Origin of the sequence: Streptomyces sp. NPDC058257 (assembly GCF_042881845.1) — a bacterium.
Lineage (GTDB): Bacteria > Actinomycetota > Actinomycetes > Streptomycetales > Streptomycetaceae > Streptomyces.
The window spans coordinates 133,909-191,579 of the sequence record NZ_JBHVXJ010000004.1; the positions used below are offsets into that span (position 1 = coordinate 133,909).

General features: G+C 70.3%; 47 protein-coding genes, 1 tRNA gene and 1 pseudogene (1 of these 49 running past the window's edge). 25 read left to right on the forward strand and 24 right to left on the reverse strand.

Features of this window, described 5'->3' with window-relative positions; translation table 11 throughout:
* Positions 1–125 precede the first annotated feature (125 nt).
* Together ACFVXC_RS13090 and ACFVXC_RS13095 are read right to left on the reverse strand one after the other, a co-directional pair.
* Complete coding sequence (locus tag ACFVXC_RS13090; protein ID WP_389904691.1) at positions 126–2,711, reverse strand: ABC transporter permease; 2,586 nt, start codon at positions 2,709–2,711, stop codon at positions 126–128.
* Complete coding sequence (locus ACFVXC_RS13095; RefSeq protein ID WP_389904692.1) at positions 2,708–3,496, reverse strand: ABC transporter ATP-binding protein; 789 nt, start codon at positions 3,494–3,496, stop codon at positions 2,708–2,710. The genes ACFVXC_RS13090 and ACFVXC_RS13095 overlap by 4 nt, the downstream gene beginning before the upstream one ends.
* A 403-nt stretch (positions 3,497–3,899) precedes the next feature.
* On the opposite strand from ACFVXC_RS13095, the gene ACFVXC_RS13100 reads away from it, so the two are divergent.
* The 3 genes from ACFVXC_RS13100 to ACFVXC_RS13110 all read left to right on the forward strand — a co-directional run bounded on the left by ACFVXC_RS13100 (position 3,900) and on the right by ACFVXC_RS13110 (position 7,902).
* Positions 3,900–5,564: an MFS transporter gene (locus ACFVXC_RS13100; protein ID WP_389904693.1), complete on the forward strand. Its 1,665-nt coding sequence runs from the start codon at positions 3,900–3,902 to the stop codon at positions 5,562–5,564.
* A gap of 122 nt (positions 5,565–5,686) precedes the next feature.
* Positions 5,687–6,268 carry a DUF485 domain-containing protein gene (locus ACFVXC_RS13105; RefSeq protein WP_389904694.1) on the forward strand — a complete coding sequence of 194 codons (582 nt, stop codon included), beginning with the start codon at positions 5,687–5,689 and terminating at the stop codon, positions 6,266–6,268.
* A 59-nt stretch (positions 6,269–6,327) separates the two neighbouring features.
* Complete coding sequence (locus ACFVXC_RS13110) at positions 6,328–7,902, forward strand: cation acetate symporter (protein WP_389905284.1); 1,575 nt, start codon at positions 6,328–6,330, stop codon at positions 7,900–7,902.
* 9 nt (positions 7,903–7,911) lie between these two features.
* On the opposite strand, the gene ACFVXC_RS13115 is transcribed toward ACFVXC_RS13110, so the two are convergent.
* The 3 genes from ACFVXC_RS13115 to ACFVXC_RS13125 form a co-directional block, all read right to left on the reverse strand.
* Positions 7,912–8,811: a cellulose-binding protein gene (locus ACFVXC_RS13115; RefSeq protein WP_389904696.1), complete on the reverse strand. Its 900-nt coding sequence runs from the start codon at positions 8,809–8,811 to the stop codon at positions 7,912–7,914.
* 268 nt (positions 8,812–9,079) lie between these two features.
* Positions 9,080–11,851, reverse strand: coding sequence for an SUKH-4 family immunity protein (locus ACFVXC_RS13120; protein ID WP_389904698.1), 2,772 nt, complete (start codon positions 11,849–11,851; stop codon positions 9,080–9,082).
* A 7-nt stretch (positions 11,852–11,858) separates the two neighbouring features.
* On the reverse strand, positions 11,859–12,845 hold the full coding sequence (locus ACFVXC_RS13125; protein ID WP_389904700.1) for an HNH endonuclease: 987 nt from the start codon (positions 12,843–12,845) through the stop codon (positions 11,859–11,861).
* 300 nt (positions 12,846–13,145) lie between these two features.
* Here ACFVXC_RS13125 and ACFVXC_RS13130 point away from each other — a divergent pair, with 300 nt between their 5' ends.
* On the forward strand, positions 13,146–13,703 hold the full coding sequence (locus tag ACFVXC_RS13130) for a YwqJ-related putative deaminase (protein WP_389904702.1): 558 nt from the start codon (positions 13,146–13,148) through the stop codon (positions 13,701–13,703).
* 48 nt (positions 13,704–13,751) lie between these two features.
* Positions 13,752–14,297 carry an SUKH-3 domain-containing protein gene (locus ACFVXC_RS13135; RefSeq protein ID WP_389904704.1) on the forward strand — a complete coding sequence of 182 codons (546 nt, stop codon included), beginning with the start codon at positions 13,752–13,754 and terminating at the stop codon, positions 14,295–14,297.
* Positions 14,298–14,388: 91 nt separating this feature from the next.
* Here the strand turns inward: ACFVXC_RS13135 and ACFVXC_RS13140 are convergent, their stop codons facing one another.
* Positions 14,389–15,726: a sensor histidine kinase gene (locus ACFVXC_RS13140; protein ID WP_389904706.1), complete on the reverse strand. Its 1,338-nt coding sequence runs from the start codon at positions 15,724–15,726 to the stop codon at positions 14,389–14,391.
* Between the two features lie 167 nt (positions 15,727–15,893).
* Between ACFVXC_RS13140 and ACFVXC_RS13145 the strand changes: the two genes are divergently transcribed.
* The 7 genes from ACFVXC_RS13145 to ACFVXC_RS13175 all read left to right on the forward strand — a co-directional run bounded on the left by ACFVXC_RS13145 (position 15,894) and on the right by ACFVXC_RS13175 (position 21,568).
* Positions 15,894–16,754 (forward strand): hypothetical protein, encoded by an 861-nt coding sequence (locus ACFVXC_RS13145; protein WP_389904709.1) that lies wholly within the window; start codon positions 15,894–15,896, stop codon positions 16,752–16,754.
* Positions 16,755–16,768: 14 nt separating this feature from the next.
* Positions 16,769–16,844 (forward strand) — tRNA-Gln (locus ACFVXC_RS13150).
* Between the two features lie 126 nt (positions 16,845–16,970).
* A complete protein-coding gene (gene glmU / locus ACFVXC_RS13155) occupies positions 16,971–18,428 on the forward strand; it encodes a bifunctional UDP-N-acetylglucosamine diphosphorylase/glucosamine-1-phosphate N-acetyltransferase GlmU (RefSeq protein ID WP_389904712.1) in 1,458 nt (485 codons plus the stop codon).
* A 135-nt stretch (positions 18,429–18,563) separates the two neighbouring features.
* Entirely contained in the window at positions 18,564–19,541 is a 978-nt protein-coding gene (locus tag ACFVXC_RS13160; protein WP_389904715.1) for a ribose-phosphate diphosphokinase, read from the forward strand.
* A gap of 193 nt (positions 19,542–19,734) precedes the next feature.
* The gene (locus tag ACFVXC_RS13165; protein WP_389904716.1) at positions 19,735–20,325 is read left to right on the forward strand and encodes a 50S ribosomal protein L25/general stress protein Ctc; all 591 of its coding nucleotides are present in this window, start codon (positions 19,735–19,737) and stop codon (positions 20,323–20,325) included.
* 107 nt (positions 20,326–20,432) lie between these two features.
* Complete coding sequence (pth, locus tag ACFVXC_RS13170) at positions 20,433–21,035, forward strand: aminoacyl-tRNA hydrolase (RefSeq protein ID WP_389904718.1); 603 nt, start codon at positions 20,433–20,435, stop codon at positions 21,033–21,035.
* A gap of 41 nt (positions 21,036–21,076) precedes the next feature.
* Positions 21,077–21,568: a hypothetical protein gene (locus ACFVXC_RS13175; protein WP_389904721.1), complete on the forward strand. Its 492-nt coding sequence runs from the start codon at positions 21,077–21,079 to the stop codon at positions 21,566–21,568.
* 245 nt (positions 21,569–21,813) lie between these two features.
* Here the strand turns inward: ACFVXC_RS13175 and ppc are convergent, their stop codons facing one another.
* A complete protein-coding gene (gene ppc / locus ACFVXC_RS13180; protein WP_389904724.1) occupies positions 21,814–24,546 on the reverse strand; it encodes a phosphoenolpyruvate carboxylase in 2,733 nt (910 codons plus the stop codon).
* A 290-nt stretch (positions 24,547–24,836) separates the two neighbouring features.
* Between ppc and ACFVXC_RS13185 the strand changes: the two genes are divergently transcribed.
* Together ACFVXC_RS13185 and ACFVXC_RS13190 are read left to right on the forward strand one after the other, a co-directional pair.
* Entirely contained in the window at positions 24,837–25,856 is a 1,020-nt protein-coding gene (locus ACFVXC_RS13185) for an acyl-CoA desaturase (RefSeq protein ID WP_389904726.1), read from the forward strand.
* Positions 25,853–26,539 (forward strand): TetR/AcrR family transcriptional regulator, encoded by a 687-nt coding sequence (locus ACFVXC_RS13190; RefSeq protein ID WP_383285354.1) that lies wholly within the window; start codon positions 25,853–25,855, stop codon positions 26,537–26,539. Before ACFVXC_RS13185 ends, ACFVXC_RS13190 begins: the two co-directional genes overlap by 4 nt.
* Positions 26,540–26,792: 253 nt before the next feature.
* Here ACFVXC_RS13190 and ACFVXC_RS13195 read toward each other — a convergent pair.
* Together ACFVXC_RS13195 and ACFVXC_RS13200 are read right to left on the reverse strand one after the other, a co-directional pair.
* Positions 26,793–26,912, reverse strand: a pseudogene (locus ACFVXC_RS13195) (glyoxalase); the annotation flags it as partial.
* A 54-nt stretch (positions 26,913–26,966) separates the two neighbouring features.
* Positions 26,967–27,827 (reverse strand): trans-aconitate 2-methyltransferase, encoded by an 861-nt coding sequence (locus ACFVXC_RS13200; RefSeq protein ID WP_389904729.1) that lies wholly within the window; start codon positions 27,825–27,827, stop codon positions 26,967–26,969.
* Between the two features lie 190 nt (positions 27,828–28,017).
* Here ACFVXC_RS13200 and ACFVXC_RS13205 point away from each other — a divergent pair, with 190 nt between their 5' ends.
* Entirely contained in the window at positions 28,018–28,515 is a 498-nt protein-coding gene (locus ACFVXC_RS13205; RefSeq protein ID WP_351162962.1) for a MarR family transcriptional regulator, read from the forward strand.
* Here ACFVXC_RS13205 and ACFVXC_RS13210 read toward each other — a convergent pair.
* Positions 28,474–29,250, reverse strand: coding sequence for a response regulator transcription factor (locus tag ACFVXC_RS13210; protein WP_360770453.1), 777 nt, complete (start codon positions 29,248–29,250; stop codon positions 28,474–28,476). The two genes, ACFVXC_RS13205 and ACFVXC_RS13210, sit on opposite strands and share 42 nt — an antisense overlap.
* A gap of 267 nt (positions 29,251–29,517) precedes the next feature.
* On the opposite strand from ACFVXC_RS13210, the gene ACFVXC_RS13215 reads away from it, so the two are divergent.
* A complete protein-coding gene (locus ACFVXC_RS13215) occupies positions 29,518–29,973 on the forward strand; it encodes a GNAT family N-acetyltransferase (protein ID WP_389904733.1) in 456 nt (151 codons plus the stop codon).
* Between the two features lie 129 nt (positions 29,974–30,102).
* Here the strand turns inward: ACFVXC_RS13215 and galK are convergent, their stop codons facing one another.
* From galK to galT, 3 genes are read right to left on the reverse strand one after another with little or no spacing between them, the layout of a single operon-like run.
* Positions 30,103–31,263: a galactokinase gene (galK, locus tag ACFVXC_RS13220; protein WP_389904736.1), complete on the reverse strand. Its 1,161-nt coding sequence runs from the start codon at positions 31,261–31,263 to the stop codon at positions 30,103–30,105.
* Between the two features lie 22 nt (positions 31,264–31,285).
* Positions 31,286–32,239 carry a UDP-glucose 4-epimerase GalE gene (galE, locus tag ACFVXC_RS13225; RefSeq protein ID WP_389904739.1) on the reverse strand — a complete coding sequence of 318 codons (954 nt, stop codon included), beginning with the start codon at positions 32,237–32,239 and terminating at the stop codon, positions 31,286–31,288.
* A complete protein-coding gene (gene galT, locus ACFVXC_RS13230; RefSeq protein WP_389904742.1) occupies positions 32,236–33,306 on the reverse strand; it encodes a galactose-1-phosphate uridylyltransferase in 1,071 nt (356 codons plus the stop codon). The genes galE and galT overlap by 4 nt, the downstream gene beginning before the upstream one ends.
* 219 nt (positions 33,307–33,525) lie before the next feature.
* Here galT and ACFVXC_RS13235 point away from each other — a divergent pair, with 219 nt between their 5' ends.
* On the forward strand, positions 33,526–35,208 hold the full coding sequence (locus ACFVXC_RS13235) for a sodium:solute symporter family protein (protein ID WP_389904745.1): 1,683 nt from the start codon (positions 33,526–33,528) through the stop codon (positions 35,206–35,208).
* Positions 35,209–35,232: 24 nt separating this feature from the next.
* Positions 35,233–35,517 carry a hypothetical protein gene (locus ACFVXC_RS13240; RefSeq protein ID WP_389904747.1) on the forward strand — a complete coding sequence of 95 codons (285 nt, stop codon included), beginning with the start codon at positions 35,233–35,235 and terminating at the stop codon, positions 35,515–35,517.
* Positions 35,518–35,563: 46 nt separating this feature from the next.
* Here the strand turns inward: ACFVXC_RS13240 and ACFVXC_RS13245 are convergent, their stop codons facing one another.
* The 10 genes from ACFVXC_RS13245 to rsmI all read right to left on the reverse strand — a co-directional run bounded on the left by ACFVXC_RS13245 (position 35,564) and on the right by rsmI (position 48,307).
* Positions 35,564–36,289: a LuxR C-terminal-related transcriptional regulator gene (locus ACFVXC_RS13245; RefSeq protein ID WP_389904750.1), complete on the reverse strand. Its 726-nt coding sequence runs from the start codon at positions 36,287–36,289 to the stop codon at positions 35,564–35,566.
* Positions 36,290–36,550: 261 nt separating this feature from the next.
* Positions 36,551–38,455, reverse strand: a complete 1,905-nt coding sequence (locus ACFVXC_RS13250) for a PQQ-binding-like beta-propeller repeat protein (protein ID WP_389904753.1) — start codon at positions 38,453–38,455, stop codon at positions 36,551–36,553.
* Positions 38,456–38,525: 70 nt separating this feature from the next.
* Positions 38,526–40,412 (reverse strand): PQQ-binding-like beta-propeller repeat protein, encoded by a 1,887-nt coding sequence (locus tag ACFVXC_RS13255; protein ID WP_389904755.1) that lies wholly within the window; start codon positions 40,410–40,412, stop codon positions 38,526–38,528.
* A gap of 146 nt (positions 40,413–40,558) precedes the next feature.
* Positions 40,559–42,397 (reverse strand): ABC-F family ATP-binding cassette domain-containing protein, encoded by a 1,839-nt coding sequence (locus tag ACFVXC_RS13260; RefSeq protein ID WP_389904758.1) that lies wholly within the window; start codon positions 42,395–42,397, stop codon positions 40,559–40,561.
* 78 nt (positions 42,398–42,475) lie between these two features.
* Positions 42,476–43,378 carry a 4-(cytidine 5'-diphospho)-2-C-methyl-D-erythritol kinase gene (locus ACFVXC_RS13265; protein ID WP_389904759.1) on the reverse strand — a complete coding sequence of 301 codons (903 nt, stop codon included), beginning with the start codon at positions 43,376–43,378 and terminating at the stop codon, positions 42,476–42,478.
* Positions 43,375–44,244, reverse strand: a complete 870-nt coding sequence (rsmA, locus tag ACFVXC_RS13270; RefSeq protein WP_389904760.1) for a 16S rRNA (adenine(1518)-N(6)/adenine(1519)-N(6))-dimethyltransferase RsmA — start codon at positions 44,242–44,244, stop codon at positions 43,375–43,377. Before rsmA ends, ACFVXC_RS13265 begins: the two co-directional genes overlap by 4 nt.
* A 77-nt stretch (positions 44,245–44,321) precedes the next feature.
* Complete coding sequence (locus ACFVXC_RS13275) at positions 44,322–45,662, reverse strand: ubiquitin-like domain-containing protein (protein ID WP_389904761.1); 1,341 nt, start codon at positions 45,660–45,662, stop codon at positions 44,322–44,324.
* Positions 45,663–45,814: 152 nt separating this feature from the next.
* Complete coding sequence (locus tag ACFVXC_RS13280) at positions 45,815–46,705, reverse strand: TatD family hydrolase (protein ID WP_389904763.1); 891 nt, start codon at positions 46,703–46,705, stop codon at positions 45,815–45,817.
* Between the two features lie 43 nt (positions 46,706–46,748).
* Entirely contained in the window at positions 46,749–47,186 is a 438-nt protein-coding gene (locus tag ACFVXC_RS13285; RefSeq protein ID WP_389904765.1) for a hypothetical protein, read from the reverse strand.
* 194 nt (positions 47,187–47,380) lie between these two features.
* A complete protein-coding gene (gene rsmI / locus ACFVXC_RS13290; RefSeq protein WP_389904767.1) occupies positions 47,381–48,307 on the reverse strand; it encodes a 16S rRNA (cytidine(1402)-2'-O)-methyltransferase in 927 nt (308 codons plus the stop codon).
* Between the two features lie 63 nt (positions 48,308–48,370).
* On the opposite strand from rsmI, the gene ACFVXC_RS13295 reads away from it, so the two are divergent.
* The 5 genes from ACFVXC_RS13295 to ACFVXC_RS13315 all read left to right on the forward strand — a co-directional run bounded on the left by ACFVXC_RS13295 (position 48,371) and on the right by ACFVXC_RS13315 (position 55,203).
* On the forward strand, positions 48,371–50,110 hold the full coding sequence (locus ACFVXC_RS13295; protein ID WP_389904770.1) for a dolichyl-phosphate-mannose--protein mannosyltransferase: 1,740 nt from the start codon (positions 48,371–48,373) through the stop codon (positions 50,108–50,110).
* 157 nt (positions 50,111–50,267) lie between these two features.
* Positions 50,268–51,893: a penicillin-binding transpeptidase domain-containing protein gene (locus tag ACFVXC_RS13300; protein WP_389904772.1), complete on the forward strand. Its 1,626-nt coding sequence runs from the start codon at positions 50,268–50,270 to the stop codon at positions 51,891–51,893.
* 100 nt (positions 51,894–51,993) lie between these two features.
* Positions 51,994–53,751, forward strand: coding sequence for a penicillin-binding transpeptidase domain-containing protein (locus tag ACFVXC_RS13305; protein ID WP_389904774.1), 1,758 nt, complete (start codon positions 51,994–51,996; stop codon positions 53,749–53,751).
* 106 nt (positions 53,752–53,857) lie between these two features.
* Positions 53,858–54,355, forward strand: a complete 498-nt coding sequence (locus ACFVXC_RS13310; protein WP_389904776.1) for a YbaK/EbsC family protein — start codon at positions 53,858–53,860, stop codon at positions 54,353–54,355.
* Positions 54,352–55,203 (forward strand): EamA family transporter, encoded by an 852-nt coding sequence (locus ACFVXC_RS13315; protein WP_389904778.1) that lies wholly within the window; start codon positions 54,352–54,354, stop codon positions 55,201–55,203. The genes ACFVXC_RS13310 and ACFVXC_RS13315 overlap by 4 nt, the downstream gene beginning before the upstream one ends.
* A 108-nt stretch (positions 55,204–55,311) precedes the next feature.
* Here the strand turns inward: ACFVXC_RS13315 and ACFVXC_RS13320 are convergent, their stop codons facing one another.
* Positions 55,312–55,914 carry a TetR/AcrR family transcriptional regulator gene (locus ACFVXC_RS13320; protein WP_389904781.1) on the reverse strand — a complete coding sequence of 201 codons (603 nt, stop codon included), beginning with the start codon at positions 55,912–55,914 and terminating at the stop codon, positions 55,312–55,314.
* A 113-nt stretch (positions 55,915–56,027) separates the two neighbouring features.
* Between ACFVXC_RS13320 and ACFVXC_RS13325 the strand changes: the two genes are divergently transcribed.
* On the forward strand, positions 56,028–56,870 hold the full coding sequence (locus ACFVXC_RS13325; protein WP_389904782.1) for a class I SAM-dependent methyltransferase: 843 nt from the start codon (positions 56,028–56,030) through the stop codon (positions 56,868–56,870).
* A 151-nt stretch (positions 56,871–57,021) separates the two neighbouring features.
* Positions 57,022–57,671 carry the 5' portion of a MerR family transcriptional regulator gene (locus ACFVXC_RS13330; protein ID WP_389904785.1) on the forward strand. It continues 178 nt past the right edge of the window, so only the first 650 of its 828 coding nucleotides appear in the window; it begins with the start codon at positions 57,022–57,024; its stop codon lies beyond the right edge, outside the window.

Sequence of the window (57,671 nt, forward strand, 5' to 3'; positions counted from 1 at the left end):
GGGCCCCCCCGGCCGCCCCCCCCCCCCCCCCGCCGCGCCCGCCGCTCGCGAGCTATCGCCCCGGCCGCCCGGGGGGGGCGCTACCGCCCCCCCGGGGCCGGCCTCCCGCACCCCCGTAGCGGGAGCTATTCGGTCGCGATGGCGTTGAGGACGTTCATCCGGCCCGCCCGGAAGGCGGGCACGAGCGCCGCGAACAGGCCCACGAAGGCCGAGCCGATGAAGACGGTGATGATCGTCGGCCAGGGGATCTCCAGGACCTTCAGGCCCTCCAGGGCGAGCAGCTTCTGGGCCGTCGCTCCCCAGCCCATGCCGAGCCCGAGGCCGAGGAGCGCGCCGAAGAGCGCGATGACCACCGACTCCATGCGGATCATGCGGCGCAGCTGGCGGCGCGAGAGGCCGATCGCCCGCATCAGGCCGATCTCGCGGGTGCGCTCGACCACCGAGAGGGCGAGGGTGTTCACGACGCCCAGGATGGCGACGATGATCGCGAGGCCGAGCAGGCCGTAGACCATGTTCAGCATCTGGCCGACCTGGTCCTTCAGGGTCTGCTTGAAGTCGGTCTGGTCCATGACCTTGTACTGCGGGTAGTCGGCCATGGCGGCCTTCAGCGACTTGTACGCCGCGTCCTGCTGGCCCTTCTCCGCCTCGGCGAACATGATCTCGTTCGGCGGCATGCGGTCGGCGGGCAGGTACTTCTGGGCGGTCGTGAGGTTCACGTACATCGCGCCACCGTCGATCGTGGCGTCACTCGACGTGATGGCCCGGACCGTCATCTCGCCCGTCCTGCCGTGGTCGAAGGCGAGCTTCACCTTGTCGCCGACGGTGATGCCGTGGTCCTTGGCGAAGTCCTCGCCGACCGACATGGAGTCCGGCTTGTAGGCGTCGGTGAGCTTCCCGGCGACGGTCTCGCTGCGTACGTCCTGTGCGTACGTCGCGTCGGCGGCGCTCAGGCCGACCCCCTTCGCGGTCTTGCCGTTCGGAGCCGTCAGGTCCGCCTTGATGTCCTTGTACTCGGTGACGTGGGCGATGTGGTCGGACTTCTCCAGGGCCCGCGCGGCCTTCGGAGTGATCTGCTGGTTGCTGTTCGGCTGGATGATGAAGTCCGCGCCGACCGACTTGTCCAGCTCGTCCGTGGCGGAGGCGACCATCGAGGAGCCGACCACCGAGAGGCAGGCGACCAGGGCCAGGCCGATCATCAGGGCCGCGCCGGTGGCGCCGGTGCGGCGCGGGTTGCGCAGGGCGTTGCGCTCGGCCATCCGCCCGACGGGGCCGAACATCCGGAGCAGTACGACGCTGATGACGCGGACGACACCGTTGGCGAGGACCGGGCCGATGACGACGAACCCGATGAGCGTGAGGACCACGCCGCCGCCGAGGAAGAGCGAGCCCTCGCTCGCCTTGTCCGCCTGCGAGGCGGTGTAGAGGCCGAAGCCGCCCACGCCGGTGAGGACCAGGCCGATGAGCGCGCGCAGGGCGCTCGCCTTGCCGTCGGCCGGTGTCCCGGCGTCGCGCAGGGCGGCCATCGGGGAGACCTTGGCGGCGCGCCGGGCGGGGAGGTAGGCGGCGAGGACGGTGACGACGATCCCGAGGACCATGCCCACCACGGGAGTCGTCCACTTGACGGTGAGGTCCTGGGTGGACAGCTCCATGCCCATGCCGGACATGAGCTGCATCAGGCCGACGGCGAGTCCGACGCCCGCGCCGACACCGAGGACGGAGCCGAAGACGCCGAGCAGCAGCGCCTCGACGAGCACGGAGCGGTTGACCTGCTTGCGGCTCGATCCGATGGCGCGCATCAGGCCGATCTCGCGGGTGCGCTGGGCTACCAGCATCGAGAAGGTGTTGATGATGAGGAAGATGCCGACGAGGAAGGCGATTCCGGCGAAGCCGAGCATCGCGTACTTCATGACGTCCAGGAAGCTGCCGACACTCTCGCGGTCGTCGGCCGAGGTCTCCTTCTGCGTCTTGACCTGGTACGTGGAGGCGTCCGCGCCCATGGCCCCGCCGACCTCGCGCTTGAGCTCCGTGTCGCTGACGCCCGGCTCCGCGGTCACGTTGACGTGGGTGAACCGGCCGGTGGCGCCCAGGAGTTCGCGCTGTGCGGTGGCGGTGTCGAAGTAGACGATCGCGGCACCGGGGTTGGTGACCTTGAAGGTGGCGATGCCGGAGATCCTGGCGGTGTGGTCGCCGGTGACGGCGATGGTGCGCAGCTCGTCACCGATCTTGAGGTGGTGCTTGTCGGCTGTGTCGGCGTCGATCATCACCTCGGTGGGGCCACGCGGGCGGTGCCCTGAGGTGATGTCCATCGAACGCAGGTCGTTGTGCGTCCAGTTGCCGGCCAAGGTCGGGCCGCCGCTGGTCGGGCCGACGTTCTTGTTGTCGGAGTTGACGACGGTGACGCTCTCGCTGCTGACCGCGCCCTCGGCGGACCTGGCGCCGTCGGCCTTCTTCACCCGGTCGACGACCGATGCGGGTATCGACTCGGGCTTGCCCGTGCCGGGGCTGTCGCCGGGGTCCGTGGCGGACTTGGAGGAGACGGTGACGTCGGCGGACGTCGCGGCGAAGAGCTTGTCGAACGTCGTGTTCATCGTGTCGGAGAAGACGAGCGTGCCGCAGACGAACGCCACCGACAGGACGACGGCAACGGCGGAGAGCGCCATACGGCCCTTGTGCGCGAAGAAGTTGCGCATGGAGGTCTTGAGGACGGTCATGACGTACGCCCCCGCGCGTCGAAGTCCTTCATGCGGTCGAGGACGGACTCGGCGGTCGGCGCGTACATCTCGTCGACGATGCGGCCGTCCGCGAGGTAGAGGACGCGGTCCGCGTAGGAGGCCGCCACCGGGTCGTGCGTGACCATCACGATGGTCTGGCCCAGCTCGGTCACCGACTTGCGCAGGAAGCCCAACACCTCGGCCCCCGCACGGGAGTCGAGGTTCCCGGTCGGCTCGTCGCCGAAGATGATCTCGGGGCGGGCGGCGAGCGCGCGGGCCACGGCGACGCGCTGCTGCTGGCCGCCGGAGAGCTCGGTCGGGCGGTGCTTGAGGCGGCCCGCGAGGCCGACGGTCTCCACGACCTGGTCGAGCCAGGCGCGGTCGGGCTTGCGGCCCGCGATGTCCATCGGGAGCGTGATGTTCTCGAGGGCGTTGAGCGTCGGCAGGAGGTTGAACGCCTGGAAGATGAAGCCGATCCGGTCCCGGCGCAGCTGCGTGAGCTTCTTGTCCTTCAGGCCGGTGATCTCGGTCTCGTCGAGGTAGATCTGCCCGGCGGAGACGGTGTCGAGGCCCGCGAGGCAGTGCATCAGGGTCGACTTGCCGGAGCCGGAGGGACCCATGATCGCGGTGAACTGCCCGCGGGCGATGTCCACATCGATCTCGTCGAGCGCCACTACCCGGGTCTCCCCGGACCCGTACGCCTTCACGACCTGGCGCGCCCGTGCCACCACGGCCGTACGCCCTCCAGTGCCCCCGTGCCTGGGAATGGTTACAGCCGATGTCACGGTAAGTCTCCTAAGTCGGTAACGCGTTCAGTCAGGCGTGTTCGCCACGCATAAAGAGTCTGGTCGTCCGACGGGTCCTGCGCGCTGGTGCTCAGCGCAGTCTTCTGCTGGGGAAAACCCCACCCCCGAAGGTGTGGCTTGTCCGAACCGAGGCCTCCTGCGGCCCGCCCCCGTCGGCATAAAGCCAATCTAAGAAGCGGGCGGGGCCTTCTCGTCCTCCGGCAGTACGAACGGCCCCCGGTCCGTAGTACGGAGGATCCCTTAGGGGAACTCCACCTGCCGGTGGAGCCGTTCTCGGGGTCGCTCCACCCTCCTGCGGACGGGACACCGGCCCACCTGCCGGGATGCTCTCCACCCCTGCCCCGGAGGTACACCGGGTGAGAAGGTGGCCCGGAGTAAATAGATGCAGGGGGAAGGAATCTCGGTGGACGCGGACGGCACACCCTCGGGTTCGGACGACCGGCGGCGCCGCGGCCCCGTCGTCGCCGCCCTCATGCTCGCCATGGCGCTCGCCGCCCTGGACTCCACGATCGTCTCGACCGCCATCCCGCAGATCGTCGGCGACCTCGGCGGCTTCTCCGTCTTCTCCTGGCTCTTCTCCGGCTATCTGCTCGCCGTCACGGTCACCCTGCCCATCTACGGCAAGCTCTCCGACACCTTCGGCCGCAAGCCCGTGCTCATCGCGGGCAGCATCCTCTTCCTGCTCGGCTCGGCCCTGTGCGCGGTGGCCTGGAACATGGGGGCGCTCATCGCCTTCCGCGTCGTCCAGGGCCTGGGCGGCGGCGCGCTCCAGGGGACGGTGCAGACGCTCGCCGCCGACCTCTACCCGCTCAAGGAACGCCCCAAGATCCAGGCCAAGTTGTCCACCGTGTGGGCCACTTCGTCGATCGCGGGCCCGGCGCTGGGCGGTCTGATCGCCGCGTACGCCGACTGGCGCTGGATCTTCCTGATCAACCTGCCCATCGGCGCCGTGGCCCTCTGGCTGATCGTGCGCCACCTGCACGAGCCGCAGCGCGCGGCGGTCACCCGGGGGCGCGTCGACTGGGCGGGCGCGCTCACCGTCTTCGCCTGCGGCGGCGTCCTGCTCACCGCGCTCGTACAGGGCGGCGTCGCGTGGGGCTGGCTGTCGCCGCGGTCGCTCGCGCTGTTCGCGGGCGGACTGCTGCTCGCCGGAGCGGTCGTGGTCATCGAGCGGCGCGCGGCGGAGCCGATCATCCCCGGCTGGGTCTGGCGCAGGCGCACCATCGCGGCGGTCAATCTCGCCCTCGGCGCGCTCGGCCTCCTGATGGTGGCGCCGACGGTCTTCCTGCCGACGTACGCCCAGTCCGTGCTCGGCCTCGCGCCGATCGCCGCCGGGTTCGTGCTCTCCGTCATGACGCTGAGCTGGCCGGTCTCCGCCGCCCTGAGCCAGCACGTCTACCGCAGGCTCGGTTTCCGCGACACGGCGCTCATCGGCATCGGCGGGGCCGCCCTCTTCCTCTTCGCGTTCCCCCTCCTGCCCTACCCGGGGCAGGCCTGGCAGCCTGCCCTGATCATGCTGCTTCTCGGCGCGGCACTCGGGCTCTTCCAACTGCCGCTGATCGTCGGGGTGCAGTCCACCGTGGGCTGGTCCGAGCGCGGCACGGCCACCGCGTCCATCCTCTTCTGCCGCCAGATAGGCCAGACCCTGGGCGCCGCCCTCTTCGGCGCGATCGCCAACGGGGTCCTCACCTCGCGGCTCGGCGGCGCGGGCTCCCTGGACTCGGTGGCCCACGCTCTGGAGAACCCGGCCTCGGTCGCCGATCCCGAACGGCTGCGCCGGGCGGTCGACTCGGCGGTCGACACGGTGTACGTGGGGGCGGGGTGCGCGGCGGTCCTCGCGCTCCTCGTACTGGCGTTCCTGGCGCCTCGGCGGTTTCCGGTGATCGGGGTGCGGGGCCCGGAGGGCGGGGAAGCGGGAGCACCGGAGAACGGGGAGGTCGGAGCTTTGGAGAACGGGGAGGCCGGAGCCCCGGAGAAGGCCCTGGAGAACGGGGAGAACAGCGGGCCGACCCCGCTCGAACGCCCGGTGAACAGGTCGGCCGAATAGACCGACCAAGCAGTATGCGCAAAACCCTTCGCGGCTCTACTACTTACGAGTAACGTGCTCGATCCTCACCTCTCGCTCCCTGCGGTCCCGCTCCGGACCGACGCCGCGCAAGGAGAACCGGGTTGTCCTACCCTCACCAGCCCCAACACCCTCGCGACCCCCAACAACCGCACCCCGCTCAGCAACCGCACCACCTCCAACAACCAGGCCGCCTCCAACAACCAGGCCGCCAAGAACAACCGGGCCGCCTTCAACAACCGAACGACCCCCCACAGCCCCGGCACCCCCACCACGCGTACCACCCCCACCTCCCCCCGTACGACTCGTCCCCCTCCTATCCCACCTACCCCTGGCAACCCGTCGCCCCCGCACCACCCCCGCCACGCCCCAGGCTCCCCCGCCACCCCGCACTCGGCCGCCACAGCGACCTGCGCCACCTGCGCAGCGCCTACCGCTGGCAGCGCCGCGTCGCCACCCTCGCCGCGCTCGGCTACTTCACGCTCTTCCTGATCCTCTCCGCCTTCGCCCCGTCCCTGATGACGGACACGGTCACCGGCGGACTCTCCACCGGCCTGCTGCTCGGCCTCTGCCAGGTCCCCGTCACCCTGATCGCGATAGCGCTGTACGAGTTCACGGCCCGCCTCCGGGTCGACCCGATGGCCGAACGGCTGCGCAAACTGGCGGAGTTGGAGGCCAACAGGTGATCTCGGGCAGCACGCCGACGAGCCCCGCCGTCACACTCGCCACCGACTCGGCACAGGCCATGTCCCTGGTGGCGTTCACCGCCGTCGTCACCCTCACCCTGCTCCTGTGCGTGATGACGGGCCCCGACCGCGACAACCTCGGCGAGTTCTACGCCGGCTACGGCTCCCTCTCCCCGATGCGCAACGGCCTGGCCATCGCGGGCGACTACATCTCGGCGGCGACCGTGCTCGGCACGGGCGGAGTCATCGCGCTCCTCGGGTACGACGGGGTCGTCCTGGCCCTGAGCACGGCCCTGTCCCTGATGCTGCTGATGTTCCTGCTGGCCGAACCCCTGCGCAACGCGGGCCAGTTCACCATGGGCGACGTACTGGCCCGCCGGATGCCCGGCCGCGCCGTACGGATCACGGCGTGCGCGGCGACGCTCGCCGCGCTGATCCCGCTCATGCTGGTGCAGCTCGCGGGCGCGGGAGATCTGCTCTCCTTCATCCTCGGTTTCTCCGGCGAAGGAGTGAAGACGGGCTGCGTCGTCGCACTCGGCGCGCTCATGATCAGCTACGCGGCGATCGGCGGCATGAAGGGCACCGCCCTCATCCAGATCCTGAAGATCGTGATGCTGCTCGGCTCCGGAGTGGTCATCGCCGCCCTGATCCTGCGCCGCTTCGACTGGGACCCGGGCGCGCTGCTCGCCGCCGCGGAGCAGGGCAGCGGGGCCGGCCCGGCCTTCCTCCAGTCCGGGCTTCAGTTCCAGGGCGGCCCCAACCCCCGTCTGGACATGATCAGTTCGGAACTGACGGTGGTACTGGGCGGCGCCTGTCTGCCGCACGTCACGATGCGGATGTACACGGCGCGCAGCGCGCGCGAGGTGCGCCGCTCGATGTCCTGGGCGGTGTCGTCGGTGGCGCTCTTCGTCCTCGTCATCGCGATCGTCGGCTTCGGCGCGACGGCGATGGTCGGACGGGCGGCGATCGCGCGGGCGGACCCGCAGGGCAACACGGCGTACTTGCTGGGCTCAAGGGCGGTGTTCGGGGCGAACGCGTCGACTGCGCAGACCCTCCTCTTCACGACGGTCACCACAGCGATCTTCCTGACCCTGCTCGCCTCGGTCGCCGGAATGATCCTGGCCTGCGCCAACTCCCTGGCGCACGACGTCTTCGCGCATCAGCGCAGGGAGATCACCCCGCGCCGCGAGATGGCACTGGCCCGCGTATCGGCGCTCGCCATAGGAGGCCTGGCGATCGTCCTCGCGGTCATGGTGCAGCACCGCAATCTGCAGCCGCTGGTCACACTCTCCTTCTGCCTGGGCGCGTCGGCACTCGCCCCGGCGCTCGTCTACAGCCTCTTCTGGCGCCGCTACACCCGCAGAGGCCTCCTGTGGACCCTGATCGGCGGCACCCTCGGCTCCATCATCCTCATGACAGGCACCAACCTGGTCTCGGGCGCCCCCACTTCGGCGTTCCCGAACCACGACTTCAACTGGTTCCCCTTCACCACCACAGGCCTCGCGTCCATCCCCCTCGGCTTCTTCCTGGGCTGGCTCGGCACGGTGTCCTCGGGCCCACGGGAGTCGGAGGAACAGCGCAGGCGGTACGAGGCGGTGGAGGGCTGGATCCTGGCGGGGGTGACGAGGAGGTAGGTCAGCCCCCTAGGGGGCACCCTCGGCGGTCGCCCGCCCGGTCAGCGCGGCGAGGCTGCTGCGCACATGCTCCATGTGCCCCCGCACCTCGTCCCACTCCTCCCCGTGCTCCCGCAGCATCCGCTCGGTCTCCCGGGCGATGCCCTCGTCCCGCGCACGCGCCGCGGCAAGCAGCTCGGCGCCCCGCGCCTCCGCGTCCTCCTGCCCGTGCCGGGCGGACTCCTCCGCCTCGACCGAAGCCCGCCTCGCCTCGGAGAGGCGGGCCTGAGCGGCGGCCACGCGCGCGGCCTCCCAGGCCTCCACCTCCGCTTCCCGCGCGGCGATCTCCGCCTCGGCGGCCGCCCAGCGCTCGGCGTGCTCCTTCTCCTGCTCCTCCAGGAGCGCGGCACCGCGCTCCCGCGTCTCCCGCAGCGCGGCAAGGGCCTCGCCCCGCCACTCCTTCACGTCACGGCGGGCCGCGATCCGCGACTCGTCCGCGGTGGCCCGGCAGGCGAGCAGCCGCTGCCTGGCCCGCTCGTCCGCCTCGCCCAGCACCTCGTCGGCGTACGCGCGAGCGGCCTCACGGACCTCCCGCGCCTCCGCGTCGGCCGCCTCCGTCACGCGCCGCACATCGGCCTCGGCCGTCGTCCGTACGGCGGCGGCCTCCTCCTCACCCAGGGCGAGGATGTTCCGCGCGCGCTCACTCAACGTCTCGTACGTCTGAGGCGCGAGCCGCGACACCACGTCCCGCAGCCGCTCCGCCTCCGCCTCCATCTCCTTGGCGAGGACAGTGAGGCGGGCGGCACGCTCCCACGCGCCGTCGCGGTCCTGGGACAGATCGAGGGCGTACGCGTCCACCTGCTCGGGACGGTAGCCACGCCCGCGCACGGCGACGAAACCGTGCTCCGAGGCCGTTGCACCGCTGCTCATCCTTGAATCCCTCCTCCGACGCACCACGCGCGTACTACGCGATTGGCGCACATCTTGATGGATCAAGCCGAAGTGCTCATACCGCGACACTCCGCGCATCTCATCTGCTCAAGGATGCGCCATTTGCAGCCAGAAGCCGGAATCGGGTCGATCGGGTCGCCCCATCGTCGCGCCCCGGCTCCTGAACCACGTCGAAAAACGGACGAGGCGCCCGGCCCCCACAGGGCCGAGCGCCTCACGATGCGTACGTCGCCTCCGCCGGGGCCGATCAGAGCAGGCCGTCCCACATCTGCTCGAGCAGCACCGACCACCAGCTCTCCGGCGACGCGAGCGCCGCCGGGTCGAGCGCCGCAAGCTGGCCCTGGAAGTCGACGGTCCAGCGGCCCGCCTGCTCCTGGTTGAGCCCGAAGCGCAGCCGCCACATGCGGCCGAGCAGCGCCAGGCAGCGCGCGAACTCGGGCAGACCCGTGTTCACGAACTGCGGCGGCACCGGAGCACCGCCGGGACCTGCCTCCACGGGCACGGCGACGATGTTCGCCGTGCCGTACTGGACGCAGATCGCGCGGCCGAAGTCACTGCCCATGACGAGGTACGAGCCCGCGTCCGACGCGGCCTGCACCCCGCGCTCCTGCGCCGTCTCGGCGAGGGTCGGCACCGGGCGCCCCGGCTGGGCCTGCGCCCAGAAGAACGGCCCGAAGTCGATGGGCAGACCCGCCACGACGAGCGTGTGCGCCACGAGGTCGGGCACGCCCTGCCGGGAGACCGCCCGCTGGTCGAAGCGGAAGATGCCCGGCCTGAACGCGCCCGCCAGTTCCTGCGCCACACCCTCCGGCGGGATCGGCGGCGCGGGCTGCACCTGCGGCAGCGGCGCCCGCACCGGAGCGGGGCGCGCGGGACCGTCCGCGACCTGGTGCAGCTCGCCCTGGTGCGCGATGAGCTGCTGCATGCCGCCCTGCCGGGACGCGTGGTCCCTGCCGTACGGGGCGATGCTCGTGATCCGCGCCTGCGGCCACGTCTCACGGATCATGCGGGCGCAGTACGCGCCGGGCAGCTCGCAGGACTCCAGCTCCGTGTGGAGTTCGAGCACCTGCTGCGGCGGCACGTTCATGCCGCGCAGCTCGTGCAGGATCTGCCACTCCGGGTGCGGCGTTCCGGGCGCCGAGCGGCGGATGAGCTGCTGCTCGGAGCCGTCCTGCGCGCGGTAGCGCAGGACGGCCTGGTAGCCGGGGCCGACGGTCGGCTGCCCCGTGGGCGGCTGCGGGTAGCCGTAGGGCCGGCCCGCGGCGGGCGGCGGCATGCCCGGAGCGCCCTGGGGGGCGCCCGGCCCCTGCGGCGGCATGGGTGCGCCGGGACCGCCGACCGCGGGTCCGGCCAGCATGGTCGCGGCGTGGTGGACGCCACCGCCGCCGGTACCGGGGGCGCCGGGCGCGCCGGGGGGCTGGGGCGCGCCGGGAGCACCAGGGGCACCGGGCGGACCGGGAGGCTGCGGGGCGCCGGGAGCGCCAGGCGGCTTGATGCCACCGGGGCCACCCAGGCTCGGGTCGGCCAGCATCGTCGCGGCATGGTGGACACCGCCGCCGGGAGGCGTACCCGGAGCGCCGGGCGGGCCGGGAGGCTGGGGCGCGCCGGGAACACCGGGCGGGCCGGGAGGCTGCGGGGCACCGGGAGCGCCGGGCGGCTTGATGCCACCGGGGCCGCCCAGGCTCGGGTCGGCCAGCATCGTCGCGGCATGGTGGACACCGCCACCGGGAGGCGGAGTGCCGGGAGGCTGGGGCGCGCCCGGAGCCGCGGGCGGCTGAGGTCCGTCGGGGCCGAGCGACGAGACGAGCTGCGTCGGGACGTAACCGCCCGCCGGAGTGCCCGGAACACCGGGCCCGGACGGCGGCGGCGTACTCCCCGGGTGCACACCGGGAGTCCCCGGCGCGCTGGGAGGCGGCGGTGTGCCCGCGCCGCCACCACGGGCGCCACGCGGCGGCGACTGCGCCTTGCTTGTCGCGGCGTCGGCGATGTCGCCCGCGCCAGGGGGCACGGAGCGCTGAGGCTGAGCGGCGGCGGGGCCAGGACCCTGCGGGTAGCCGTACGCGGCCGGATCCGGGGCGCTCACGCCAGGAGGCGGCGGCAGGTTCACCGCGGAACCGGCGGGCGGCGGGGGCAGGTTCGGCCCCGGAGCCGCCGGGGGCTGCGCGCCGGGACCCTGCGGATAGCCGTACGCGGCCGGGTCGGGAACACCGGCGCCCGGGGGCGGCGGCGTGCTCGACCCGTCGTACGCGGGTGCCACCGTCGTCGACGGAAGGCCGCTGCCGCGCTGCATGAGCGCGGTCTTGGCCTCCGGCGCCACACCGGGCGGCGGGGTGTCGTCATCGTCGCCGCCGACCAGCGGCGGCGCGAACACCGTCGCGGGCGCCGGTACCGAACGGTCGTCGCCGTTGTCCGCGTTGGTGTCCGTACCGGCCCACGGGGTGGCCCCCGCGGGCGCACTCGACGCCCCGGCCGCGGGCCACGGCGTACCGCCGCCGGGCGCTTCGGGAGCGGCGGAGGCGGCGGGAGCCACGGGTGCCGCGGGCGCGGCGGGCGGCGCAGGAGCCGCGGGTGCCGCGGGAGCACCCGGCACCGACGCGTCCGAAGAAGCCGACCCCCGCGTCGAATCCGCCCGGCGATCGGGAATGCCCAGCTTGTCCGCCGCCTCCTGGAGCCACTCGGGAGGGCTCAACAGGAACGACGTCTGATTCAGGTCGACCCGCTCGGGCGGGGCCGGAGTCGAATCCTCCGGCGCCACGTCCGGGGCGCCGTACTCCTCTTCGTACCGGCGGATCACCTCACCGACCGGCAGGCCCGGCCAGAGCGTGGCCTCACCGCTGTCCCGCGCGATGACGAGCCGCTGACGGCCGCCGTCGGACACCGGACCGCTCTCACGGTCCTCCGCCCATACGACGAAGCCGAGCTCGAACTCCCGCACCCGCACCTCGCGATGCTGGTAGCCGGGCACATCGGCGTTGATCCACTCCTCGGCGCGCTCCTGCGCCTGCGCGAAGGTCACCATCGACAAGTCACTCCCCCACCGGGACGGCGCGCGCGAAGCCACCGTCCACCATCAGGTTCGCCACGGTCTCCAACTCCGGCGGGTTACCCGCGAGCCGGGACAAGAACGCGTCGAAGTCGTCACCGCACGGCAGCAGCAGCCGCTGCACCCGCTCGGCGGGCGCCCAGGAGGCCGCCTCCGAGACGTCCCGCGCGTCGTCGTACGCGCAGAACCACACCGACCCGATCCGATCACCCTTGACCTTCACGGCGAGAATGCCGCCCTGCACGAACCCAACTCCCAGGTAATCCTTGGTGAGATGGTCGCGCAGGCATTTGTTCACGTACACCAGATCGTTGACCGCGGCCTCGTCCCGCACCGTGAAGAACGGCTGGTCGATCAGGAGACCGAGCTCCGCGTCGAGCGCCGTACCCACCGGCGCGCAACCGCCCGCCGCCTTCAGGAAAGAACGGTAGGCGCCGGGCAGCCGGTAGCCAAGCTCCTCCTCGGCACCGAGGACCTCCTGCTCGGTCACCGCGACCGCCGACTTCGGCAGCGCGAGATGCGCCGGCCGGGTCTCCTGGAGCGGGCGCGTGCCCCTCTTGTTCTGGTCGACCGGCGTCGTGGCGAGCCCGCCGTGATGCCGAAGGAGCGCCTTCACCTCCACCGGGACCAGCTCCAGGCGCCTGCCGCCCCGCACGTGGTGCCAGGTCCAGCCGTGCGGGGTCGCCACCGGCGGAATCGTGTCCCACAGGTCATGATCCGCCGCGGCCATCGCCGCGTTCGCGGAGACGTAGTCCGTCAGGCGCAGCTCGTCGACGCCGAAACCCTCCGGGGGCTCGGCGATCTCGGCGGCCGCGCGCGCGTAGGCCGAGAAGTCCGGATAGCCGTGCTCGTCCACGCGCACGCCTCTGGGATGGCGCGTGGCCCGGACCGGATCCGGAAAGTGCACGAGCTGCCCGGCGTAGGCCGCGTTCGGCGGCGCGGCTTGCTGCCCCAGCCGACCTGTCGTCATGGCGGTTGCCCCCTGCGGCACTGTTAATGGTTCTGCGGATCGCTGTACATGAATGGTGCGTACCTCGTCCTGCGTTCCGCGGTCTGCGGATGTCGACAGCCTATGCGCAAGGACGACACCGGTCACCGGGCCTCCAGTTCCATGACCAGCAGCCACCGGGCCGTCACCGTGCGACGAAAACCGGGCGTGTCGCGGTGCCCCAGCTTCCGCACCACCCGCCCCATTTGACAGGCTGTCCCCGCAACGCGGGGGCGTGGCACACGCGGTCACACCGCGAGTTGCGGGGAGGGAAGCACCACCATGCACACGGCTCAGACCGGTACGGACGGCCGCACGGCGGCCACGACGGCGCCCTCGGCGATCACCGAGAACCCCGTCGACGCGGGGGATCCCCGCGTCGGCTGGAGCAGCGCGTCCGCGCACGCGCCCACGCTGCGCCAGCGTCGCGACGGCATACTTCCCACCGTCGCCGCCGCGCTCTCCGTACGCGGCGCGACGCTCACCTGTACCGCGGGGCGCGGCGAGGAACCTCCCGCTCTGCACCCACTCGTACAGGATTTCCTCGACACCCTCACAAGCGGCCAGCGCGAGCGCTTCACCGGGCGGTGCGCCGAAGCCATCCTCATCTCACGCCACCTCACGGCCGCCGACGGCAGCCGCTCCAAACGCGCGGCACGAAAACCCATGACCAACGGCGAAGCCCGCAAAGCGCTCAAACACGCCAAACTCACCACCCGTCGCATCCGCGAGGACGGCGACCCCCTGCACGGCGGATTCGCCCGCCCCTGCCGCTCCTGCACCGCCCTCACAGCGCACTTCGGCGTACGGATCGTGGACCCCACGACACCGGAATCCTGACTCCCGCCGAACCGCGCACCCAAGCCACGAACCGCTACGAGGGCCCCCATGCACCCGGAACACACGGAACACACGGAACAGCGCACCGAGCACCCCGCACACCCCACCACGGCCGCCGCGACGCCCCGCTTCCCCGTCCCGATCGACGCCGCCCTGCGGGCCGCGGGCTGGCGCCCCGGACGCTGGGACATAAAGCAGGCCGAGATCTGGGCCGACGTCCTGCGCGGCCACACCTCACCCGCCGGACACCAGCACGCCGTCTTCCCCGCCGCCGTCGAGGCGTGGGCCGAGTTCGGCGGACTGCACATCACCCCGCAGGGCCCCGGCCGCCACATAGCGCCCGCCACCGTCCACCTGGACCCCCTGTACGGCCTCCACCTGGCCCGCACCCTCGGCGACCTGGGCCGCGCCCTGGACACCGAGGTCTGCCCCATAGGAGAAGAGACCGAGACCCAGGCACTCCTGGCGATCGACGCCGAAGGCCGCGTCTACAGCCTCGACCACAGCGGCGACTGGTACCTCGGCTCCCACATCGACGAGGCCCTCGCCACGCTGGCATCGGGCACACGGCCGGAGCGCCTGAAAGCAGGCTGAAGGCTGAAGGCGGAGGCCGGTCTCAGAGCTGAGAGCTGAGATCTGAGAGCTGAGACCTGAGAGCTGAGATCTCAGGCCCAAGGCCCAAGGCCTAAGCCTCAGCGACGACGGCAGCCGCGGGAAGGACCGCCGACACCCGGAAACCACCCGCGTCCGTCGGCCCCGACACAAACACCCCGCCCAGCGCGACGACACGTTCCTTCATGCCCACCAGACCGTTGCCCCCACTGGGCAACCGCGCGTCCCCCGGGCCCGCCTCCGGCGGCGGCTCGTTCTCCACCTGCATCGCGATCTCCGCACCCCGGTGCGCGAGCCGGACATACGTCTTGGCGCCCGCGGCGTGCTTGTGCACGTTGGTCAACGCCTCCTGAACCACGCGATACGCGGTCTGCTCCACGTCCGCCGCGTACTCACGGGACTCGCCCTCCACGGACAGCGCGACCGCCATCCCCGCCGCACGCGACTGCCCCACCAGCTCGTCGAGCTCCGCCAGGCACGGCCCGTCCTCGTCCACCGCACGCGAGGCGGCAGCCGCCGCGGCGAACCCCACGGCCGCCAGCGGCAGCGCGTCGGAGACCGAACCGTGCCGACCGCCCGCCGCGGGCCTGGACTCCCCATTGCGCAGCACACCGAGCATCTCGCGCAGCTCCGTCAGCGCCTGCCGACCCATGTCACCCACCAGAGCGGCGTTCTTCACGGCCTTCTCCGGATCCTTCCTCGCCACGGCCTGCAAGGCGGCCGCATGCACGACCATCAGACTCACCCGATGCGCGACGACGTCATGCATCTCCCGCGCGATCCGGGTCCGCTCCTCATTACGCGCCCACTCCGCACGCTCCTCGGCCCGCTCGGCGAGCAACTGCAACTCGCGCTCCAGGCTGTCGGCACGCTCCCGAAGACTCTCCATGAGCCGCCGCCGCGCCCCGACATACAGCCCGAGCAGAATCGGCGGCGCGGTCAGACCGATGGAGGTGGTGATCGCGATGAACGGTATGAACCCCTCCGCGAACCCCAGATCCCCGCTCCTCATGTCCTGCCGTGTCCGTACCAGCGTGACGATGAGCGTCCCGAGCAGCGACATACCGGCGAGCGACCCGATGATCCGCCGGGGCAACTCGGACGCGGCCAGCGTGTACAGCCCCACGATGGTCAGGAAGACCCCCATCTGGGCAGGCGTGATCGCGATCGCGATCAACACCACGGCGATCGGCCACCGGCGCCGCAGCACCAGCGACAGCCCGGCGAGCACCCCGAACCCCACACCCACCGCCGCGGGAATCCCCGTATCCCCCGCGAACGCGATCCCCTCGGCCCCGCACTCCACCGCAGAGGCCAGCGCGAGCCCCACATCAAGCACGGCGCTACGCCGCCGCTCCCACCACCACGGGCCGGTCACGGCCGTGGTGTGCTTCTCCCCCGTCGTGGTCATGCCGTCCAGCCTACGGGCGACAAGCCCTCCTTTTCCGGCGAGTTTCCGGCCCGGTGATCGAACACACGCGCTGGCCGTGACCAAACGAAACGCCCCGAAATCCCTCGAACTGCTTAACCACTCACCGTTCGCGGCCGGAGGTCCGCATTCCGGACGAGGGTCGTCGCATGACGGAAATCACGGGCAAGTACGCCGACTTCGAGGGGCTGCGGGAGCGGGCGATCGCGCTGCGGCGGGAGGGGCTGAGCCTTCGGCAGATCAGGGATGAGCTGAAGGTCTTCAACAACGACATCCTGAACCGGCTGGTGCAGGGCGAGCCGCAGCCGGAGTGGACGAAGCGACCGAACGCGAAGGACGACCTGAGAGAGCGGGCGCGGGAGCTGCGGCTCCAAGGCCTGACCTACGACCAGATCCAGGTGGAGCTGGGGTGCTCGAAGAGTTCGATCTCGTTGTGGGTGCGGGATCTGCCGAAGCCTGAGCCTCGCTACACGCCGGAAGAGCAGCAGGCACTCATGCGGGAGGGGCTCACGAAGCTCCGCTCCGAGCAGGACGGCAAGCGCAAGGCCACGAAGCAAGCGGCCAGCAAGGAGATCGGCGAGCTGAGCGATCGCGAGCTGTTTGTCCTGGGGGTCGGCCTCTATTGGGCGGAGGGACAGAAGAGCAAGCCGTACGCACGCCGCGAGAGCGTCATCTTCGTCAACAGCGACCCGGATATGATCCGTGTCTACCTTGCCTGGCTCGACCTGCTCGGGATCGCAGCGGAACGCCTGGACTACCGGGTCATGATCCACGAGTCCGCCGACGTGGCCGCCGCAGAGCAGTACTGGGCCGACATAGTTGAGGTCGACGCCTCCACCTTCCAGCGGACGACCCTGAAGAAGCACAACCCGAACACCGTCCGGAAGAACACTGGCGATGACTACCGAGGTTGCCTCGTGATCAAAGTTCGGCAGGGAGCCGATTTGTACTGCCGCATTGAGGGTTGGTGGAAGGGGATCGTGACAGACGCCGCGACTCGGCTCGGGTAAGGTCTGAGGCGCTGTCCCCCGTGGTGTAACTGGCAGCACACTAGTTTTTGGTACTAGTAGGACAAGGTTCGAATCCTTGCGGGGGAGCCACGGCTCACGAGCCTTCTGTTCGGGTCCTGACTGCAAGGTCAGGACCCGCACTCATTTCCGCCCCACAACGCCCCGGTATCCTGCGGATGTCCACTCCCCGCACATCCGAAGCCGAAGGGCACCCCCGTGAGCGCCAACAGCCCGGCAGCCGTCGTCGTCCTCGCAGCGGGTGAGGGCACCCGCATGAAGTCGGCCACCCCCAAGGTCCTGCATGAGATCTGCGGGCGTTCCCTCATCGGGCATGTGCTCGAAGCCGCGTACGCACTGAGCCCCGAGCGGCTCGTCACCGTCGTCGGCTTCGCGCGCGAGAAGGTCGTCGCGCATCTCGGGACCATCGCCCCTGACGTGCGCACCGCGTACCAGAGCGAGCAGAAGGGCACCGGTCACGCCGTCCGTATCGGTCTCGACGAGCTCGGCGGCGCCCTGGACGGGACCGTCATCGTCGTCTGCGGCGACACCCCGCTGCTGACCGGTGCGACCCTGCGGAAGCTGGCCGCGACGCACACCGAGGACGGCAACGCCGTGACGGTGCTGACCGCCGAGGTCCCGGACGCGACCGGCTACGGCCGCATCGTGCGGGACGGCGAGAGCGGCGCCGTGACCGGCATCGTCGAGCACAAGGACGCCACCGAGGCGCAGCGCGCGATCCGTGAGATCAACTCCGGCGTTTTCGCGTTCGACGGGCAGCTGCTCGCGAAGGCCCTCGGCAAGGTGCGTACGGACAACAGTCAGGGCGAGGAGTACCTGACCGATGTTCTGGGGATCCTCCGTGAGGCGGGGCATCGGGTGGGGGCGGCTGTCACCCGTGACCACCAGGAGATCGCGGGGATCAACAACCGCGTACAACTGGCCGAGGCCCGCCGTACCTTGAACGACCGCCTGCTGACCGAGGCCATGCTGGCGGGTGTCACGGTCGTGGATCCGGCGTCGACGTGGATCGACGCGACGGTGACGTACGAGCAGGATGCCCTGGTGCACCCGGGGACGCAGCTCCAGGGCGACACGCATCTCGGTGAGGGTGCCGAGGTCGGGCCCAACACCCGCCTGCGGAACACCAAGGTGGGTGCGGGGGCGCGCGTGGACAACACGGTCGCGTACGACTCCGAGGTCGGGGAGCAGGCGAGCGTCGGTCCGTACGCGTATCTGCGGCCGGGCACGCGGCTCGGTGTGAAGGCCAAGGCGGGCACGTACGTGGAGATGAAGAACGCGACGATCGGTGAGGGCTCGAAGGTTCCGCATCTGTCGTACGTGGGTGACGCGACGATCGGTGATTTCACCAACATCGGCGCTGCGAGCGTCTTTGTGAACTACGACGGCGAGGCGAAGCACCACACGACGGTGGGGTCGCACTGCAAGACCGGTTCGGACAACATGTTTGTGGCTCCTGTCACTGTCGGGGACGGCGCTTATACGGCGGCGGGTTCGGTCATCACGAAGGATGTTCCGGCCGGTTCGCTGGCTGTGGCCCGTGGCCAGCAACGGAATATCGAGGGTTGGGTGGCGCGCAAGCGTCCGGGGAGTCCGGCGGCGAGGGCTGCGGAGTCGGCGTCCGGGGAGTCCAGGATTTCGGATGGCGGAAGCTGACCGGAAACAGGTGCGTCGGACACGGCGTACCGTGATAGATGCACACCATTTCGGCCGGCTCAGCGCAGCGGAACGCAATTTTCCGGAGCGTGCGGGGACGGCAGCGGGAAGAACTCGTCTGAGGAGACTAGTGCTGTGACCGGGATCAAGACGACCGGCGAGAAGAAGTTGATGCTCTTCTCCGGCCGCGCCCACCCCGAGTTGGCCGAGGAGGTCGCACACAAGCTGGGTGTCGGCATCGTGCCGACGAAGGCTTTCGATTTCGCCAACGGCGAGATCTACGTGCGGTACCAGGAGTCGGCTCGTGGCGCGGACTGCTTCTTGATCCAGAGCCACACGGCTCCGATCAACAAGTGGATCATGGAGCAGTTGATCATGATCGACGCGCTGAAGCGCGCGTCGGCCCGCTCCATCACCGTGATCGTGCCGTTCTACGGCTACGCGCGCCAGGACAAGAAGCACCGCGGCCGTGAGCCGATCTCGGCCCGCATGGTCGCCGACCTGATGAAGACCGCGGGCGCGCACCGCATTCTCACGGTCGACCTGCACACGGATCAGATCCAGGGCTTCTTCGACGGCCCGGTCGACCACCTCTTCGCGCTGCCGATCCTCGCGGACTACGTGGGCGCGAAGGTCGACCGCGACAAGCTGACCGTGGTCTCCCCCGACGCCGGTCGCGTCCGTGTCGCCGATCGCTGGTGCGACCGTCTGGGCGCCCCGCTGGCCATCGTGCACAAGCGCCGTGACAAGGACGTCGCCAACCAGGTCACCGTCCACGAGGTCGTGGGTGAGGTGAAGGGCCGCGTCTGCGTCCTGGTCGATGACATGATCGACACGGGTGGCACGATCTGCGCCGCCGCCGACGCGCTGTTCGCGCACGGTGCGGAGGACGTCATCGTGACGGCGACGCACGGTGTGCTGTCCGGCCCGGCCGCGGACCGTCTGAAGAACTCCAAGGTGAGCGAGTTCGTGTTCACGGACACGCTGCCCGACCCGGGCGACCTGGAGCTCGACAAGATCACGGTGCTCTCGATCGCGCCGACCATCGCGAACGCGGTGCGTGAGGTCTTCGAGGACGGTTCGGTGACGAGCCTCTTCGACGAGCAGGCCTAGTCCCCTGCGGGCTTACTGAAGATCGATTTCTGAGGCGGCCTCCCCGCCGGGTAGACTCACGGAGTTGCTCGGCGAGGGAGGCCGTACTCATAGCAGTACGGCGGTCCGTTATCGACGCGCTCTTCGTAGCAGGCCAGTAAGTCGTGGCCGGGTGACCGACTCTGTTTCGTCACCGCTCATACGAGGAGTGCACATGCCCGAGGTGAAGATCACCGCCGAGGTCCGCAGCGAGTTCGGCAAGGGTGCCGCCCGCCGTCTGCGTCGCGCCGACAAGCTGCCCGCCGTCGTCTACGGCCACGGCGCGGACCCCGTCCACATCGCCCTGCCGCACCACGGCACCCTGATGGCGCTCAAGACCGCGAACGTCCTGATCAACCTGGACATCGACGGCAAGAGCCAGCTGGTCATCCCCAAGGCCGTCCAGCGTGACGCCGTGCGTACCGGCATCCTCGAGCACGTCGACCTCCTCCTCGTCCGCAAGGGCGAGAAGGTCAACGTCGACATCTACGTCCACACCGAGGGCGAGCTCGCCCCGGGCGGCAACCTGCTCGAGCACGTGCTCAACGCGCTGCCCGTCGAGGCCGAGGCCACGCACATCCCGGAGTCGGTCACCGTCTCCATCGCCGGTCTCGAGGCCGGTGCGACCATCCTCGCCAAGGACATCCCGCTGCCCGCCGGCACCACGCTGAACGTCGAGGACGACGTGGTCGTTCTCCAGGTTCTGGCCGCGCAGGCCGAAGAGGCCGAGGCCACCGAGGGCGAGGCCGACGCCACCGAGGCCTGAGCCTCGATCGCGATCGACCGAGCTCGATCCAGTTTCGGCTGAGTTCGACTCTCCCAACCGCCGCTCCGCGCTCCTGCGCGGGGCGGCGGTTGGGCTATGAAGGAGACATGCAGATGACGACGGACCCCAGCGCGCCCTGGCTGATCGTGGGTCTGGGCAATCCAGGCCCTGGGTACGCCATGAACCGGCACAACGTGGGTTTCATGGTGGCCGATCTCCTCGCGGAGCGGATCGGCGGCTCGTTCAAGCGGAGCGGGCGTACGCAGGCGCAGGTGCTGGAGGGCCGGATCGGTCCCGCGGGTCCGGCGAGCCGCCGTGTCGTGCTGGCGAAGCCGATGTCGTACATGAACGTGTCGGGCGGTCCCGTGACGGCGCTGCGCGACTTCTACAAGGTGCCGACGGCGAACATCGTCGCGGTCCACGACGAGCTGGACATCGACCACGGCACGCTGCGGCTGAAGCTGGGCGGCGGCGACAACGGTCACAACGGTCTGAAGTCGATGACGAAGGCGATGGGCCCGGACTACCACCGGGTGCGGTTCGGGATCGGGCGTCCGCCGGGTCGGATGCAGGTGGCGGACTTCGTCCTGAAGGACTTCTCGTCGGCGGAGCGCAAGGAGCTCGGCTACTTCGTGGACCGGGCGGCGGATGCGGCCGAGGCGCTGGTGATCGAGGGGTTGGAGCGGGCGCAGAGCGCGTACAACTCCTGAGCTGTTGACTCGGCGCAGCGCCATGGCCAAGGATCGCCGCCATGAACGCGCTGCTTCTCGTACGCCGGACGGTGATGGGCGGGCTCGCGGCGCTGCTGCTTGTCGCGGGCGTCTGGGCGTCCTGGGGCACGGCGCGGCACGTGATGCTCTCGGATGAGCGTGAGCGGGGCACGATGCGGGTGACGCGCTGCTCGTCCGACAAGTGTTCCGGGCCGTACGTCCCTTCGTCCTCGCCCTCGTCCTCATCCTCGTCCTCGTCCGCCGGCTCCGAGGCGCGCGAGCAGGTCGTGATCGACCGCTCGATCGGGGAGAAGAAGGGGGTGCGGATTCCGGTGGTCGTGAAGCCGGGCACCTCCGAGGTGGTCCGCACGGGTGGGCCCGGGTTCCTCCACGCGTGGCTGCCGCTCGGCGGGGCGCTGCTGCTGTCCTCGGTGGTGGTGGCGGGCGGCCTGCGCCTGCCCCGCACGGCGTGGGCCCTGGCCCTGGCGGGCGGCGTACTCCTGACGGCGTCTTTCGCGGCGCTGGTGTTCTGACTCCGGCCACACACGAGCCCGCCGCTTCGCGGCGGATGCCTCTCGCCCACCCACCCGATTACCTGGGGTAATGGGTGGGTGGGCGGGGAAAAATCCGGCAGGACAGGTGGCACCCCGCGGGAATCGGCGGCACCGGGGCGCCTCCGTCGGACCCGCCGGGACCCGGGCCGAGGGCGCCCCGCCAGGGCCCGGCGGCGACGAACGCCCCGCCCGCCCCGCGCGGCAGGCGCCCCCGCCAGCAGAAATCAGCCGGTGTTCCGCAGCCCCGCAGCCACACCATTGACCGTGAGGAGAAGCGCGCGCCCCAGCAAGGGGTCCGCTTCCTCGCCCGCCGCGGCAGCGTCCCGCTGGCGCTTCAGGAGGGCGACCTGGAGGTAGGAGATCGGGTCCAGGTAGGCGTCCCGGATGCCGAACGTCTGCTGGAGCTCCGGGTGGGTGCCCAGGAGCTCCCCGCCGCCGGTGATCCGCAGGACTTCCCGCACCGTGAGCGCGTGCTCCGCCTCGATCACGTCGAAGACGTGCTTCAGCTCGTCGGGGACGAGCGTGTCCACGTAGTGGCGGGCGATCCGCAGGTCCGTCTTCGCCAGCGTCATCTCGACGTTCGAGATGAAGTTCTGGAAGAAGTGCCAGTGCTCCTGCATCTCGCCGAGCACGGTGTCCAGACCGGCCTCACGCAGCGCCTTGAGGCCCGAGCCGACGCCGAACCAGCCCGGCACGATCTGCCGCGACTGCGTCCAGCCGAAGACCCACGGGATGGCGCGCAGGCCGTCGAGCGAGACACCCGAACCGGGGCGGCGGGAGGGCCGCGAGCCCAGGTGCAGGTCGGCGAGCTGGTCCACCGGCGTCGAGGCGAGGAAGTACGTCGGCAGGTCCGGGTCCTCGACGAGCTCGCGGTAGGCGGAGTGCGCCGCGTTCGAGACGACGTCCATCGCCGCGTCCCAGCGGGCGAGCGCCTCGTCGGACTGGCGGGGAGCCGTGTGCAGGGCCGAGGCCTGCAGCGTGGCCGCGACCGTCAGCTCCAGGTTCTCCCGGGCCAGCGAAGGCACGAGGTACTTGTCGGAGATGACCTCGCCCTGCTCGGTCACCTTGATCTCGCCCTCCAGGGTGCCCCAGGGCTGAGCCAGGATCGCGTCGTGCGAGGGGCCGCCGCCACGGCCGACCGTGCCGCCACGGCCGTGGAAAAGGCGCAGCCGGACGCCGTAGCGGTGCGCGACGTCACGCAGCCTGCGCTGCGCGCGGTGGATCTCCCACTGCGAGGTGGTGATGCCGCCGAACTTGGAGGAGTCCGAGTAGCCGAGCATGACCTCCTGGACGTCGCCCCGAAGCGCCACCAGCTTGCGGTACGAGGGGTCGGCGAGCATCTCGTCGAGGATGACGTCGGCGGCGCGCAGCTCGTCCGTCGTCTCCAGGAGCGGCACGATGCCGATCTTCGCCCAGCCCGCGTGCAGGTCGATGAGTCCGGCCTCGCGTGCGAGGACGGACGCCGCGAAGACGTCGTCCGCGCCCTGGCACATGGAGATGATGTAGGACTCGATGACCTCGGGCCCGAAGACCTGAAGGGCCTTCTTGATGGTGAGGAAGACCCCGAGGGTCTTCTCCCCGGCGGCGTCGAGCGGAGCCGGGGAGGGGCCGAGCGGCCTGCGCGAGCGCAGTTCCTTGGCGAGCAGCTTCTGCCGGTACTCGCGCGGCATGTCCACGTAACGCCAGGACTCCTCGCCCAGGCGGTCGAAGAGCTGGCCGAGCGCGTGGTGGTGGGCGTCGGCGTGTTCCCGTACGTCCATGGTGGCGAGCTGCAGACCGAACGCGGCGAGCGTGCGGATCGTGCGGTTCATCCGGCCGTCGGCGAACAGACCGCCCTTGTGCTCGCGCAGCGAGGTCTGGACGAGGGTGAGGTCGTGCAGGAGTTCACCGGTGCCGAGGTAGTCGCGCCCGTCCTCGTGGGACGTGCCGCGGGCCAGGCGCTCCTTGGTGTTCTCCAGCTTCTGCCGGATGCAGGTGGCCTTGAGGCGGTAGGGCTCTTCGGAGTTCAGCCGCTTGTAGCGGGGGCTGATCTCGGGCAGCCGCTCCAGGTCGAGCTGGAGGGAGGCCTTGAGCTCCTCGGTGGCTCCGGTGTAGCGGATGGAGTTGGAGAGGAAGCCGCGCAGCTCGTCGACGAGGGCGACGGCGTCGTTGATGCCGTGCTCGTGCTGGAGGATCAGGACGTCCCAGGTGACGGCGGGCGTCACGTTCGGGTTGCCGTCGCGGTCGCCGCCGATCCAGGTGCCGAAGGTGAGCGGACGGGTGCCTTCGGGCAGCTCGACGCCGACCCGGTCGAGTTCGGCGGTGAGGTCTTCGAGTACGTCCCCGACGGCGCCGGCGTGCAGCTCGTCCAGGTAGTAGATGGCGTTGCGTGCCTCGTCCGCGGGTTCCGGACGGACCACGCGCAGCTCGTCGGTCTGCCACACCAGGTCGATGCTCTCGGCGAGGCGGGTGTCGTGGCGGCGCCGGTCGGACTCGATGACCGGGGTTTCCAGGAGCTCGGCGATGCGGCGCAGCTTGTTGAGGACGGAGCGGCGTGCGGCCTCGGTGGGGTGCGCGGTGAAGACGGGGCGCACGTTGAGGTGCTCCACGGTCTGGCGCAGGTGCTCGGGGTCGGCGTCCTTGAGCCGGTCCGCCGTACGGGCGAGGAGTCCGCCCTCGGCGGCGCGCCGGGCGCGCAGCTCGCGTCCGCGGTGGACCTGCTCGGTCACGTTGGCCAGGTGGAAGTACGTGGAGAAGGCGCGGACCAGCTTGGCCGCGGTCTCCAGTTCGGTGCCACCGAGCAGGCGGGCTGCGGCCTCGCCGTCCTCGCGGGTCAGGCGGCGGACCTTCTCGACCAGTTCGAGGAGCTCCGAGCCCTCCTGACGTACGAGGGTCTCGCCGAGCAGATCGCCGAGGCGGCGGATGTCGGCGCGCAGCTCGGTGCTGGCTGTGGTGGTCTGGTCGTCGGCACTGCTCACAGGTGCGGCTCCTTGCAGTGTTGAAGCACGTCAGGTCTGGGAGGGGGGTCCCCGGCCGGATGGGAATCCGCGTTCCGGGGGAAGTAGAGAGCGGACCGCGCTGTCCGACCGTTTCCAAGGATAGGTGTCACATCGCGGCACGGACTCGCAGCCTCTTGCCGCCAGGTTCCGCGCTGCCATACTTACGACGCCGTAAGTTACGGGACCGTAGATTACGCGGAACCCGTGATCGTGCGCCCGCCGCACTCGCGTCGTGACCCTCAACCCTCGACCCCACAGGGGACGTGCCCATGCCGACATCTTCCGATGCGTATTCCGACACCGATGTGATCGAAGACGCTTCGCGATCGACGACCGACGCCTCATCGGCGTCCTCTCCCGCGTCCACGTCCGCGACGCTCGGCGGTGAGCAGAAACGGTCCCTCGAGCAGATCACGCTGCTCCTGTTCATCATCGTCCCGTTCCTCGCCCTGGTGGCGGCGGTGCCGCTGGTCTGGGGCTGGGGGGTGAGCTGGCTGGACCTCGGTCTGCTCGTGTTCATGTACTACCTGGGCTGCCACGGCATCACGATCGGTTTCCACCGGTACTTCACGCACGGCTCCTTCAAGGCGAAGCGTCCGTTGCGGATCGCGCTCGCCGTGGCGGGGTCGATGGCGGTGGAGGGGCCGCTGGTCCGCTGGGTGGCGGATCACCGCAAGCACCACAAGTTCTCCGACGCGGAGGGCGACCCGCATTCGCCGTGGCGCTTCGGCGAGACGGTGCCTGCCCTGATGAAGGGCCTGTGGTGGGCACATATCGGCTGGATGTTCGACGAGGAGCAGACGTCGCAGGAGAAGTACGCGCCGGATCTGATCAAGGACCCGGCGATCCGTCTCGTCTCGCGTCAGTTCCTGCTGTGGACGATCGTGTCGCTGGCGATCCCGCCGCTGGTCGGCGGCCTGGTGACGATGTCGTGGTGGGGCGCTTTCACGGCGTTCTTCTGGGGCTCGCTCGTCCGGGTCGCTCTGCTCCACCACGTCACGTGGTCGATCAACTCGATCTGTCACGCGGTGGGCAAGCGCCCCTTCAAGTCGCGCGACCGCTCCGGCAACGTGTGGTGGCTGGCGGTCCTGTCCTGCGGCGAGTCGTGGCACAACCTCCACCACGCCGATCCGACGTCGGCGCGGCACGGTGTGCTCAAGGGTCAGGTCGACTCGTCGGCGCGGATCATCCGCTGGTGCGAGCAGCTGGGCTGGGCGACGGATGTGCGGTGGCCGTCACGGTCGCGGATCGACGCCCGCCGGAAACAGAAGACCGTCGGCGCGGCATGATTGACGACGTGGCGACCGACTCCAGCAATTCCAGCCCCTCCAGCAAAGAGAAGCAGCCCCGGCGTGCGCGCCGGACCCGGATGACGGGTGCCGAGCGCCGGGAGCAGTTGCTGGACATCGGCCGCACGCTCTTCGCCGCCAAGGGCTTCGAGGGCACGTCGGTGGAGGAGATCGCGGCGAAGGCCGGCGTCTCCAAGCCCGTCGTGTACGAGCACTTCGGCGGCAAGGAGGGGCTGTACGCGGTGGTGGTGGACCGCGAGATGCGGGCGCTCCTCGACGGTGTGACGGGGGCGCTGACGGCGGGGCATCCGCGCGAGCTGCTCGAACAGGCGGCGTTCGCCCTCCTCGACTACATCGAGACGTACACGGACGGCTTCCGCATCCTGGTCCGCGACTCGCCGGTGGCGCAGTCGACAGGCACGTTCGCTTCGTTGATCTCGGACATCGCGACGCAGGTGGAGGACATCCTGGGCCAGGAGTTCAAGACCCGCGGCTTCGACCAGAAACTGGCCCCGCTGTACGCGCAGGCGCTGGTCGGCATGGTGGCCCTGACGGGCCAGTGGTGGCTGGACGCGCGCAAGCCGAAGAAGGCGGAGGTGGCGGCGCATCTGGTGAACCTGGCATGGCACGGCCTCGACGGCCTGGAGCCGAAGCCGCGGCTGATAGGCCACCGCAAGAGCTGACCGCGGCGCGGGGCTGTGGGCGGTGCCTTGCGGTGACCCCCTGCGGCGCGGGGCTGTGGCGGGTGCCTTGCGATGCCCCCCCCTGCGGCGCGGGGCTCGGGGCGGGTGCCCTGAGCTGTCTGCGCCCTCCAAGGCCGCCGCTTCGCGGCGGATGTCTCCCGCCCACCCGCCCGAATACCCCGGGTGATCGGGCGGGTGGGCGGGGAAGAATCCGCCGCGAAGCGGCGGTTCAGTGCGGGGGCCACAGCGGCGGCAAGGACCCCGGCTCGGGTTCCTCCGTCATACCGAGCACCCCGCAACAGAACGCCCGCAGCAGCCCCTCGCTCCCCGGCGGAGCCGCCAGCTGGACATGGTCGATGGATGTCAGGGGCATGAGAGGTCAGCGGCATAAGAGGTCAGGGGCATAAGACGTCAGCGGCATGAGAGGTCAGCCCTTGCGCCGTGCCACCGCGAACACCCTGCGGAAGGGGAAGACCGTGCCGCCCCCGAGCCCGCCCCCGGCCCCGCCCACGGGATAGGCATGGCGCAGCAGCTTCGCGTACTCGGAGAGGAACTCCTCCCTCGCCTCCGCGTCGTCCGCGAGCGCCGAGAGGACCGGACGAAGGCCCGTCCCCTTCACCCAGTCAAGGACGGGGTCATCGCCCTCCAGGAGGTGCAGATACGTCGTCTCCCACGCATCCACCTCGCACCCCAGCGAGACGAGCCGCTCCAGATAGGCCGTCGGCGAGAGCACCGCGTCCGCGTGGCGCAGCCGCCCGCCCAGCCGGTCCCGCCACCGCGGCGACTCGCTCAGTTCGCGCATCAGGACGTGGCTCGGGGCGTCGAAGTTGCCGGGGACCTGGAGGGCGAACGTTCCGCCGGGGGCCAGCGCCGCCACCCAGGCGGGGAAGGAGTCCGCGTGGTCCGGCACCCACTGGAGCGTGGCGTTGGACAGGATCAGGTCGTACGTCCCCTCGGGCGGCGCCCAGTTCGACGCGTCCGCCGCGTCGAAGTCGAGGCGCCCGCCGCCGGACGTGGGGCCCGCGAGCCGCTCGGCCCGCTCCAGCATCTGCGGGGAATTGTCGAAGCCGGTGACGTGCGCCGTGGGCCAGCGTTCGGCGAGGAGGCGGGTGACGTTGCCGGGGCCGCAGCCCAGGTCGGCGATGCGGGGCGTGCGGCCGTCGGCGGCAGGGAGTTCGGGGATGCGGGCCAGCAGGTCGACGAAGGGGCGGGCCCGGTGGCCGGAGTGACGCAGGTACTGGCCCGGGTCCCAAGTAGGGGCAGGGCTGGGGCTGGGGGCGGCGGACATGGGAGCCTCCTCTGGGCGCGGAGCACGGAGCACGGAGCACGGAGCACGGCACACGAACCTCGCGCCCAAGGTTCGTACCGGCGTCATGTCGCCTTCGTACGGGCGCCACGGACGTCGTATCTCCATCCTCGGCCCGAAGTATCTTGACGTCAAGAGACTTCATGTCGACAGATCCCCTACACTGATCGCCATGGAGGACGAGGTCGATCGGCTGGTGGCAGCATGGCGCCGAGAGCGCCCTGACCTCGACGTGGAACCACTCGAGGTGCTCAGCCGTGTCAGCAGGCTCGCGCGGCATCTCGACAGGGCCCGGCGGCTCGCGTTCTCCGAGCACCATCTGGAGCCGTGGGAGTTCGACGTACTGACGTCGCTGCGGCGCGCGGGCGCGCCCTATCAGCTCTCCCCCGGACAGCTACTGACCCAGACCCTGGTGACGTCGGGCACGATGACCAACCGCATCGACAGGCTCGCGAAGAAGGGCCTCGTCGAGCGGCTGCCCGACCCCAGCGACCGGCGGGGCGTGCTCGTGCGGCTGACCGAAGAAGGGCAGGACCGCGCCGACCAGGCCCTGGCCGGACTCCTCAAGCAGGAGCGGGCGATCCTCGCCGAACTCTCGCGCGGACAGCGCGGCGAACTCGCCGCGCTGCTACGCCAGCTGACCGCCCCGTTCGACAACATCCCCGGCTAGGTCGACAGGGCCCACCCCGGCCCTGCGCGCGAGCGCGACGGCCGCGAGCGTGGAGTGGACGCCCAGCTTCCCCAGCACGTTCTGCATGTGCGTACGCACCGTGTGCGGGGAGAGGAACAGCCTTTCCGCCACCGCCTTGCGGCCAAGCCCGGCCACCATGCAGCGAAGCACCTCGCGCTCGCGCGGAGTAAGGGACTCCACGAGCCGCTCGGATTCCGTGCGGTGCTTGCGGGCGGCCGTCAACTCACGCAGGACGCCGGTGAGCAGCGCGGGCGGCAGATGGGTCTCCTCCCGCAGCACCCCCCGGATGACCGTGAGAAGCCGCGAGAGCGAGCAGTCCTTGGCGACCCATCCCGACGCGCCCGCCTGGAGCGCGAGCGCGGCCCGGCGCGGGTCGTCCTTCTCGGCGAGCACGACCGTACGGACCATCGGCTGGCCGGAGCGGACTCCGGCCACCAGCGAGATACCGTCGACCAGACCGTCCGCGTTGCCCTCCTGCACCGAAGGCGCGGGGCGGACACCCTGCATGGCGCTGGCGGAAGCGCCCAGGTCGGCGTCGACGAGCAGCACGTCATATCTGCGCCCCTCGGCTATGGCCCGCTCAAGGCAGCGCAGTGCGGCCGGGCCGCTGCCCGCCGCGGACACGTCGACGTCGGGCTCCGCCGCCAGTGCCGCTGCGAGCGACTCGGCGAAGATGCGGTGGTCGTCGACGACCAGGACTCGGATACGAACCACTGAAAAACCCCCTCCCCCAGGCTCTCCGCGGAGAGCAGGGGATACCCCGACGTCGGAGGACGTACGGTGCGGGTACGACACCTGGAACGGGGGTCGCCGCAGCCGCTCGGCCGCCGCCGAGCTGTGACCGCTACCCCCATCGCCGGGCGTCGTACCCGACTGTCTCGCCCCCTGATCAGTGCCGGCCCCCACCGGCACTGCCACTCAGAGTAGGGCCGGACGGCAGGAGCGGAAGGTAATTTACAGAACTGACTGGCCAGCGCGTTTATGGTGAGCCGTATGTTTCGTATTGAGACAGGAGTCGACAAGGACAGGTCCGCTCTGCTCCTCGCCCGGCTCCAGGACTCGAACAACGCCGCGTCACCCGTGATCCGCGCCCTGCGCGGCACCCCGCAGGACCGTGAAGTCCCGCTGGCCGTATGGCTGATGGAGCGCACGGAAGGCCTGGTCGGCGGCCTGGCGGGGCACACCTGGGGCCGCTGGCTCCACGTGAACCATCTCTGGGTCAGCGAGAACCACCAGGGCGCGGGCCTCGGCGCCCGGCTGCTCGCGGAGGCGGAGCGCATCGCGCGGGAGGAGCGGGACTGTCTCAACTCCCGTGTGGAGACATGGGACTTCCAGGCCCCGGGGTTCTACCGCGGTCAGGGGTACGACGTGGTGTCGGTGATCCCGGATTACCCGCAAGGCGCGAAAGAGTTCACCCTGACGAAGAGATTGGCCTGATGCGCCGGGCCCCTCGCGGCCACACCGCCATGGGGCCGCGAGGGGCCCGGCGGCAGTCCCCGTCCACGTACACGGTCCGCCGCCGACCCCAACCCGCCTCACCGACAGGTGAGTTGACTCAACACCGCGTCATGCCAGGCGGCGCGCGCCCGCCGACGGCACCGCCGGGAACACCCGCGGAGTCGTGTGGCCCGCCGAGGTGAACGCCTCAAGGATCGACTTCGTCACCGGCTCCGCGTCCACCTCCTCCACGAGGACGATCGCCGAGCCGCCGAAGCCGCCCCCGGTCATCCGGGATCCGAGCGCCCCGGCCGCGTTCGCGGAGGACACGACCAGGTCCAACTCGTCGCAGGAGATGCGCAGATCGTCCCGCAGCGAGATGTGACCCTCGGTCAGGACGGGGCCGATCGCCCGTACATCGCCCGTGTCGAGCAGGCCGATGACCTGCTCGACGCGGTGGTCGTCCGAGACGACGTGGCGTACGTAGCGGCTGATCTTCTCGTCCGCGTCCGTCAGCTTCTCCAGGGCGGCGGGGAGCTGCGCGTACGGCACGTCCCGCAGGTGGGAGACGCCCAGGATCCGCGCGCCCTCCTCGCATCCCGCGCGCCGCTCGGCGTACGCCCCGTCGCCCAGCTCGTGCTTGACCCGGGTGTCGACGACGAGGAGCTGCAAACCGTGCGCGGCGAGGTCGAAGGGGATCTGCCGTGTCGTCAGGTCGCGGCAGTCCAGGTGCAGGGCATGGCCCTCGGTGGCGCACGCTGATGCCATCTGGTCCATCACGCCGCACGGCACGCCGACGAAGGCGTTCTCGGCCCGCTGGGCGATGACCGCCAACCGCGGCGCGTCCAGGCCGAGTTCGTAGAGGTCGTTCAGGGCGAGTGCCGTGACGACCTCCAGGGCCGCCGATGAGGACAGGCCCGCCCCCGTCGGCACGGTCGAGGCCAGGTGGATGTCGGCGCCCCCGAGGGCCGCGTGGCCCGCGTCCCGCAGCGCCCACACCACGCCCGCGGGGTAGGCGGCCCAGCCGCCCTGCCCGTATTTCGACAGCGGGGTCAGCTCGTCGACGCGCAGCTCGGCGACCGGTGCGTCGATGTCCGCCGAGTGGAGCCGCAGGACGCCGTCGGTGCGGCGCGCCACGGCCGCCACCGCGGTGTGCGGCAGCGCGAGCGGCATCACGAAGCCCTCGTTGAAGTCCGTGTACTCGCCGATGAGGTTGACCCGGCCCGGTGCCGACCAGACCCCGTCCGGCTCATACCCGTACAGCTGCGAGAACTGGCCCGCTACGTCCATCAGTTTCCCCTTCAACCCCTCATTAACGCTGGGCGAACGCCCACGCGTCGGCGACGATGTCCGCGAGGTCCGCGCGGGTCGGATTCCAGCCGAGCCGCTCCCGCGCGGTGGCCGCGGACGCGACGAGTACCGCCGGGTCGCCGCCGCGGCGCGGGGCCATGACCTCGGGGATCGGGTGTCCTGTGACCTGGCGGGCGGTTTCGATGACCTCGCGCACGGAGAAGCCGTTGCCGTTGCCGAGGTTGCAGATCAGGTGCTCTCCGGAGGTGGCCGCCTCGACCGCGAGGAGGTGCGCCTGCGCGAGGTCCGCGACGTGGATGTAGTCGCGGACGCAGGTGCCGTCCGGGGTCGGGTAGTCGTCGCCGTAGACGGAGATGGCCTCGCGCCGGCCCTGCGCGACCTGGAGGACGAGGGGGATCAGATGCGACTCGGGGTCGTGCCGCTCGCCCTGCTCGCCGTAGGCGCCCGCCACGTTGAAGTAGCGCAGCGAGACCGCGCCCAGGCCGTGGGCGGTGGCCTCGCCGGTGATCATGTGGTCGACGGCGAGCTTCGACGCGCCGTAGGGGGACGTCGGGGCGGTCGGGTCCGTCTCGGTGATGGGGGTGCTGACCGGCTCGCCGTACGTCGCCGCCGTGGAGGAGAACACCAGCTTGCGCACGTCCGCGTCGCGCATCGCGGCGAGCAGCGCCATCGTGCCGCCGACGTTGTTGTCCCAGTACTTCTCGGGCTTCACGACGGACTCGCCGACCTGTGAGAAGGCGGCGAAGTGCAACACGGCGTCGTAGGAGGAGTCCAGCCACTTGGCGGCATCGCGGATGTCGCCCTCGATGAACTTCGCACCGGCCGGGACGCCCTCGCGGAATCCGGTCGAGAGGTTGTCCAGGACGCTCACCTCGTGCCCGGCCTCGATCAGATGCTGGGCCACCACGCTTCCCACATAGCCCGCCCCGCCGGTGACCAGGTACTTACCGCTCATGAACTCGCTACCTCTCGCAGTCGCTGGGCCGCGGCTTCCGGCGGCACGTCGTTGATGAACACGCTCATGCCGGATTCGGAACCCGCGAGGAACTTCAGCTTGCCCGAAGTGCGGCGAATGGTGAAAAGCTCGAGGTGGAGCGCGAAGTCGTCCCTATTGACCCCTTCGTGCTCGTCGAGCGGGCCGAAGGGTGCCTGGTGCCACGCCGCGATGTACGGAGTGAGCGCCTCGCCCTCGCCCTCGCCCTCGCCGAAGATCCGGTCGAAGCGCCTCAACAGTTCCAGATAAAGCTTGGGGAACTCTGTGCGTGCCGCCTCGTCGAGCCCGAGCAGGTCCGCGACGCGGCGCTTGGGGTAGAGGTGCACCTCGTAGGGCCAGTGCGCGGCGTGCGGGACGAACGCCACCCAGTGCTCGCCCTCCAGGACCACGCGCTCGCCGGCCGTCTCATCGGCCACGACGTCGTCGAAGAGGTTGCGGCCCGTCGACTCCTTGTGCGCGGCGAGCGACCTCAGCATCAGGGACGTACGCGGCGTGACGAAGGGGTAGGCGTAGATCTGGCCGTGCGGGTGGCCCAGGGTCACGCCGATCTCGGCGCCGCGGTTCTCGAAGCAGAACACCTGCCGCACGGCAGGAAGGTGCGCGAGCTCGGCGGTCCTGTCCGTCCACGCCTCCAGGACGAGTCCGGCCTGTTCCTCGGTGAGGTCGGCGAAGGACGAGTCGTGGTCGGAGGTGAAGCAGACGACCTCGCACCGTCCCGCGTCCCCGGCAAGGGAGGGGAAGCGGTTCTCGAAGACCGCCACGTCGTACGAGGAGTCGGGGACCTCGCTCAGGCGGTCGCCGTCGGACGGGCAGAGCGGGCACTGGTCGGCCGGCGGGTGGTAGGTGCGGCCCTGGCGGTGCGAGGCGATGGCCACCGCGTCGCCGAGCAGCGGGTCCCTGCGGATCTCCGATGTGGTGGAGATGGGGTCCAGGGGCCTCATGTCGACTGCGCCGCGCACGGCGTCGTCACGCGAGTCGTAGTAGATGAGCTCACGACCGTCTGCGAGACGGGTCGAGGTCTTCTTCACGTCCGGGGCTCCTCACCAACACCCACACCCAACATAACCGAACATAACAAATCACAAGGCAACAGCATCGTCAATGCCGCGCTCAAACACGTTGCCCGACAGCTGGCTGGAACCGGTCCGATCACAATCAAACAAAGAACACCAAAAGAAGTCTTCAGTTATTGAAGAAGGGCGCGTAGGTTCCGGTCTGATCAGTTCGCGCAACGAAGCGAGTTCCCCATGCAGTCCCCCACACAGACCCTGGCCGAGGGGCTTCGGCTGCCCACCAACGGCCTCGACTACGCGATCCTCGCGATCTACTTCGCCGTCGTTCTCGGCATCGGTTTCGCCGCCCGGCGCTCCGTGAAGACCAGTCTCGACTTCTTCCTCTCGGGCCGTTCCCTGCCCGCCTGGGTGACCGGCCTCGCGTTCGTCGCCGCGAACCTCGGCGCCACCGAGATCCTGGGCATGGCCGCGACAGGCGCCCAGTACGGCGTCGCCGTCGTCCACTGGTACTGGATCGGCGCCATCCCCGCGATGGTCTTCCTCGGCCTCGTGATGATGCCGTTCTACTACCGCAGCAAGGTCCGCTCGGTCCCCGAGTACCTGCTCCAGCGCTTCGACAAGTCGGCGCACCTGCTGAGCTCGGCGCTCTTCGCGTTCGCCGCGATCCTCATCGCGGGCGTGAACCTCTACGCCCTGTCGATCGTCGTCGAGGCTCTCCTCGGCTGGCCGCAGTGGGTGGCGATCGTGGTCGCCGGCTTCTTCGTCCTGGCGTACATCACGATCGGCGGGCTCTCCTCGGCGATCTACAACGAAGTCCTCCAGTTCTTCGTGATCCTGGCGGCCCTGATCCCGATCTGCGTCATCGGCCTGAAGAAGGTCGGCGGCTGGGACGGGCTCTCCGGCTCCCTGGAGAAGTCGCACGGCGCCGACTTCATGACCGCCTGGGGCGGCACCGGCATCGGTGACGCCAACCCGCTGGGCGCGAACTGGCTGACGATCATCCTCGGCCTCGGCTTCGTGCTCTCCTTCGGCTACTGGACGACCAACTTCGCCGAGGTGCAGCGCGCCCTGTCCGCGAAGAACCTCTCCGCCGCCCAGCGCACCCCGCTGATCGCCGCCTTCCCGAAGATCTTCATCGTCTTCCTGGTGATGATCCCGGGCCTGGTCGCGGCCGTACTCGTCCCGAAGATCGGCACGGCGGGCTCGGATCTGACGTACAACGACGCGATCCCCTACCTGATGCAGGAGTTGCTGCCCAACGGCGTGCTCGGCATCGCGGTGACCGGTCTGCTCGCGGCGTTCATGGCGGGCATGGCGGCGAACGTGTCGTCCTTCAACACCGTCTTCACGTACGACATCTGGGGCAAGTACGTGAAGACGGACAAGCCCGATGGGTACTACCTGAGGTTCGGCCGTCTGATCACCGCGATCGGCGTCCTGGCCTCCGTCGGAACGGCCTTCATCGCCTCGTCGTTCTCGAACATCATGGGCTACCTCCAGACGCTGTTCTCCTTCTTCAACGTGCCGATGTTCGTGGTCTTCATCATCGGCATGTTCTGGAAGCGGGCCTCGGTCAAGTCCGGTGTGTGGGGCCTGGTCGCGGGCACCACCGCCGCGATGATCAACTACTTCTACATCTACAAGCAGGGCGTCATCGACATCCCGACCGACCAGGGCGCCAACTTCGTCTCGGCGATCGTCGGCTTCGTCGCGGGCGCCGTGGTGATGGTCGTGGTCACGCTCTTCACCGCGCCCAAGCCGGAGGCCGAACTGGCCGGTCTGGTCTACGGCACGACCTCGCCGGGCCTGGAGGAGCCGCCCGCCGAGGGCGACGACGCCTGGTACCGCAAGCCCGCGCTGCTCGGCTGGGGAGCGATCGTGCTCGCCGCGCTCTGCTACCTGCCGTACTCGCTCTAAATCCGATCGGAGGTCCACAAGAACATGTCTGAACTGCACAACGAAGTCTCCGAGCTGGAGCGCAAGTCCGCCACGGCGGCCCGTCTCTTCGACATCCGGCGGATCATCGGCGGTCTGTTCGTCGTCTACGGAGTCATCGTGACGATCGCCGGAATCTCCCCGTCCGACGCCGACATGAAGAAGGCCGAGGACATCAACATCAACCTGTGGACGGGCCTGGCCATGCTGGCGCTCGGCCTCTTCTTCCTCGGCTGGCTGTGGCTGCGCCCCACGGTGCACCCCGGTCAGGAGCCGGAGAAGGACGAGTAACACCCCCGGACACCCCGGACGGGGCCCGAGTTCACCGCGCAGCTGTTCACTGTGCCGGCGGCTCGGGCCCCATCGGCGTCTCCACGTCGTTCACGTAGGCGGGCACGGGCCGTTCGGCGCGGTCCAGAAGCCCGGTCCGCGCGGCGAGCGCGGCGGCCTCGAGGCGGGATCCGACGCCCAGCTTCATCAGGACGCGCTGCACGTGCGTACGCGCCGTGCTGGGCGCTATGCCCATCCCGGCGGCGATCAGGCGGGTGTCCTCGCCGTCCGCGACCCGCATCAGGACCTCGACCTCGCGCGGCGTCAGCATCTGAAGCAGCCGCTGCCCCTCGTCGTCGGGCTGCGCCGCCGGATTGAGCAGCTCGCTGAACGCGCCCTGGAGCAGCTGCGGGGCAATGGCCGCCTCGCCCGCCCGCGCCTTCATGATGGCGCGCTCGACGCCTTCGATGCGCTCGTCATGGCGTACGTATCCCGAAGCACCCGCGGCGAAGGCCGCGGCGATGCCGCGCGGGCTCGGCACCGGGCCGAGCACCACCACGGCGACCTGCGGGCGCTCCCGCTTGATCTTCACGATCGGATCGAACATTCCGGCCTCGGCGGGCGTCGCCGTGCCGAGCAGGCAGACCTCGGGGGCCCGGCTGATGACCAGCTCGGCCGCCCCTGCCGCGGGCGCCGCCGCGGCGAGCACCCGGTGACCACGCAACTTCAAGGCCGAGGCGAGTGCCTCGGCGAGCAGTCGGTGGTCGTCGACCACCATGAGTCGCACACCCATCGAGCAACCCCCCAGTTTTCCCCACGGAACCCCCACGGCCCGAGGGCCCCCCGGCCCCGCACCCACTCATGCCCCGGAAGCTACACGCTTGTTCGACGTCGCGCGCCCCCTACCGGTGAGAAGTGGCGCGGAATGCCCAAATCCCGGCCATGGGCGGGTGATGGGGGGCACATGCGTACGGAATACCACACCCGGAGACCCGGACGGCCCCGCTCCTCTTGAGGAACGGGGCCGTCCGTCGTGTTCGCGGAGGTCACAGGGCTACTGGGCGACGAACCCCAGGGCCGTGTACTCCTTGTCGTCCTTCGAGTACGGCTTGCTGATCAGCTCTTTGCCGAGGTACAGCTTGCCGTTGCCGTAGAGCAGTTCGTTCGATTTCGGCACCATGCTGCTGATCGCGCCGCCCACGGACTCGGCCGCGGGAGTCTCCAGAAGCTTGGTCTCCTTCATCGTCTTGCCGTTGAGCGAGACGACCTGGGCGCCCTTGTCGTAGGTCGCGTCCTTGTACGCCAGGATGTTGCCGCCGTCCATGCGGATCGGGAACATCTCGCCGTCGCCGCCCGCGTCGGCGCGGTCGCCGGTGGACTTTCCGGTGGCCAGCGAGAAGGAGATGATCTCGTTCGTCTGGCTGTAGCCGTCACCGCCGCCGTCGTGCTGACGGGTCGGGACGTAGAGCTTGTCGTTGCCGACGGCGAGACCGGTGCAGGCGTAGACGACGTTGACCTCGCAGTCGTGGTCGTACTTGCCGTCGGGCAGTGAGATCTTGGCGCGGAGATCGCCCTTGTCGTCGATCGAGAAGACGTCCGTGACGCCGCTCGCGGTGATCTCCTGGGTGTCCTGGCCGTAGACGACGGGGCGGGTCGAAATGATCTTGGCGTTGTCGATGCCCGGCGTCACCGGGTAGGTCCACTTGACGTCGCCGGTCGCGGAGTTGAGGAGCTGGATCTTCAGCTTCTCGTCGCCGTAGTCACCGCACTTCTGGACGGCGACGAGCTGCTCGCCGCCCGCGTAGCCCTCGTCCTGGCACTTGTCGCCCGGGGTGGGCTCCCACAGGTGCTTGCCCTTGGTGATCTCGAAAGCGGCGCCGCCCGCGCTGGAACCGGCCGCGACGGTGCTGCCGCTGATGGTGAGCTCCTCGATCCGGGCGTCCGCGCTGCCCTCGTCGATGGTCTCCGTCCAGAGCTTCCTGCCGTCCTTCAGGTCGACCGCGGAGATCTGCGAGCAGGTCTTGTGGTCGCCCTTCTTGGTGCGCTTGCCGTCTTCGTACGCGACCGCGGCGATGCCGTCCTTGGTGACCTCGCGCGAGCTCGCGCACGTCTGGCCGGCCAGCGGCAGCGTCCACTTCTCCTTGCCGTCGGTCGCGTTGTAGCCGACGATCTCGTTGACGCCCGCCTTGGCGTAGATGTCGTCGGTGAGCCAGGAGCCCTTGATGCTCCAGACGTCGTCCTTGGGCACCTCGGGCTGCGGGAGCTGCATGGAGACCGTGGCGTTGGTGCTGCTCGGCACCTTCTCCGTGCCGGGGCCGCTCGGGCCCTGCTCGCCGCCGCCCTTCTTGTCCTCGCCGCCCTTGCCGCCGTCCGGGCCCGCGGAGCTCACCTCGGGGTCGTCCTTGCCCCCCGAGTTCACGGCGTAGAGGACACCGCCGCCGGCGATCACGGCGATCGCGACGACGGCCGCGATGATGATCTTCATCTGGCCGCTGAGCTTGGAGCCGCCCGAACCACCGGGAACGCCGGCCTGCGGTGCCATCGGCATCGTGCCGGGCTGCTGGTAGGCGCCGTAGGGAGGCTGCTGGCCGTACGGGGTCTGCTGACCGTAGGGGGCCTGCTGGCCGTACGGCTGGGTCGGCTGGTTGTACGGCTGGGCGGGCTGGCCCGGGTAGCCGTAGCCCTGGGGCTGGCCGGGGGGCGGGGTGCCGGGGGCCTGCGGTGCCTGCGGTGCCTGCGGGTAGCCGTAGTTGGGCTGACCCTGCGGCGGCGGAGGCGGCGTCTGGGGCGGCGGCGGGGTCTGCGGGTAGCCGTACGACGGGTTGTTCGGCTCAGGGGCCTTGCCGAAGCCCACCGGCGGCGGATCCTGGGGCGCGCCGAAACCGCCGGGCGGGGGGTCCTGGGGAGCGCCGAACCCGCCCTGCGGGGGCTCGTTGGGCGGCTGGGGCGGCTGGGTCATGACGTCGATTCCTTGGGGACGAGAAGAGATGGACTAGGCGGCGAAGCGGGCGACCTGTCCGTTGGGAAGATCACTTGCCGTAGGCCAGCATCAGCTTCTCCTGGCCCTTTGAGCTGCCCGAGAGCCGCGTGGTGGAGATGTAGAAGCGGCCGTCCACGTAGTCGACCGCCTTCGAGAAGAAGCCGTTCTCGATCTCCGAGGTCCCCTTGGGGTTCTTCAGGAGCGTCTCCGGCTTGTGCGAGCCCGAGATCGGGATCGAGACGATCTGGCCGCCGGCGTCGTACGACGGCTCGACGTATCCGATGACCGCATCGCCCTCGACCTTGATCGGCAGCATCGATTCCTCAAGCGGCGACTTGACGCGCCACGCTTCCTTGCCGGTGGCGAGGCTGATCGCCACGACCTCGTTGGCGCCGGACGTCGCCTCGGTCGGCAGGTAGAGGTTCGTGTCGTCGGTCGTCACGCCCAGGCAGCCCTGCAGACTGCCGCCGAGGAAGGACGAACCGTCGCACTCCGGCGCGAACTTCTCGTCGACGCCGACCTCGGAGCGGGTGTCGCTGCTGTTGGGCCTCAGCGTGGTGATGTTCCACTTCTTCTTGTCCTCGTTGGTGAGGTACACGATCGTGGGACTCTCGGAGTAGATCCGGCCGATCCGCCAGCCCTTGGGGAACTTCTTCGTCCACACGGCCTTGCCGGTCTTCGGGTCGATCTGCTGCAACTCGTCGTGCTCGGTGGGCGAGCTCGCCCCGCACGAGTAGGCCACGAGCATCTTCTTGCCACCGGCGAAGCCGCTGGGGAAGCAGGCGCCCGGTTCCTTCTTGTCGGCGACGAAGAGCTCCTTGCCGTCGCTGATCTGCAGTGCGGTGCCGGACTGGGAGCGGCCGACCATCACCGTGTCGCCGGTGATGGAGAGGTCGGTACTGAGGGACATGTCGAAGAGCCCCTCCTCCTCGACCGGCTTCTTCCAGCCCTTGTCACCCGTCTTCAGGTCGACGATCTGGATCTGGTTGCACTTGGCGTCGTCCTTGATCCCGTCCTTGAACGCGACGACGATCTTGTTGTCGTCCGTGACCTGCGGGGTCGTGCCACAGATCTTCTGCGGGAACTTGATCGTCGGCCAGGCGGTCTTGCCCGTACTGACGTCGTAGGCGGAGATCTCCTTGTACGCGGCCTTCGCGGCGATGCCGCCCTTGACCCACATGCCCTTGGCGTCGGCGCCGGAACCCGGCACCTTGGGCGCTTCCTTGTAGAAGAGCACCTTCGACTCGCCGGGCTGACGGCCCGCGTTGAGGTCGTCCCGCTCTCCCTGGCCGTCGCCGTCGCCGTCGCCCGGGTTGACCGGGGCGGAGCTGCCGCCCTTGGGGTCGTCGCTCCCCTTGGCCAGGGGCTTCTTCCCGCTGGGGTCGTCGTCACCGCCGCCGACGACGGCCCAGGCGACGCCGCCGATGACGAGCGCACCGGCCGCCACGGCCGCCACGATCAGGCCGGGCTTGCCCTTGAAGGGGTTCTTGCCGCCACCGCCGGGCGGGGTGCCGGGCATGCCGGGGCCGCCGGGGTACTGCTGCTGCGGGTAGCCGTACTGCGGCTGGGCGCCGTAGGGACCCGGCTGCGTGGGCTGGCCGTAGGGACCCGGCTGGCCCGGCTGCGTGGGCTGGCCATAGGGGCCGGGCTGACCGGGCTGCGTGGGCTGGTCGTACGGTCCCGGCTGCTTGTACGGTCCGGGCTGCTGCGGGTAGCCGTAACCCGGCTGCGGCGCGGGCGGAGTCTGCGGGTAGCCGTAACCGGGCTGGGGCGCGGGCGGCGTCTGCGGTGCGCCGGACGGCGGAGTCTGCGGGGCCTGCGGCGGCTGACCAGGCAGCTGCGGCGGCTGGCCCGGTGGCTGCGGCGCGGCTGGCTGATTCGGATCCTGCGGTGCTCCGAAACCGCCGGACGGCGGCTGGTTGGGCGGCTGAGACATCAGCGCTTCCCCCTTCACTGATTTTTCGGCACGCCAAGCGGTGCTCAGGCGGACCTTTCTATCACCCTGGCCCCTTAGCACAACTGGCCGGTCCACCCCCTGTTCCCAAGGGAGGACCGGCCTGTGATACGTCCGTTACGAGACCTCTACGCGCTCTCCGCAAGCTCCAGCCAGCGCATCTCCAACTCGTCCCGCTCGCTGACGAGTTCGCGCAACTCTGCGTCCAGTTTGGCCACCTTTCCGAAGTCGGTGGCGTTATCGGCGATTTGGGCGTGCAGCCACGTTTCCTTCGTGGACATCTTGTCCAGCTGCCGCTCGATCTTCTGGAGTTCCTTCTTCGCGGCGCGGGCGTCGGCGGAGGAGACCGCCTTCTGCGCGGCGGCCGGTGCCCCGGACCCGGTGGACGCGGCGGACGTCTGGGCGAGGGGGGCCGCCGGGGTGCCGGCCGCCGCCATCCGCTTGCGCCGCTCCAGGTACTCGTCGATGCCGCGCGGCAGCATCCGCATCGTGGCGTCGCCGAGCAGCGCGAACACCTTGTCGGTGGTGCGCTCCAGGAAGAACCGGTCGTGGGAGATCACGACCATCGACCCGGGCCAGCTGTCGAGGACGTCCTCCAGCTGGGTCAGCGTCTCGATATCGAGGTCGTTCGTCGGTTCGTCGAGGAAGAGGACGTTCGGCTCGTCCATGAGGAGCCGGAGAAGCTGAAGCCGCCGCCGCTCACCACCGGACAGATCACCGACGGGCGTCCACTGCTTCTCCTTGTTGAACCCGAACGTCTCGCAGAGCTGCCCGGCGGTCATCTCCCGGCCCTTGCCGAGGTCGACCCGCTCGCGCACCTGCTGCACGGCCTGCAACACCCGCAGCGTCGGGGGCAGTTCGGTCACTTCCTGCGAGAGGTAGGCCAGCTTCACGGTCTTGCCGACGGCCACCCGCCCGGCCTCGGGCTGTACGTCGCCGTCGGAGCGCTGTGCCTCGGCCATCGCCCGCAGGAGCGAGGTCTTGCCCGCGCCGTTGACCCCCACCAGGCCGATGCGGTCGCCGGGGCCGAGCTGCCAGGTCAGGTGCTTGAGCAGCACCTTGGGCCCGGCCTGCACGGTCACGTCCTCCAGGTCGAAGACGGTCTTGCCGAGCCGGGTCGTCGCGAACTTCATCAGCTCGCTGCTGTCCCGGGGCGGCGGCACATCGGCGATGAGTTCGTTCGCGGCCTCGATGCGGTAGCGCGGCTTGCTGGTGCGGGCGGGGGCGCCGCGCCGCAGCCAGGCGAGCTCCTTGCGCATCAGGTTCTTGCGCTTGGTCTCCTCGGTGGCCGCGATGCGCTCACGCTCGGCACGGGCGAAGACGTAGTCGGAGTACCCGCCCTCGTACTCGAAGACGGACCCGCTCTGTACGTCCCACATGCGCGTGCACACCTGGTCCAGGAACCAGCGGTCGTGCGTGACGCAGACGAGCGCCGAACGCCGCGTCCGCAGGTGCTCGGCGAGCCAGGCGATGCCCTCGACGTCGAGATGGTTGGTGGGCTCGTCGAGCACGATCAGGTCGGGCTCGCCGATGAGCAGCTTGGCGAGCGCGATACGGCGCCGCTCGCCACCGGAGAGCGGCGCGATGACGGTGTCGAGGCCCTGCGGAAAGCCCGGCATGTCAAGACCGCCGAAAAGACCGGTGAGCACATCCCGGATCTTGGCGTTGCCGGCCCATTCGTGATCGGCGAGGTCGCCGATGACCTCGTGCCGGACGGTGGCATCGGGGTCGAGGGAGTCGTGCTGGGTCAGCACGCCGAGCTGAAGCCCGCCGTTGTGCGTGACCCGCCCGGAGTCGGCCTCCTCAAGCTTGGCGAGCATCCGGATGAGGGTCGTCTTGCCGTCTCCGTTGCGCCCCACGACGCCGATCCGGTCCCCCTCGGACACGCCGAGGGAGACACCGTCGAGCAGGGCACGGGTGCCGTACACCTTGCTGACTGCCTCGACATTGACCAGGTTGACGGCCATTAACGCTCCAGGGAAGGGGATCGATCGACCTCCAGCGTAGTCGCCCGCCCGGGACGACCCTCGCCCGCTCCTGTGCACCTAGAGCACCACGGCGCCCGGCGCGGGCGAGTCCGCCACCCGGGCCGTGCGGCAGGTACCGGAGGCCGCGAGGGCTTCGGCGATCCGTCGGGCGGATTCGGCGTCCGCGGCCAGGAACGCCGTCGTCGGCCCGGAGCCGGAGACAAGGGCGGCCAGGGCGCCCGCGCCGGTGCCCGCGGCGAGGGTGTCGGCAAGCGAGGGGAACAGGGAGAGAGCCGCCGGCTGAAGATCGTTGGTGACGGCACCGGCGAGAGCCTCGGCGTCCCCCTCGCGCAGGGCGTCGAGCAGCGCGGGGGACGCCTCCGGAGCGGGGGCGTCCGGGGTCAGCCGGTCGAACTCGCGATAGACCGCGGGCGTGGAGAGCCCGCCGTCGGCCACCGCGAACACCCAGTGGAACTCCCCGCCGACCTCCAGGACCTCCAGCTTCTCCCCGCGCCCCGTGCCGAGCGCCGCGCCACCCACCAGGCTGAACGGCACATCGCTGCCCAACTCGGCGCAGATGTCCAGGAGTTCGTCCATCGACGCCTCGGTCCCCCACAGCGCGTCGCACGCCACGAGCGCGCCCGCGCCGTCCGCGCTGCCGCCCGCCATGCCGCCCGCGACGGGAATGTCCTTGGCGATGTGGATGTGCACATCGGCCCTGCGTCCATGGCGCGCGGCAAGCAGCTCCGCCGCCCTCGCCGCCAAGTTCGTACGGTCGAGGGGCACTTGGGCGGCGTCGGGCCCCGAGCAGGTCACCCGCAGCCGCTCAGCCGGCGTCACGGTGACCTCGTCGTGGAGCCCGACGGCGAGAAAGACATTGGCGAGGTCATGGAAGCCGTCCGCGCGGGCGGCACCCACGGCGAGCTGGACATTGACCTTGGCGGGAACCCGTACGGTCACGCTCCTGACGCTCCGGCTCACGCGCCCGCTCCCTTGTGCTCGGCGATCCGCGCGAACTCCTCCACCGTCAGCGCCTCGCCGCGCGCCTGCGGCGAGACCTCGGCGGCGACGAGCGCCGCCTCCGCGGCTGCCGCCGAGCCCGCCCATCCGGCGAGGGCGGCCCGCAACGTCTTGCGGCGCTGGGCGAAGGCCGCGTCGACGACGGCGAAGACTTCCTTCTTCGAAGCGGTGGTCTTGACCGGCTCGGCCCGCCGGACCAGCGAGACGAGGCCCGAGTCGACGTTCGGCGCGGGCCAGAAGACGTTGCGCCCGATGGATCCGGCGCGCTTCACGTCGGCGTACCAGTTCGCCTTCACGGACGGCACGCCGTACACCTTCGAGCCCGGATCGGCGGCGAGGCGGTCGGCGACCTCGGCCTGCACCATGACGAGCGTGCGCTCGATGCTGGGGAAGGTGTCGAGCATGTGCAGGAGGACCGGCACGGCGACGTTGTACGGGAGGTTGGCGACCAGCGCGGTCGGTGCGGGGCCCGGCAGCTCTCGTACGAGCATGGCGTCGCTGTGCACGAGGGCGAAGGAGTCCGCCTTCGCCGGGAGCCTGGCCTCGATGGTGGCCGGAAGGGCCCCTGCGAGCGTGTCGTCGATCTCGACCGCGATGACGCTGTCCGCGGTGTCGAGCAGCGCGAGGGTCAGCGAGCCGAGTCCCGGCCCGACCTCGACGACCACGTCCTGGGGGCCGACTTCCGCGGTGCGGACGATGCGGCGGACGGTGTTGGCGTCGATGACGAAATTCTGGCCCCGCTGCTTCGTCGGGCGTACGCCCAAGGCAGCGGCCAGTTCGCGGATGTCGGCGGCGCCAAGCAGGGCCCCGGGCTCACTGTTACTCACCACCCCAGGTTACGTGGCCTGTCCCCTGGGCCCGGACCGTCGCCGCTCGCCCCGCGTCCGTCCCCGGACGAAGCCCCCTACAGCCGCCCCCCACAATGCGGCCAGGGACTGGCCCCCCGGCGCACATACAGCTTCTTCGCCCGGAGCGTCTGTTCCTCCGCGGAGGCGTCCTGCGGGCGACCCGACCCGCCGAGCCCCTGCCACGTCCGCGTATCGAACTGGTACAGCCCCCCGTACGTCCCCGACGCGTCCACCGCGTTCGGCCGACCGCCCGACTCGCAGTGCGCGAGCGAGCCCCAGTTCAGGCCCTCCGCCCCTGCCACCGAACTGGGCCGCTGCTTCGTGCCCACCTTCACGATCTGCGTCTGCGGCTCCCGCACGACCTGAGCCCGCAACCGGCGCGGCTTCTGCTTGACGCCGTTGACCGTCCGCAGCGCGTACGTCACCCGCCGCGTCCCCTGGTGACCCTGCCGCTCCACGACCTCCGTACCGGTGAAGAGCTCCGGATCGTGCGTACGTCGCACGTCGAACGGGATCGGCTCGTCCCGCACCTCCTTGTGCCCGGAGATCCGCATGACAGTGATCGTCTGCCCGTCGCGCGGGAAGCTGTCGGGCGGGACGGAGGTCGTGTCCTGGCCGTGCAGGGTGAGCCCCGACTCCTGGACCGCTTCCGCCACCGTCGCCGCGTTCGTACGGATGGTCCGCTCGCGCCCGTCCGCCATGATCGTCACGGTGCGCTCGGTCCGTACGTCCAGATCGAGGCCGCCCCGCTCGATCCGCCTGCTCCGCGACGCCGACAGATAGGCGCCCTCGGCCCGCACCCCGAGCTGCCGCAGCGCGCCGTCCACGGTGTGCGCCGTCGTCCACACCTCGCGCCGACGGCCGTCGAGGGTGAGCTTGACCGGCCGGCCGTAGCGGACGGCGATCTCGTCACCGCTGGCCAGGGCCGTGGTCGCGGTCGGCGCCACGATGTCGTGCGCGCCGAAGTCCACGCCTTCGTCCGCGAGCAGCTCACCCACGTCGTCCGCGAAGGTGTGCAGGGTCCGCGTCTCGCCGTCGACGCTCAGCTCCACCGCCTTGTCGTTGGCGACGAAGGCCGAGGTGCCGCCCGCGAGAAAGGCGACGACCAGCGCCTGCGGCAAGAGCCGCCGCAGCGCGTCGGGCCGCTCCGAGGGAGCCTTGGGCCGCGGACTCGGCCGCGGTGGCTTCGTCTTCTTGCGCCGGGCGGCCCGCCGCGCCTCGGCCCGCCCGCCGTCGGGGGCGGACCCGGTGGCCTGCCGGGGAAAGCGATCCCCCGGGCCCAGCTCGGGCTCAGGCTCAAGACCCGGCTCGGGCTCCGGGCCGAAACCCGGCTCAGGCTCCGGCTCATAGGTCGTCCCGCCCCCATAAGACGTCTCGTACTGCGGCGCATGACTCACGACGACGCTCCAGCGTTCTCGTTCTGGTCCGGATCGGGCGAGGCGGACCAGAACCTAGCGGAGCGACCGTCACTCTCCAAAGCAGCGCGGCTACGCAGTGTCGCGGTGGCGCCCGGAACCAGCGGGTCAGGGGCGGTTCCGGGCGTTATCCGTCAGTAATCAAAGGCGCGCGCCGTATTGACCGAGATGGCCTCGGCCATGGCGTCCTCGTCGATGCCGCGCACCTCGGCCATGGCCCGCAATGTGACCGGAATGAGATACGGAGCGTTAGGCCGTCCGCGGTAGGGAGCGGGTGTGAGGAAGGGCGCGTCGGTCTCCACGAGCACGAGTTCGAGCGGGGCGACTGCCAGCGCGTCCCGCAGTCCCTGCGCGTTCTTGAAGGTCATGTTGCCGGCGAAGGACATGAAGTACCCGTTCTCCGCGCACACTTGGGCCATCGCCGCGTCGCCCGAGTAGCAGTGGAAGACGGTGCGCTCCGGAGCGCCCTCCTCCTTCAGGACCCGCAGCACATCCTCGTGCGCCTCGCGATCGTGGATGACCAGCGCCTTGCCGTGCCGCTTGGCGATCTCGATGTGGGCGCGGAAGGACCGCTCCTGGGCGGCCTTGCCCTCGGGCCCGGTGCGGAAGTAGTCGAGTCCGGTCTCGCCGACGCCCTTGACCTGCGCCAGCGCGGCGAGCACGTCGATCTCGGCGAGCGCGGCGTCGAGCGCCCCCTCGCCGCCCGCCCGGCGCGCGCCCTGCCGGGACCAGCCGTCGGGGTCGCCGAGCACGATGCGCGGCGCCTCGTTGGGGTGCAGGGCGACGGTGGCGTGCACGCTCTCGTACGCGGCGGCCGTCTCGGCCGCCCAACGCGAACCCGCGACGTCGCAGCCCACCTGCACGACCGTCGTCACGCCCACCGCCGCGGCCTTGGCGAGCCCCTCGTCCACCGTCCCCGACTGCATGTCGAGGTGGGTGTGGGAGTCGGCGACCGCCACCCGAAGGGGTTCGGGCAGCGGCGGCGCGGCGTTCTTGGCGTCGGCGTCTTTGGAAGAGGAAGGCATGCCCCGATCCTACGAAGGGGACGTCGGCCCGCCGAAAGGGACGTCAGCCCGCCTTGCGGTGGTGGAAGGGATGCAGCAGCGCCGACAGGTGCCAGTGGTGGTGCTTGGGCTCACGGGGCTCGGCGGCCCCGTCCCCGGCGTCGTCCGCTCGCGCCGCCCGCGGCGCGTGATGCCGCTGCATCAGATTGAGCACCGACGACACCTGCCCGGCCCGCATGATCCGTACGACATGTCCGTCGCAGTTCAGACACGTCGGCCGGGTCAGGGGCGAGGGCACATGAAGGCCGTCCGCCACGTACATCACGAATTCCTTGCCCTTGGCGTCGACGTGATGCTCGATCTCGTAAGACTGTTCCCAGCCGTGCCCGCAGCGCATACAGGCGAAGGCATACGACTCGTGAACGTTTGTTGTCGCAGGTGCCGCGGATATCGCGTCGGACGCCGTGGTGTGGTGGTGACCGGTGTCGGCGATCTCACTCATGCCAGCTCCTCTTGTCCGCTGGACAAGCGCTTCCGGAACGGGGATTCCCTCCCGGCCGGAAGCGTGGGGACGGGTGCGTCCCTTTGACCAGTGGACGCCTTTCCCGGAGCCGGTGCATCAGACCTGTCGACAGTTGAAGCCGATTTGGCCTTTCCATAGCTTTCAGGCGCGGTGCGCGGCCCGCGCTTTGCCTTTTACGACAGTCCTTTGCTGTCCGATGGGGCTGCCTGAGCCGCATTCTTTGCCGCTACGACCGCATCGAACACATCGCGTTTGGGTAGCCCCGCATCGGCCGCGACGGCGGCGATCGCCTCCTTGCGTCGCTCCCCCGCCTCCTCGCGCACCCGCACCCTGCGCACCAGCTCGTCAGGGCCAAGGTCACCCGGGTTCTTCTCCGGTGCGCCCTCGACGACGACGGTGATCTCCCCGCGTACGCCGTCGGCAGCCCACTCGGCGAGCTCCTTCAGCGAACCGCGCTTGACCTCTTCGTACGTCTTGGTCAGCTCGCGGCAGACGGCCGCCCTGCGCTCGTCGCCGAACGCCTCCGTCATCGCGACGAGGGTGTCGTCGATACGGTGCGGTGCCTCGAAGTAGACGAGAGTGCGACGGTCGTCGGCCACCTCGCGCAGCCGCGAGAGCCGCTCGCCGGCCTTGCGCGGCAGGAAGCCCTCGAAGCAGAAGCGGTCCACCGGAAGCCCCGAGAGCGCGAGCGCGGTGAGCACGGCGGACGGGCCCGGTACGGCGGTGACCCGGATGTCCTTCTCCACGGCGGCGGCGACGAGGCGGTACCCGGGGTCGGACACCGACGGCATCCCGGCGTCCGTCACGAGCAGCACCCGCGCCCCGCCCACCAGCGCCTCGACGAGATCGGGCGTGCGCGCGCTCTCGTTGCCCTCGAAGTACGAGACGACCCGCCCGCCCACCTGCACGCCGAGCGCCTGGGTGAGCCTGCGCAGCCGCCGGGTGTCCTCGGCGGCCACGACATCGGCCGACTCCAGTTCGGCGGCGAGCCGCGGCGGAGCGTCCGCGACATCACCGATCGGCGTGCCCGCGAGAACGAGGGTTCCGGGGGACGGGTTTCCGGGGGACGGGTTTCCGGGGGAATCTGCGCTTCCTGTCACTGTTCCATCCTCGCAGGGGCCAGGGGGCGGGACTCACACAGTCGCGTTCCCTACGATGGCGCGGTGACCAGTACCGCGTCTTCCCCGGACACCCGCCAGGGCCAGGCACCCGAGGAGCAGCAGCCGTCGTGGCAGCACAGGCTGCGCCGCTTCGGATATGTGGCGCGGCCCACGGCCGGTGTCCGGGCCCGGCTCGTGCCTCCGTACACCGAACCGAGCCCGCGGCTGTGGGCGTCGATCGGTATGCCGAAGCAGAACGCCGATCAACTGGCCCGGTGGTCGGGATGGCTCGGTCCGCTGCTGATCACGCTCGTCGCGGGGCTCACCCGGTTCTGGAACCTCGGCAGCCCGAAGGCCGTGATATTCGACGAGACGTATTACGCCAAGGACGCCTGGGCGCTGATCCACCGGGGCTTCGAGGTCAACTGGCCCGACAAGGTCAACGACACCGTCCTGCAGCAGGGGTCGGGCATCAAGATCCCCACGGACGCCGCGTACGTGGTGCATCCGCCGGTCGGCAAGTACGTCATCGGCGTCGGCGAGTGGCTCTTCGGCTTCGACCCCTTCGGCTGGCGCTTCATGACGGCGGTGCTCGGCACCCTGTCGGTCCTGATGCTGTGCCGGATCGGGCGGCGTCTCTTCCGCTCCACGTTCCTGGGGTGCCTGGCGGGCGGGCTGCTCGCGGTGGACGGGCTGCACTTCGTGATGAGCCGCACCGCGCTGCTCGACCAGGTCCTGATGTTCTTCGTGCTGGCCGCGTTCGGCTGCCTCCTCATCGACCGGGACAGGGCGCGGGAGAAGCTCGCGGACGCTCTGCCGATCGACGAGGACGGGCTGGTCTTCCCCGACGCGTACGTCGCCGAGAACCTGCGCCTGGGCTGGCGGCCGTGGCGCTGGGCGGCCGGGCTCTGCCTCGGGCTCGCCTTCGGGACCAAGTGGAACGGCCTGTACATCATGGTCTTCTTCTGCTTGATGACCGTCCTGTGGGACGTGGGAGGCCGCCGGGTCGCCGGTGCGGTGCGTCCCTACCGCGCGGTCCTGAAGCGGGACGTGTTCCCGGCGTTCGTCTCGACGGTGCCGGTCGCGATCGGCACGTACGTCCTGTCCTGGCTGGGCTGGATCCTCTCCCCGACGGACGGCACGGGCGGCTACTACCGCGACTGGGCCGCGACGGACGGCAAGGGCGGCTCCTTCACGTTCCTGCCGGACTGGCTGCGCAGCCTGTGGCACTACGAACACGCGGTCTACGACTTCCACGTGGGGCTCTCCTCGCCGCACACCTACCAGTCGAACCCGTGGAGCTGGATCGTCGACGGCCGCCCCGTCTCGTACTTCTACGAGTCACCGCTGCCCGGCAAGGACGGCTGCCCCTCCGGGACCGCGGAGAAGTGCGCCCGCGAGGTCCTGGCGCTCGGCACTCCGATGCTGTGGTGGGCCGGTGCCTTCGCGCTGCTCTACGTGCTGTGGCGGTGGGTGTTCCGCAGGGACTGGCGGGCGGGCGCGATCGTGTGCGGGATCGCGGCGGGCTATCTGCCGTGGTTCATGTACCAGGAACGGACGATCTTCTTCTTCTACGCCGTCGTCTTCGTTCCGTTCCTGTGCCTGGCCGTGGCGATGATGATCGGCGCGATTCTGGGGCCGCCCGGTTCCAGCGAGCGGCGGCGGGTCGTGGGCGCGGCGGCCTCGGGCGTCCTCGTACTCCTGATCATCTGGAACTTCGTCTGGTTCTGGCCGATTTACACCGGCCAGGCCATTCCTATCGATTCCTGGCGGGCCCGAATGATCCTGGACACGTGGGTCTAGCGATCATCGATACATGGGTCCGGACATCTGGGTGTAGTAGGCACCTTGGACACCTTCGGATAACAGCGCCCTCTCCCGTCACTTCCTCCGCTTAAGGTTCTGGGCGAGCGATCCTCCCGAATTCATTCGGGAGGACTCCTGGGGAGGGGAACGCGAGATGCACAAAGGGGTAAAGGTCACTCTGGTGGGCGGGGTCTTCGCCGTCATGGTCGGGGGCGCGGGATACGGCGCGTTCAACTTGGTGAACGGCGTGACGGGGGGCACCGCTTCGGCGGACCCCAAACCGGTGAAGGCGGGGCCGCCGACGAGCGGCGAGATCGGCGAGGTGACGGAGAAGTTCTTCGCCGCGTGGGCGAAGGGGGACGGCGAGCAGGCCTCCCACTACACCAACAACGCGGAAGCGGCGTCGAATCTCCTGACCGGCTACCGCGAGGACGCCCACCTGACGAAGGTGAAGCTCACGCCGGGCAGGGCGACCGGCACGACCGTGCCGTTCTCGGTCGAGGCCACGGTGTCGTACAAGGGGAGGACCAAGCCCTTCGCGTACGACTCCGAACTGACCGTCGTGCGCGGCGAGAACACCGGCCGCGCGCTCGTCGACTGGACCCCCTCGGTCGTCCACCCGGACCTGAGGCGGGACGACACCCTGCACACCGGTGAGGCCGCCGCGCCCCCCATCCAGGCCGTCGACCGGCATGGCGCGGTCCTGGACAAGAAGGACCACCCGACGCTCGGCCCGGTCCTGGACCAACTGCGCGCGAAGTACGGCGCCGAGGCGGGCGGCACACCCGGCGTCGAGCTCTACGTCCAGCACGCTGACGAGGACGCGGGTACGGAGACGCTCCTCACCCTCGCCAAGGGCAAGGCGGGCACGTTGCGGACGACGCTGAGTCTGACCGCGCAGCGAGCCGCGGAGAAGGCGGTGGCGCAGCACGCGGAGTCCTCCGTGGTCGCCGTCCAGCCGAGCTCCGGCGAGGTGCTCGCGGTCGCCAACAACCGCAAGGACGAGTTCAACGCGGCTCTTGAGGGCCGGCAGGCCCCCGGCTCGACGATGAAGATCGTCTCGGCGGCGATGCTCATCGACAAGGGCGTGACCAAGGCGAACGGCCCGGCGCCCTGCCCGAACAGCGCCGTCTGGCAGAGCCACCGGATCAACAACCTGAAGGGCCTCGCCTCGGACGGGAACGCGACCCTGTCGGACAGCTTCGCGCGGTCCTGCAACACCGCGTTCGTGAAGCTGGTCGACGAGGACGGCATCACGGACGAGTCGCTCACCGAAGAGGCGCGGAACCGGTTCGGCCTCGGCCTCGACTGGAAGGTGGGCGTCACGACGTCCGACGGCTCGGTCCCGGCGTCCGGCGGTCCTGACCGCGCGTCGAACATGATCGGCCAGGGCGAGGTGCAGCTGAACCCGCTCAACCTGGCGTCCGTGACGGCGACCGCGATGACGGGAGACTTCCGGCAGCCGGTCATCGTCGCCCAGGGCCTGGACGACCGTGAGCTGGCGCGGGCCGACGGCCTGCCCGCGTCCACCGTCCAGCAACTGCGGCAGATGATGAACCGTACGGCGGTCAGCGGCACCGGCGCCGGCGCCATGGCCGGGCTCAGCGGCAGCATCGGCGCGAAGACCGGCTCCGCGGACGTCGACGGCCAGGAGGCGCCCAACAGCTGGTTCACCGGCTACCGGGGGGATGTGGCAGCCGCCGCGGTGGCCCAGGAGGGCGGCCACGGCGGGGACACGGCGGGTCCTATCGTGGCGGCGGTGCTTGCCGCAGGCAGTTGAGACATGTGGTCGGAAGGTTCATGAAAGCCCCCTAGTGTGGGGCCTTCCAGTGCGGAGTTGGGGGCTCCGGGATCTGGGATCCGGGATCTGCGGAGGATCAGTGGGCAAGCGAGGGCGCGCCAGCGAGCGCAAGGGCATCAAGAACATCACCGGCACCGCCGGCACCACCGGCGCATCGGGCGCGAAGAGCACCAAGGTGCACCCCGGTGTGCTCGGCGGCGCTGCCGCCGTGGTCGTGTGCGGCGTGGGCATCGCCGCGTACAGCCTGATCGGCGGCGGCTCGTCCGGTGACGGCGACGGGACGGTCGACGAGAAGCCGGTGGCCTCGGGCCCGCCGACGGCCGCCGAGGTCCGTGCCACCACACAGGGCTTCCTCACGGCGTGGGAGAAGGGCGACGTGGCGGCGGCCGCGGAGGTCACGGACGACCAGACTGCGGCGAAGACCGCCCTCACCTCGTACGCCAAGGACTCCCATCTCACCAAGGTGAAGCTGGAGCCGGGCAAGCGTGCGGGCGCCACGGTGCCGTTCTCGGTCACGTCCACGGTCTCGTACGAGGGAAAGAGCAAGCCCTTCGCGTACGAGTCCGAGCTCACCGTCGTACGGAGAAAGCACGACGGCAAGACGCTGGTCGGCTGGCAGCCCTCCGTCGTCCACCCGGACCTGAAGGACGGCGACCGCCTGGTCACCGGCGAGGCCGGTGACCCGCCGATCAAGGCGGTGGACCGGGACGGGGGCGAGCTGACGAAGGCGAAGTACCCCTCTCTCGGCACGGTGCTGGACAGCATGCGCGAGAAGTTCGGCGAGAAGGCCGGCGGCACGGCGGGCGTCGAGCTGCGCGTCGTACGCAAGAACAGCGCGAAGGATGCCGAGAAGTCGGCGACGACGAAGGACGACGACAAGGCGACACCCGACAAGACGCTGCTCACGCTCTCCCCCGGCACCCCCGGCACTCTGAAGACGACCTTCGACGCCTCGCTCCAGGCGGCGGCGGAGAAGGAGACGGGCAAGCGCACGCAGGCGTCGGTGGTCCTGGTGAAGCCGAGCACGGGCGAGATCCTGGCGGCGGCCAACTCCACCCCCAGCGGCTTCAACACGGCGTTCCAGGGCTCGCTGGCCCCCGGCTCGACGATGAAGGTCATCACGTCGTCCCTGCTCCTGGAGAAGAAGCTCGCGGGGGTCGACAAGAAGCATCCCTGCCCGAAGTACGTGACGTACGGCGGCTGGAAGTTCCAGAACGACGACAAGTTCCAGATCAAGGACGGCACGTTCCGCGCGAGCTTCGCCCGGTCCTGCAACACGGCCTTCATCAGCCAGGCCAAGGAGCTGCAGAACGACTCCCTGACCAAGCAGGCGCAGGAGGTCTTCGGCCTCGGCCGCGACAACTGGTCGATCGGCGCCCCGACCTTCGACGGCGCGGTCCCCGTGCAGAGCGACGCGCAGATGGCGGCCTCGCTGATCGGGCAGGGCGGGGTCCGCATGAACCCGCTGAACATGGCGTCGGTGGCGGCCACGGTGAAGTCGGGCACGTTCAAGCAGCCGTACCTGGTCTCCCCTGACGTCGACAAGCGCACGCTGGCGACGGCCTCGCGCAAGATGTCGGGCGCGACGGCTTCCGCTCTGCGGGACCTGATGCACTACACGGCGGTCGCGGGCACGGCGGTGGAACCCATGTCCGGGCTCGGCTCCGACATGGGCGCGAAGACGGGTTCCGCGGAGGTCGACGGCCAGAAGAAGCCCAACGGCTGGTTCACGGCGTACCGCGGCGATCTGGCCGCGGGAGCGGTGGTGCAGGAGGGCGGACACGGCGGGGACTCGGCGGGCCCGCTGGTGCGGGCGATGTTCCTGGCGGCCAAGTAGTCGGTGCCGGGGACGGGCTGCCGGTCGGCTCTCTCCCCGGAACCGGCTGTCCGGTATACGGATACACAGTCGCGTGCCCCGTACACGGACCGCTAGCGTGCCGGGCATGAGCGCTACAGATTCACCCGCCCACCCCCGTTTCGCCGCGGCTCTGAGCGAGCTCGGCCTCGCTGAACTCGTCAGCGAGGTCCGCGGCTTCCCGGAGGGGGCCCGCACCGCCCAGGAGGCCGCGACGGCGATCGGCTGCGAGCTGAGCCAGATCTGCAAGTCCCTGATCTTCGCGGCGGACGGCGTCCCGGTCCTGGTCCTCATGGACGGCGCCTCGCGGGTGGACGTGGAGCTCGTGCGGTGGGAGTTGTGCGCGGCCAAGGTGACGCGCGCGAAGGCGGACGTCGTCCGGGAGACCACGGGGTACGCGATCGGTGGCGTACCGCCCTTCGGCCACGCTTCGAGGACACGGGTCCTGGCGGACCGCTCGCTGCTCAACCACGAGGTGGTGTGGGCGGCGGCGGGCACCCCGCACGCCGTCTTCCCCATGGCGCCCAAGGACCTGATCGACCACGCGAACGGCACCCTGGTGGACGTGCGCGAGCTCGCCAAGTGACGCCGCTGGTGGCGGCGGCGGTCCTGCTGGCCGCCGTGACGCACGCGTGCTGGAACGCGATAGCGCACCACATCACCGACAAGCTGGTCGGCTTCACGCTCATCTCCGGCGGCGGGCTGCTGATCGGACTGCTCATCGCCCCGTTCGCGGCGATGCCGGCCGCCGAGGCGTGGCCGTATCTGATCGTCTCCGCGGCGATCCACGTCGGCTACTACGCCCTGCTCATGAAGTCCTTCAAGCTCGGCGACTTCGGCCAGGCGTACCCGATCGCGCGCGGCACGGCGCCGCTGGTGGTCACGGTCCTCGCGGCGGTCTTCGCGGGCGAGATCCCCGATGGCTGGCAGGCGGCGGGGGTCGCGGTCTCGTGCGCGGGCCTCACGGGACTCGCACTCTGGGGCATACGCGGAACGGGCCGACGCCCCGACTGGGCGGCGATCGGCGCGGCGCTCGCGACGGGCGTCTCGATCGCGGCGTACACGGTGGTGGACGGGCTGGGCGTGCGCGCCTCCGGCTCCTCGATGGGCTACATCGCGTGGCTGATGATCATGGAGGGCCTCGGGATTCCGCTGTACGCGGCGTACCGCTGGCGGGGCGAACTGCTCGGGCGACTGCGCCCGTTCGCGAAGGTGGGCCTGCTGGGAGCGGCGCTCTCAGTGGCGGCGTACGGCCTGGTCCTGTGGGCCCAGACCAAGGCGGACCTGGCCCCGATCTCGGCACTCCGGGAGTCCTCGATCATCGTCGGCGCGGCAATAGGGGCGATCTTCTTCAAGGAGAAATTCGGGGCGCCGAGGCTCGTGGCGGCCGGACTGATGGTGGCCGGAATCGGCCTGATGCTGCACGCGGGCTGAGGCCCCCGGTCGGGGTGGGGTGTGTTGCAGGAAAGTCCCGCCGACACGCCGCAGTTCACGGCGTGTCGGCGGGACTTTCCTGCAACAGCCGGGCGATCCGGATCGGGGCTAGGTCGGTTGTTGGCGTACTGCGTTGGCTACGGCCGTTGTCACGAGCCTCTTGACTGTTGTCGTGGTTGGTGGAGGGGAGTCGCGGTCCGCGAACAGGAGGTGCCCGCCGCCGACCAGGGAGAGGGTGAGTGAGTCGATGTCGGCGTCCGCCGCGACGCGGCCCCGTTCACGCTCGTCGGCCAGGTAGGCGGAGATCGCGCTCGTGGCCTGAGCCAGGATCGCGATGCCGCCTCCGGGCCTCGCGATCCGCAGCCGCGTGCGCAGCTCGTCCCGGAAGGTGATGAGCGGGATGATCGCCACTGGAATCGGCCCGAACAGGGTGGTCAGCGCGCTGGTGAGGTTGTCGGCCACCGTGCCGGTGCCCGCGGCGTCGCGCAGCGCGCTCGCCTGCGTCTCCAGTCGCGCGGCCCGGTCGAGCACGAGGTCGGTGAGGAAGGCGTCGAAGTCGGCGAAGTGCCGGTGCAGGACACCTTTGGCGCAGCCCGCCTCGTCGGTGACGGCCCGGCTCGTCAGGCCGGTCGGCCCGTCCCGCAGGAGTACGCGCTCGGCGGCGTCGAACAGCTGCTGCCGCGCATCGCGAAGGTGCAACCCGGTCGGCACTCACAGATCCTCTCGTGCGGCGGTCAGCCCGTCGGCATCCCGTTGTTGAGTGGGCACTCGTTGTCGAGTGGGCGCTCGTTGTCGAGTGGGCGCTCGCCCACTAAGGTGGGCGCATGCCCACCTTACCGCGAGAAGAGCCACAACCACCCACGGCGAAGTCGCATACGGCCCGGCGGATGGCCGAGTCGTTCGGCGTGGACGCCCAACGCTACGACCAGGCCCGGCCCGGCTACCCCGACGCGTTGGTGGCACGGATCGTCGCCGGCAGCCCGGGGACCGACGTGCTCGACGTCGGCTGCGGCACCGGCATCGCGGCGCGCCAGTTCCAGGCCGCCGGATGCGCCACGCTCGGCGTCGAGCCCGATGCGCGGATGGCCGACGTCGCGCGGGCCCGTGGCCTTGAGGTCGACGTGGCGGCCTTCGAAGCCTGGCAGTCTGACGGACGGACGTTCGACACTGTCATCGCCGCGCAGTCATGGCACTGGGTGGATCCGGTCGCCGGTGCCGTAAAGGCGGCACGTGTGCTGCGTCCCGGCGGACGGCTGGCGATCTTTGGGCACGTGTACGAGCCGCCTGCCGAGGTGGCCGAACCGTTCGCCGCCGCCTACCGGCGGGCGGCTCCCGACTCCCCGCTGGGCGGGCAGCCGGCCCGACGTCCGCTCGATCTCTACCGGGCGGGATACGCGAAGTTCGCCGACACGATCCGCGAGACCGGGCAGTTCGACGCTCCCGAACAGTGGCGATTCGACTGGGAGCGGTCCTACACGCGCGACCAATGGCTCGACCTGCTCCCCACCACCGGCGGCCTCACCCGACTTCGCCCGGATCAGCTCGCCGGGATACTGGACGCGGTCGGGAGCGCCATCGACTCCCTGGGCGGGCACTTCACGATGAGCTACACCACCTTGGCCACGACCGCCGTACGCGTCGGCACGGGCGGCGGAGGGGGTGCCTGAGGGGCGGTGCCTGAGGGGTGCCTGAGGGGCGCCTGAGGGGGTGTCCTGGGGTGGTGTCCTGGGGTGGTGGTGCCCGTCGCGGTGGTGACCCTCGGCTGCGAAGCGGCTTCTTGACTCTCACACCGTGGCAGGCGGTCAGCTCGGAGACATCATGTTCATCATTGGAGACTTCGCCCGGCACGGCCGCGTCTCAGTCCGGATGCTGCGTCACTACGACGCGACCGGCCTGCTGCGCCCGGCCCACGTCGACCCTGCCAGCGGCTACCGCTACTACAGCGCTGTCCAGCTCGCCCGCCTCAACCGGATCATCGCGCTCAAGGACCTCGGATTCACCCTCCAGCAGGTCCGGGACATCGTGGACGAGAAGGTCGCCGCCGAGGAACTGCGCGGCATGCTGCGGCTGCGACAGGCCGAACTGGAGACCGCGATGGCTCTCGCGCGAGCACGGCTGGTGCAGGTCGAGGCGAGGCTCCAAGCGATCGAGAGCGAGGGCCACATGCCCACGAACGACGTTGTCATCAAGAGCGTCCCCACCGTCCGGGTGGCGGAGCTGACCGCGACCGCCGCCGGCTTCGAACCCGAGGACATCTCCCCGGTCATCGGACCGCTGTACGAGGAGCTGTTCCGGTGCCTCGACTCCGCGGGCATCACCCCTACGGGCCCAGGTGTCGCCTACTACGAGGACGAGGACGCCCCGGAGGGCGGCGGCAGGATCAGGGTCCACGCCGCCGTCCAGGTCTCCGCCCCTCTCCAGGACGGCGCCTTCCGCGTCCTCGACCTGCCGCCCCTCGCCCAGGCCGC

Coding starts and splice junctions, on each gene's coding strand:
- ACFVXC_RS13090 (WP_389904691.1), bottom strand. CDS start 2,711: ATGACCGTCCTCAAGACCTCCATGCGCAACTTCTTCGCGCACAAGGGC.
- ACFVXC_RS13100 (WP_389904693.1), top strand. CDS start 3,900: ATGCAGGGGGAAGGAATCTCGGTGGACGCGGACGGCACACCCTCGGGT.
- ACFVXC_RS13110 (WP_389905284.1), top strand. CDS start 6,328: ATGTCCCTGGTGGCGTTCACCGCCGTCGTCACCCTCACCCTGCTCCTG.
- ACFVXC_RS13115 (WP_389904696.1), bottom strand. CDS start 8,811: ATGAGCAGCGGTGCAACGGCCTCGGAGCACGGTTTCGTCGCCGTGCGC.
- ACFVXC_RS13120 (WP_389904698.1), bottom strand. CDS start 11,851: ATGGTGACCTTCGCGCAGGCGCAGGAGCGCGCCGAGGAGTGGATCAAC.
- ACFVXC_RS13125 (WP_389904700.1), bottom strand. CDS start 12,845: ATGACGACAGGTCGGCTGGGGCAGCAAGCCGCGCCGCCGAACGCGGCC.
- ACFVXC_RS13130 (WP_389904702.1), top strand. CDS start 13,146: ATGCACACGGCTCAGACCGGTACGGACGGCCGCACGGCGGCCACGACG.
- ACFVXC_RS13135 (WP_389904704.1), top strand. CDS start 13,752: ATGCACCCGGAACACACGGAACACACGGAACAGCGCACCGAGCACCCC.
- ACFVXC_RS13140 (WP_389904706.1), bottom strand. CDS start 15,726: ATGACCACGACGGGGGAGAAGCACACCACGGCCGTGACCGGCCCGTGG.
- ACFVXC_RS13145 (WP_389904709.1), top strand. CDS start 15,894: ATGACGGAAATCACGGGCAAGTACGCCGACTTCGAGGGGCTGCGGGAG.
- ACFVXC_RS13165 (WP_389904716.1), top strand. CDS start 19,735: ATGCCCGAGGTGAAGATCACCGCCGAGGTCCGCAGCGAGTTCGGCAAG.
- pth (WP_389904718.1), top strand. CDS start 20,433: ATGCAGATGACGACGGACCCCAGCGCGCCCTGGCTGATCGTGGGTCTG.
- ACFVXC_RS13175 (WP_389904721.1), top strand. CDS start 21,077: ATGAACGCGCTGCTTCTCGTACGCCGGACGGTGATGGGCGGGCTCGCG.
- ACFVXC_RS13185 (WP_389904726.1), top strand. CDS start 24,837: ATGCCGACATCTTCCGATGCGTATTCCGACACCGATGTGATCGAAGAC.
- ACFVXC_RS13190 (WP_383285354.1), top strand. CDS start 25,853: ATGATTGACGACGTGGCGACCGACTCCAGCAATTCCAGCCCCTCCAGC.
- ACFVXC_RS13200 (WP_389904729.1), bottom strand. CDS start 27,827: ATGTCCGCCGCCCCCAGCCCCAGCCCTGCCCCTACTTGGGACCCGGGC.
- ACFVXC_RS13205 (WP_351162962.1), top strand. CDS start 28,018: ATGGAGGACGAGGTCGATCGGCTGGTGGCAGCATGGCGCCGAGAGCGC.
- ACFVXC_RS13215 (WP_389904733.1), top strand. CDS start 29,518: ATGGTGAGCCGTATGTTTCGTATTGAGACAGGAGTCGACAAGGACAGG.
- galK (WP_389904736.1), bottom strand. CDS start 31,263: ATGGACGTAGCGGGCCAGTTCTCGCAGCTGTACGGGTATGAGCCGGAC.
- galE (WP_389904739.1), bottom strand. CDS start 32,239: ATGAGCGGTAAGTACCTGGTCACCGGCGGGGCGGGCTATGTGGGAAGC.
- ACFVXC_RS13235 (WP_389904745.1), top strand. CDS start 33,526: ATGCAGTCCCCCACACAGACCCTGGCCGAGGGGCTTCGGCTGCCCACC.
- ACFVXC_RS13240 (WP_389904747.1), top strand. CDS start 35,233: ATGTCTGAACTGCACAACGAAGTCTCCGAGCTGGAGCGCAAGTCCGCC.
- ACFVXC_RS13245 (WP_389904750.1), bottom strand. CDS start 36,289: ATGGGTGTGCGACTCATGGTGGTCGACGACCACCGACTGCTCGCCGAG.
- ACFVXC_RS13250 (WP_389904753.1), bottom strand. CDS start 38,455: ATGACCCAGCCGCCCCAGCCGCCCAACGAGCCCCCGCAGGGCGGGTTC.
- ACFVXC_RS13255 (WP_389904755.1), bottom strand. CDS start 40,412: ATGTCTCAGCCGCCCAACCAGCCGCCGTCCGGCGGTTTCGGAGCACCG.
- ACFVXC_RS13260 (WP_389904758.1), bottom strand. CDS start 42,397: ATGGCCGTCAACCTGGTCAATGTCGAGGCAGTCAGCAAGGTGTACGGC.
- ACFVXC_RS13280 (WP_389904763.1), bottom strand. CDS start 46,705: ATGCCTTCCTCTTCCAAAGACGCCGACGCCAAGAACGCCGCGCCGCCG.
- ACFVXC_RS13285 (WP_389904765.1), bottom strand. CDS start 47,186: ATGAGTGAGATCGCCGACACCGGTCACCACCACACCACGGCGTCCGAC.
- ACFVXC_RS13300 (WP_389904772.1), top strand. CDS start 50,268: ATGCACAAAGGGGTAAAGGTCACTCTGGTGGGCGGGGTCTTCGCCGTC.
- ACFVXC_RS13310 (WP_389904776.1), top strand. CDS start 53,858: ATGAGCGCTACAGATTCACCCGCCCACCCCCGTTTCGCCGCGGCTCTG.
- ACFVXC_RS13325 (WP_389904782.1), top strand. CDS start 56,028: ATGCCCACCTTACCGCGAGAAGAGCCACAACCACCCACGGCGAAGTCG.